Consider the following 56,864-nt stretch of genomic DNA (forward strand, 5'->3'; position numbering starts at 1 on the left):
GAGCACGCGCAGCTGCGCCCCGGCGACCAGCGCGCCGGAGGCGGTGACGCGCTCCAGGATGGTCTCGGCGGTGGCGCGGTCGACCCGGTCGATGAACATGTTGCGCACGGCGGAGACGGGGTGCTGCGAGGGGTCCGCCGGGCCGAAGATCCCGGGGTAGGGGACGGCCCGCACCATGTCGGCCAGCGGCGGGGCGATCGCCCGGAACCGGTCGACGACCTCCTCGCCGGCCTCGGCGGGACCGGCGTAGCACAGCACCGCGAGGATGATCGGCTTGCCGTGGTACTCGGCGGGCACGAACGGGAACGGGGGCGCCGTCCACACGTTCACGATGACGGAGAGCTCCTCGGGGGCGGCCTCGGCCTCGGCGACGAAGGCCTCCAGGATCTCGGGGGTCACCGGGAGGACCATGATTCCGCCGTAGACGCCGTCGAGCTCGTGCAGCCGGAACTTGAAGCGGGTCGCGACCCCGAAGTTCCCGCCGCCGCCGCGGACGGCCCAGAACAGATCGGGGTGGTGGTGCTCGTCCACCGTCAGGAGTTCGCCGTCGGCGGTGACGATCTCCACCGCCAGCAGGTCGTCGATGGTCATTCCGTGCTTGCGGGACAGGAACCCGATGCCGCCGCCCAGGGTGATGCCCCCGACCCCGACCATGGTGCTGTCGCCGAACCCGGTCGCGAGCCCGTGCGCCGCGGCGGCCTCGGTGTACTCGCCGGCGGAGATGCCGGTCTCGGCCCAGGCCGTACGGGCCGCCACGTCGATCTCCAGGGCGCGCATATGGGCCAGGTCCAGGACGATGCCGCCCTCGCAGACCCCGTGCCCGGCCCCGCTGTGACCGCCGCCGCGGACGGCCAGTTCGAGCCCGGTCTCCCGCGCCAGCGCCACGACGCGCGCCACCTGCTCGGCGTTGCGGGGCCGCAGGACGACGGCGGGCCTGCGGTCGACGTCGCCCACGTACACGGTGCGCGCCGCCTCGTACTCGGCGTCGCCGGGCGCGATGACCTGCCCGTACCGCTCGTCGGTGAGTTCCCCGATCGACAGGGGGGTGCGGCCGAGAGGCGCTGTCACAGAGTGACTCCTTCATATGGTTCTTCAGTGAATTCAGCCCGATATCAAAGAGTTCGCACCCTGCCATCCGGGCATTTTTTCTGTCAAACACAAGACGGAACTACCGCTCACATTCGGCCAGTCATCCGGTTTCTCGCCGAATCACGTTCGCGGTGGGCTCCGCCGGAATTCATCCGGTGTTATCCGCGGGTCGGTCCGAACCACCGGGTGAGCGCCGCGACGAGGGCCTCGGTGTCGGTCTCCGGCAGCTCCGGGTCGGCGGGGCCGGTGGACGCGACCCAGGCGACATGGCCGTCGGGGCGGATCAGGGCCGCCGCGGGGGCCGGGACCTCACCGAGCACCGGGAACGACCAGTGGTCGTCCCGGGGCTCGGCCTCGACGAGGTCGACCCGGTCCGCCCAGCCTTCGAGGGCGGTACGCAGCTCGGACCGGCCGGTGTAGTCGAGCAGCACCGGCCGCGCGCCGTGCAGCAGCTCGAAGACGCGTATCTGTCCGGTCGGCGACTTGATGTCGAGGTCGGTCATCCGGCGGCCGAGGGCCGGATGCCCGTCGCCCATCGGGTAGTGGGTGTCGAGCTGGCTGATGACTCCGCCCAGGTACCGGTTGCCGTCCTCGAACTCGATGAGGTCGTGGAACACCTCGCGGAGCGCGTCGGCGTGCTGGCCCGCGCGCCAGAGGGAGGTCTGCGCGCGGATGTTGTTGAGCATGTGCGTGGTGTGCAGGTGCCGCTCGTCGTGGTAGCTGTCGAGCAGAGTGTCGGGGGCCTGTCCGCGGACGACCGCGGCGAGCTTCCAGCCCAGGTTGACGGCGTCCTGGAGACCGAGGTTCAGCCCCTGTCCGCTGGAGGGGAAGTGGACGTGCGCGGCGTCCCCGGCCAGCAGGACCCGTCCCGCGCGGAACCGGTCGACCAGGCGGCAGGCGTCGCTGAACCGGTCGAGCCGGCGGGGGCTGTGCATGCCCCAGTCGGTCCCGGCGATGTCGGTGCACGCCTCGCTGAGCGTCTCCAGGGTCACCGGCTCGTCCCGGTTCGTGATCTTGTCGAACTCCACCGTGATGATCCGGTACAGGCCCGGCCACTCGGAGTTGAAGTTCATGTAGAACCCGTTGTCCCGCCGGCCCTCGGGCCCGAAGACGACCTCGGCGGGCGGGTCGGTGAGCTCGACGTCGCCCAGCTGCGCGGTCAGCGTGGCGTCGGTGCCGGGGAAGCCGATGCCGGTCAGCTTGCGTACCGTGCTCCGGCCGCCGTCACAGCCCACCAGGTAGTCGGCCCGCAGCCGCTCGGTCCCCGCCTCCCCGGCGATCTCCACCTCGACCCCGGTGGCGTCCTGGCGCAGCCCGGTCACCTCGGCGGGCCGCCTCAGTCGCACGCCCAGCTCGATCGCGCGGTCCTCCAGGAGCTGCTCGATCCGGGACTGGTGGATGGCGACCGCGTACGGGTGCCGCGTCGGGAAGCCCTCGATGTCCAGGTGCATGAAGGCGAAGTGGGCGAGCGGTTGCGCGCTGCCCTCCGCGAGGAACCGGTCCACGATCCCGCGCTGGTCGAGGAGTTCCACGCTCCGGGCGTGGAGGCCGCCGGCCCGCGACTCGCCGGTCCGCCGCGCGAGGCGTTCGAGCACCAGCACGTCCACTCCGGCGAGCCGCAGCTCGCAGGCGAGCATCAGCCCGGTCGGGCCACCGCCGGCGATGATCACATCTGCCATGAGGACACCTCTCTCTCCTGCCGCCTCGGGCCTGCGCGCGGGCGGTTCGTTCACGGGTGGTGGGCCGGCCGGAGCCGGGCCGGGCGCCGAGGATCTCCACGGCGACCGTTCGGGGGGGGCGGGAGCCACCGGCCGCCGGTGGCTCCCGGACGCCGCTACCGGAAGTCGGCCGCGTGCTCGGCGGCCCACTGGTCGAAGGTGCGGGCGGGGCTGCCGGTGACCTCCTCGACGGTCCGCGTGACCTCCGCGGGGACGCCGACGAGCCCGGCCTGGAAGGTGAGGAGCATGTCCACGAAGGCGGCCGGGACGTGGTTCCTGATCATCTCCTCGCGCGCGGCCTCCGGCGTCGACTCCTCGTACCGCACCGGCCGTCCGAGGGCCAGGCCGATCCGCCGGGCCTGCTCGGCCTGGGTGAGCGACTCCGGCCCGGTCAGCACGTACTTCGCGCCCACGTGCCCGTCCGTGAGGAGCGCGCGGGCGGCGACGTCCGCGATGTCCCGCTCGTGGACGAGCGCCATCTCGGCCCCCGCGAAGGGGCCGCGCACCACGTCGCCCGCGCTGATCTGCGGCGCCCACTGCAGGGTGTTGACGGCGAACGCGCCGGGCCGGACGAAGGTCCAGTCGAGGCCGGACGCCTCGACCTCCCGCTCGACCTCCCTGTGGAACGCCACGATCTCGTTGTCGGCGTGCTCGGCGCCGTACTCGACGGCCGACGAGGAGAGCAGGACGACCCGGCGCACCCCGTGCTCCCTCGCGGCCCGGAGGACCGGCCCCGCCGTACCCGGCGAGGGGAAGAGGAACAGCGCGGACACGTCCTTCAGCGCGGGCTCCACCGTCTCCGGCCGGGTGAGGTCGCCCCCCACCACCTCGGCCGCCGCCGGCAGGCGGGCCGCCTCGGGACGACGGGTCAGCGCGCGCACGGGCGCTCCGGCGGCGAGCAGTCCACCGACGACATGACGACCGACGTTCCCGGTCGCTCCGGTCACCAAAAACACAGGCCCCTCCACAGCTCGGGCAATTCCGGGTGGTTCTCAGTTGCGTTGTTCGGGTGGTGCCCGGCGGTCGCTCCCGGGCGGATGCCGGTCGTGCGGTGCTCGGCGGGTGCCTTGGGGCGGACGCCGGCCGCGTGGCTCCGGTGGTGCCCGGCCGCCGCTCCCGGGCGGACGCGGGCCGTGCGGCTCAGGTGGCGTTCGGCCGCGTGGCTCCGGTGGTGCCCGGCCGTCGCTCCCGGGCGGACGCGGGCCGTGCGGCTCAGGTGGCGTTCGGCCGCGTCACTCCGCACGTGATCGCTCCGCCAGGCCGGCGAAGCGGCCGGAGTGGAAGATCAACGGCCGCGCGTCGGGCCCGAGGGACCAGTCCACCGCTTCGGCGACGACCAGTTCGTGGTCCCCCGCGACCTGGACCGTCCTGATCCGGCAGTCCAGCCAGCCGAGTCCGCCCACCGCCACCGGGTGCCCGGCGGCGGTCCTGGCCCACTCCCCGCCGCCGAAGCGGTCCGTGCCGCGTGTCGCGAAGGTCCGGCAGACCTCTTCCTGCGCGTCGCTGAGGATCGTGACGGCGAAGCCGCCCGCCGCCCGGACCGTCGGCCACGTGGTCGAGGTCAGCGCGGCGCAGAACGCGATCAGGGGCGGGTCCAGCGACACGGAGGTGAAGGAGTTCACCGCCATGCCGACCGGACCGCCGTCCGACTCCGCCGTCACCAGCACCACTCCGGTGCCGAAACGGCCCAGGACGTCGCGGAATCCGCGCTGGGTCAACACTGTTCGCGCCCCCTGCTCTCTCCGGTGTCTCAGCGGAAGCCGTCGGCGTTGTCGCGCGCCCACCGCGCGAACGTGCGCGCCGGCCGCCCCGTCACCTTCTCGACCGTGGGCAGGGCCTCGGTCTCCGTGACGGTGGGGTCGCCGAGGAAGTCCAGGGTCGCGGCCACGATCTCGGCCGGCATGAACGCGGCCATCTCCTCCCCGGCCCGCTCCGCGCTGATCTCCTCGTGCCGCAGCTTCCGGCCGATCGCCTCGCCGATCGCCGCCACCTGCTCGACCGGCGTCACCGGCCGTGGGCCGCTCAGCGGATAGATCTCGCCGGCGTGCCCGTCCCGGGTGAGCGCGGTCCTGGCCACCGCCGCGATGTCACCGGGGTGGACGGCGGGCAGGCCCACCCGCGCGAACGGTGTGCGGACGACGTCGCCCACGGCGATCTGGGAGGCCCAGGCCCGGGTGTTGGAGGCGAACTGGCCCGGACGCAGGAACGTCCACTCCAGACCCGACTCCTCGACGGCGCGCTCGGCGTCCCGGTGCACCCTGCCGATCAGGGAGTCCGGGCGGGTCTCCACGGCGACGCTGGAGAGCAGCACGATCCGCCGGATCCCGGCGCGGACCGCCTCCTCGACGACGGCGACCTCGTTCCCGGACATCATGAGGAAGAGCGCGTCCACCCCGGAGAAGGCCTTGACCAGCGACTCAGGTGAGGCGAAGTCCCCTCCGACCACGTCCACGCCGGCCGGGAGCGCGGCCCGTCCCGGGTCGCGGCTGAGCGCCCGGACGGGGACCTCCTCGTCCCTCAGCTGCCGCAGCAGCTCGCCCCCCACGTTGCCCGTGGCACCGGCTACCAGAATCATTTCGTCCCCTTCCGGAACGTGTCGGCGTGGTCGGCGACCCACTGGGCGAAGGTCAGCCCGGGCCGTCCCAGGTAGGGGTCGACCGGTGAGATCTCGTGCGGGCGGCCGACCATGGTCGCGAACATCCGCAGCCGCGCCTCCACGGCGTGCGGCGGGATGCCGGCCGCGAGCCACTCCTGTCGGGCCTCGTCGTGGCCGAGCTCCGCGAAGCGGACCGGCTCGCCCGTGACCTCGCCGATGATCCGTGCGCGGTCGGCGTAGCTGAGCGACTCGGGCCCGCTGAACAGCGGTGCCTGGCCGACGAGTTCGTCGGTCAGCAGGGCTCGCGCGGCCACTGCGGCGATGTCCCGCTCGTGCACCGGTGCGGTCCGGGCGTCCCCGAAGGGGAACCGGGCGACGCCGTCGGTACGGATCGTCCCGGCCCACTCCAGGGCGGTCGCCGCGAGTCCTCCGGCGGGGCGCAGGAACGTCCACTCCGCGCCGGTCTCCAGGATCTGGCGCTCCAGCTCCCGGTGCTTCACGGCGATCATGTTCCTGGGGTCGTCGTCGAGGACCGAGTACGACGACAGGGCGACGATCCGGCTGACGCCCGCCTCCCTCAGCCGGGCGATCGGCTCCGCGGAGCCCCCCGGGAACGCGGCCATGACGAAGAAGGCCGAGGTGATGCCGGACAGGGGCGGATCGGCGGTGGCGGCCACCTCGACGCCGGCGGGCAGGTCGGCCCCGGCCGGGTCGCGGCTGAGCGCCCGCACCTTCCGCCCGGCGGCGAGCAACGCGTCCACGAGGGGCCTGCCGACGTGTCCGGTGGCTCCGGATATCAAGATCATTGCTGTCTCCTTCAGGCCGGACCTGCGAGGCCCTGGGTGTAGTCGAGGGCGGCGGGCTCGAACTGCATGACCGCGTGGCTCGCGACCGAGCGCACGTCCCGCCAGTACCGCTGCAGCGGGTGCCCGTCCTCCTGGGCCCTGGTGCCGCCGATCCCCAGCAGCCGGTCCGTCGCGTCGGCCAGCATCCGCAGCGCCAGCGCGAAGTCCCTGCGGTTGCGGCGCGCGAGCGCGGGCGTCAGCGCGCCGCCGTCCACGACGGCGGAGGCCCGTCCGAGGAGGAGTTCGGCCGCGTCGATCTCTCCGGCGGCCCGGGCGAACTCCACCTGGTAGGCCTGGCCGGCGGCGGCCCGGGGGCCCGTCGGGGCAACCGACACGAGCTGCGCGGCGACCGCGAGCGCGCCCCGCGCGGCACCCAGTACGGGAGCGACGAACGTCAGCCCGCTCACGGCGGGGTTCGGCACCGGGGGCCGCTTCGGCAGGCCCACCGTCACGCCCCGGAACGCGTCCTCGCGCAGGCAGACCCGGTGCTCGGGCACGAACACGTCGTCCAGGACGAGCGTGTGGCTGCCGGTGCCCCGCATGCCGAGGGAGGACCAGGTGTCCTCGAAGGTGTAGTCCCGGCGCGGCACCGCGAAGAGCCGCATCGGCTGCCCGCCGGACTTCGGGCCGGGCGCGGGGCCGGTCAGCAGCGCCCAGTCGGCGTGCTCGACTCCGCTGACGTAGGTCCAGGAGCCGGTGAGGCGGAAGCCGCCCTCCACCTCGACCGCCGAACCGAGCGGCTTGATGACGGCCGCCACCAGGGTGTCGGGGCCGTCCCCCCAGATGTCGGCCTGGCCCTGCTCGGGCAGACAGGCCACGTACCGGGCGGCGTGGGCGGCGAGGCAGGCGAGCCACGCCGTGGAGGAGCACTCCTCGCCCAGCTTCGCCACGGCGGCGGTCAGTTCGGTGTAGCCGCGCTCGGCGCCGCCCCAGCGGGCCGGCACCAGCCACCGGGCGAACCCGGCGTCCACCACGGCCCGTACGACCTCCGGGCTCACCCGGCGTTCGGCGTCGGCCCGCGCGGCCTGCGCCCCGGCCAGCTTGGCGACCTCGGCCAACGTCACCTGTGTCTCCGGTGAGAGTGACATTCCGGTGCTTCCCCCTTTCACGCGCCGTCGACGACGGGCGGGATGTTGTGGTTGATGCGGAACAGGTTGTGCGGGTCGTACACGGCCTTCAGCCGGGTCAACCGCCGGTGGTCGGGCTCCGCGTAGGCCCGCCGGACCCGCTCGGGGTCGGAGTCGTGGTCGAACAGGAACCCCGGCAGCAGTTCGCCGGTGTCCCACGGCCGCAGCCGCTCCAGCACCTCGTCCAGGGTCCGGCGCGCCTCCTCGGCGGGGGCGGGCGACCGCGTCCACAGGTGGAAGGCCGCGTCCCTGGCGCCCACCGCGTGCGGCCGCTCGGGCGGTCGGCCCAGCGCGCCTCCGAGGTGGCGCAGTTCGATGCCGGGCACCGGCCCGCCGGGCCGCTCCCGGTCGATGAGGGAGACCAGCGTCTCGACGGCCGTGTCGTCCAGTTCGCCCAGCAGCGCGCTGCGGAAGTGCACGTGGACCGGGTGCCTCGGGCCGTGGTGGATCCCGCTGAGCCGGGTGTACGGCAGGGTGGCGCAGGTGTCCCTCTCGGGGGCGAGCGCGCGCAGCGGCTCCACCAGCCGGGCTCCGCGCTCCTCGTCGAGGGTGCAGACGACGTGCACGAGCACGAACGAGCGGCCGCGGTACTCCTCGGCCACCTGCGGCTCGTCCGGGAACCCGAGGAGGGTCACCGAGGACGACATCTCGTCCGGCTGGTCCTTGGCCCAGGCCAGATAGGACCGCAGCACGTGCGCCGCGTGCGCGGGGTCCTCGCCGGGGTAGTAGAGCTCCCCGGCGTAGACGGACCGCAGCGGCACCAGGTCGATCTCGGCGGCGGTCACCACGCCGAAGTTGCTCTTGCCGCCCCGTACCGCCCAGAAGAGGTCGGGTTCCCGGGTCGGCGAGACGGTGCGGACCCGGCCGTCGGCGGTGACGAGGTCCAGGGAGCGGACCCGGTCCGCGGCGAAGCCGTGCGTACGGCAGGTCAGCGGCAGTCCGCCGCCGGTCAGGAAGCCCATCACCCCGACGTCGGCCGAGGAGCCGCACAGGGGCGCGAGGCCGTGTGCGGCGGTGGCGGCGACGACCTCGCCCCAGCGCAGCCCCGCGCCGACGCGGGCCGTTCCGGCCCGGGGATCGACCGAGAGTTCGCGCAGTTCCCCGGTCGAGACGAACACCGCGCCGTCGGCGGGCACCGACCTGCCGTGGCCGGTCGACTCCACCGCGACCGGCCGGTTCTCCGCTGCGGCGAACCGGACGGCGGCGGCCACGTCGTCGGCGTCGGCGGCGACCACGACCGCGGCGGGCCGGTGCCCGACGTTGAGCAGCCAGCCGGAGGCCGCCTCCTCGAAGCCGTCGTCCCCGCGGTGGAGCGTGCGGCCGCGGATCGGGGCGCCCAGGGTCACCAGGCCGTGCCAGTCGGCCGGTTCCGCGGCGACGCGGGCACCGGCGAACTCGCCCCTGGTGGTGCGCATCAGGACGCCGTCGGGACCGAGGATCCGGGCGGTGCCGGCCCCCTCGTGCGTGTCCCCCAGGAGGTGGGCCTCGACATGGACCTCCAGCCGCCCCGTGTGGCCGGCGGCGGCCGTGAAGGTCTCGGTGAGTTCGTACGAGAACCGGCCCGCCTCCCCCTCGGTCCAGGTCCCGGTGCCGACCGTGGCGGGGGTGCGCAGCGCGATCGTCCCGTCGGGGGCGAAGGAGATGACGTAGGGGTCGGTCCGCTCGTCGTGACGCACCGAACCGGTCCACACCCCCACGGGGGTGTGGACCGGTTCGGACGCGGGGTGGGTACCCGCCATGTCAGTTGTCCACCTTCTCCAGGGGCTTGGCCTCGCCGTCCGCCTCCCCGGCCGCGTCCCCGGCCGTCTCCCCGTCCGCCTCCTCGGCGGGCGGGGGTCCGGGCATCCGGGCGTTCCGCAGCAGGACCGCGGCAGCCGCCGCGAGCAGCACGGCGAGCACGGCACCGACGACCGCGGTGGTCCGGAGGCCCTGGACGAAGGAGTCGCGGGCCACCGCCAGCAGACCGTCGGCGAGGTCGGCGGGGAGTCCGCGGGCGGTGTCCACCGCGCCGCCGAGGGTGTCCTTCGCCGCGTCGGCGTCCCGCGCGGACAGCCCCTCGGGGAGCCGGCCGGCCAGGTCGGAGCGGTACACGGCGAAGCCGATGCTGCCGATCAGCGCGACTCCGAGCGCGCTGCCGAGTTCGGGGCCGGTCGAGGCGAGCGCCGAGGCGGCGCCGGCCCGCTCGGGCGGGGCCGCTCCGACGATCAGTCCGGTGCCGAGCGAGATCATCGGGCCGAGCCCGAGACCGAGGACGGCCGTGCCGCCCACCGCGAGGAACAGGTCGGAGGGGCCGCTGACGCGGGAGAGCAGCAGCATGCCGAGCGCGGAGACCACCAGGCCCCCGGCGAGCAGGTTGCTGAGCTTCACCCGCCCGGCGAGCGCCGGTCCTCCCATGGCGCCGACCATGACGCCGAGGGTGATCGGCAGGGACCAGAGCCCGGCCTGGACCGGGGCCAGACCCCGTACGAGCTGCAGGTACTGCATGACGAGGAACTGCAGCCCGGCGGAGAGCAGGGTGGCGAGGACCAGCATGCCGAGCGCGGTGCCGAACAGGCTGTTGCGGAACAGCTTGAGGTCCACCAGGGGCTGGGTCAGTCGGCCCTGGCGGTGGACGAACAGCACGGCGAGCACCAGGCCGGCCACGATCGGGAGGACCGACTCCGGGCCGAGGCCGTCCTGGACGATCCGCTTGAGGCCGAAGATCAGCGCGAGCATGCCGAGGACGGACATGACGGCGCTGACGAGATCGGGACGTGCGACGGAGCGGTCGCGGAACTCGGGGAGCAGGACCGGTCCGAGGACGAGCAGCAGCGCCATCACGGGAACGCCGATGAGGAAGACCGCGCCCCACCAGAAGAGTTCGAGGAAGGCTCCGCCGACCAGCGGGCCGATCACCGTGCCGAGGCCGAAGAAGCCGGTCCACGCCCCGATGGCGGCGCCCTGCTGCTTGGGGTCCTGGAACATGACCCGGATCAGGGAGAGCGTGGAGGGCATCAGCGTGGCGCCCGCGATGCCGAGCAGCGCGCGGGCGCCGATGAGCATCGCCGGGCTGGTCGCGAAGGCCGAGAGCACCGAGGCCACGCCGAAGGCGACCGCGCCGATCAGGAGCAGCCGCCGGCGGCCGATCCGGTCCCCGATCGCGCCCATGGGGATGAGGAAGCCGGCGATGAGGAAGCCGTAGACGTCCACGATCCACAGCAGCTCGGTGTTGCCGGGCCGCAGGTCGGCGGTGAGCGTGGGCAGGGCCAGGTGCAGGACGGTCAGGTCCATGGCGATGAGCATCGTGGGGAGTCCGAGGACCGCCAGCCCCAGCCACTCCCTACGGGTCGCCCGGGGCGGTAACCCCGTGTCCACGTCGGTACTCAAAGGGAATCTCCTTGCGTTGTCACTGGACGGCGAGAACCGTAGAACCTCAAGTCGACTTGAGGTCAAGGGCCGAGCTGGTGATCCGTCAGGACCGCTGTGCGTCGTGTACGTCGCTCCACTCCGCGAGCAGCCCCGAGGCGAGCGCCTCGCGCACCCCGGGCGCCTTCGCGTCCTTCTCCGACATCAGCGGCGGCTCGTCGAACCCCCACGGGAGCGCCAGGTCCGGATCGAGCGGATCGATGTCGATCTGGGTCCCGGGTACGTACAGGGTGGAGACCACGTAGCTGACGCAGGCGTCGTCGGTGAGCGTCAGGAACCCGTGCCCGACCCCCTCCGGCACGTACACGCACCGCCCCGACCCGGCCTCCAGCAGGGTCTCGTGGTGCTCGCCGAAGGTCGGCGAGCCCACCCGCAGGTCGACCACGATGTCGCGGGCCGCACCCCGCACACAGGACACGTACTTGGCCTGCCCGGGCGGCACCGCCACCCCGTGGACACCGCGCAGCGTGTTGCGCACGGACGTCGAGTAGTTGATCTGCGCCGGCCTGAACGGGCGGCCGGTCACCTCCTCGACGAGGTCGTGACGGAAGGACTCGAAGAACACGCCCCGCGCGTCGGGGATCAGGTCCGGGGTGAACACGTACGCGCCCGGAACCCGCGTCTCGACCACCCGCATCGCCGTCAGCCCCGGTCCCGGCGCCGCGCGGCGAGCCGCTCCAGGACCGGGACGAGCTCACCCGGCCCCGGGGCGGCGGTGAGATCCGCGTGGACGGCGGCCGCCCCCTCCCGGAACGACGGCTCCGTCAGCAGCCTGGAGAGCTGCTTGCCCACCTCGGCCGCGGAGAGGCCGTCGGCGTGGAGGGTCACGCCCGCGCCCCTGGACTCCAGGTAGCGGGTGCTGTTCAGCGCGCTCCCCAGGTCCTCCCCCACGATCAGCTGGGGCACCCGGTGGGCCGCCGCGGCGAAGAACGTGCCGAAACCGCCGTGGTGGACGACCGCCGAGCAGGTCGGCATCACCTGGGTCAGCGGGAGGTAGTCCACGATCCTCACGTTGTCGGGGACGGAGGGATCCGGCCCCAGCTGGGCCGTGTTGACCGTGGCGACCACCTCGACGTCGAGGTCCGCCACCGCTTCGAGGACGGCCGCGACCCGCTCGTCCCGCCCGTCGTGGACCGCGCGCCCCGTGACACCCAGCGAGAGACAGACCCGCGGCCGCTCCGGCGGCCGCGCCAGCCACTCGGGCACCGGCCCCGCCCCGGTGTACGGCACCCAGCGCATCGGGATCCGGCGCAGCCCCTCCGGCCCGGGCAGCTGCGCGGGGATCGGGTCCACGGTGACGTCCCCGAACAGCAGGTCGTCGGAGAAGTCGTGACCGAACCGCCCGAACACCGGCGCCAGGAGCGCGGCCAGCGGATCGCTCTCCGCACCCGCCGCGGACACCGGATCGCCCTTCCTCCCGGCCAGGGTCCGGCGGATCCAGCCGAAGTAGTCGGGCCCCCACAGCATCCGCACGGACGCGGCCCCGCACTCCCGCGCCGCGACCGCGCCCACCGGACACGCCGGATCCCAGACCACCACGTCCGGCCGCCAGCTCCGGGCGGCCTCGACCAGGTTGTCGGCGGGCCCCTGCCGGCCCTCCGCGTCCGGGTGGTACCGCTTGTAGGCGGCCACCAGGTAGTAACGGGTCGCCCGCCAGAGCCGGTCGAAGTCGGAGCCGGGCTCGAACCCGAGGGCCTCGCTGAAGCGGTCCAGCTCCTCGTCGGTGATCGGCGCGAGCGGCGAGTCGGGCTCACCGATCCCGACCGCCGTGAGCCCGGCCGCGGTGATCTCCCCGACCAGACCGGTGTTGCCGGCCACCCGCACGTCGTGCCCGGCGCTCTGCAGCGCCCATGCCAGCGGGACGCTGGGGTAGAGATGGGCGGTCAGCGGTGCGACCGCGAAAAGAATCCGCATGTGAATGCCTCTGGCTGTCGTGGATGTCGACGCACGCAAAAGAAATGGAACCGTTGACCCGGGCCCGGAAAACAAAATCCAGAAAGGCCCGTCAATTACCTCTACCGGCGAATCGGCACAGTACTGAGGAAGTTAGTGAACAGCTTCTTCGACGGGCCGAAGAATGTCAACGGCGCTTTCTCAAAGCAGCGACAGGACTGAGTCAGAGAACGGTTAAGTGCCAGGTGGGAACACCGAGTATTCACGCCGCCCGCCGGTCCGCCCGCCCACGGAAATACGAAAGCGGGCACGGCGCCGACGCCGTACCCGCCCACTCCCGCTCCGCGCGGGAAGCTCCGTCAGGAGCGACCCGTGGCACGCGCCCCGAGACACCGCAGGACGTCCTCCTCGTGGTAGAACGTGCGGCCCTTGCCGGTACGCCTCCGCCACCGCTGCTCACTGGCGTGGCGGTACACGCTGCCGGAGGCAACCCCCCACAGCAACGCGATGTCCCGCGCGCTGAGCCACCGCACCACCGGCGCCGGCGCCGCCACATCGGGACCGGCGGGGGACGCCGCCGCACCGGCCGCCCCCTCGCCGCCGCTCAGCGCCATCCACTCCTGAGCGGACCACCGGTGGGAGGGGACCGCGGCGCAGCCCACCTCGACGGGCGAATCGGCCCGGCCGACACGCGCCACGGCCGTCAGAACACCCTCGCAGCCGGCCACGACGCACGTCCCGACCCGCATGCCCCGGCCGGGGGCGGGATCGATCACGTACCGCGCCCGCCGCACCGCGCGCGCCACCTCCGCCGACAACTCGCCCGCGGCCTCGTGGGCGGCGAGCCACCCGGCGTGCCGGACCAGGAACCCGACGACACCGGCCACGGTGTCCCGGGGCGCGGCGACACCCCGCTCCCCCACGACGAGCCCGGCCCAGGAACGCAGCACGCCGAGGATCATGGAACGGGCCTCGGCCGCCGCGGTGTTGAACGGCAACCCCGGCACCGACCCACCGCCGGACGTCCGCTCACGCGGCCGGTCGGACCCCCCGAGGAGCAGCCCGCACTCGTCGTACAGCCGGGGCATCCCGGCCAGCCCACCGGTGAGCCCGGACACACACGCACCACAGAGCCGACTCCCCGCCCCGGCGATCCCGGGACGCCGCCCGGACACCCCGCGACAGGCGACCCCCTCACACTCCCCGAGGTCCACCACCGCGTAGGGCGTCCGTACCGTGCCGTATCCGCGTGCCATGTTGCCCCCGTCTCGACTGGGACGAATGTATTTCGCGGATTCGACACCGGGCAAGGAAGTCCCCCACCCCCTGTCAATCCTCTGTAGCGGGCCTTCCCTTTCCCTGATGGAGCTGTCCTCCATATGTCGAACAACCGAAACGACCCGGCGTCCGCCCCCATTCACGACTGTGCCCGACCCGCCAACCGGCGAATCGGGCACAGGTGTCACAGACCGTCAGACGTTGAAGCGGAACTCCACCACGTCGCCGTCCTGCATGACGTACTCCTTGCCCTCCATGCGGGCCTTGCCCTTCGAGCGGGCCTCGGCGACCGAGCCGGTCTCGACGAGGTCGGCGAAGGAGATGACCTCGGCCTTGATGAAGCCCTTCTGGAAGTCGGTGTGGATGACACCGGCCGCCTCGGGGGCCGTCGCGCCCTGCTTGATCGTCCAGGCGCGGGATTCCTTCGGGCCGGCCGTCAGGTAGGTCTGGAGGCCGAGGGTGGCGAAGCCGACGCGGGCGAGGGTGGCCAGGCCGGGCTCCTCGGCGCCGACGGACTGGAGGAGCTCCATGGCGTCCTCCTCGTCCAGCTCGGCCAGGTCCTGCTCCAGCTTGGCGTTGAGGAAGATCGCCTCCGCCGGGGCCACGAGCGCGCTCTGCTCCGCCTTGAAGGCGTCGTCCGTCAGCTCGTCCTCGTCCACGTTGAACACGTAGAGGAACGGCTTGGTGGTGAGCAGGTGCAGGTCGTGGAGGAGTTCCGCCTTCTCCGAGCCCTGGACGATGCCCTGCGAGAAGAGGGTGTCGCCCTTCTCCAGGATCGCCTGGGCGGCCTCGACCGCCGCGACCTTGGGCGCCGTGTCCTTCTTGATCCGCATCTCCTTCTGGAGGCGCGGCAGGACCTTCTCGATCGTCTGGAGGTCCGCGAGGATCAGCTCCGTGTTGATCGTCTCGATGTCGTCCTTCGGCGAGACCTTGCCGTCGACGTGGACGACGTTCTCGTCCTTGAAGGCGCGGATGACCTGGCAGATCGCGTCCGACTCGCGGATGTTCGCCAGGAACTTGTTGCCGAGACCCTCGCCCTCGCTCGCGCCGCGCACGATGCCCGCGATGTCGACGAAGTCGACCGTCGCCGGGAGGACGCGCTGGGAGCTGAAGATCTCCGCGAGCTTGGTCAGCCGGGGGTCGGGGACGCCGACGACGCCGACGTTGGGCTCGATCGTGGCGAACGGGTAGTTGGCCGCCAGCACGTCGTTCTTGGTCAGGGCGTTGAACAGGGTCGACTTGCCGACATTCGGCAGACCGACGATTCCGATCGTGAGCGACACGGTGGCGACTTCCTGAAGTGTGGACGGGGGGCCGATCCCCCAGTTTACGGGCGGGCCGAACCGGCCAGTGACGCCGACCTTCGGTCGTTCTCGGGGGCAAGGTCACCCAAAGGGCGTGTCCCGGACCCTGTTCCCGCCCCTTCCCGACCTACGTTGGTGGGGTGGAGCAGCACAGGACAAGTCAGCCGCAAGGCCGCCGACGGCCGCAAACCCCCGCCGAGCCGCCGGTCGCACCGCCCGGCGCGCTCGTGGAGGGCGCTGCCGTCTACCGCGTGACGGGCCGCACCCGGCGGACCCCGGGCGCCGCCCGCGTCGAACGCGCCGGGGCGGTGGGACCGGCCGGCAAGCCCGTCGGGCGGACGCCCGGCGGCCGGCCCGTGCCACCCGTCGTCCTCGCCCTCCGGCGGCTCCCCCAGCCCCGGCTCACCGGGCTGGGCGCCGGGCTCTTCGCCTCCGCCGTCATGCTGACGCTGGGCTTCCTCGACCTGCTGCTCCTCGACGGCTCCCCCGTCGTCTACGGACTGCTGTTCCTGCCGGTGAGTGCCCTGACCGCGCTCTGGGTCCGCACCGCCGACCTCGTCACCGCCCCGATCGGCGTCCCCATCGCCTTCGCCGTCGGCGTCATCCCCATCGCGGGCGGCACGGGCGGCTTCGGCGGCCAGGCCATGGCCGTCGTGACCGCCCTCGCCGTGCACGCCGGCTGGCTGTACGGCGGCACCCTCGTCGCCGGGCTCATCGCGAGCGTCCGGAAGGTCCGGGAGATCGGGCGTCGCCAGCACGCCCGCGCCACAGCCCCGCCCACCGGTGAGGCACCCGGCGCCGGCGGAAGGGGCGGAACCCCCCGCCGCCGCCCGGTGGGCTGATCCGTACGGACCCGAGGCAAGGCCCCTTCCCGGTCGCCCGGCCCGTACGGACCCGAGGCCATGGCCTGTACCCGGTCGCCCGCCCCGTACGGACCCGAGGCCACGGCCCCTACCCGGTCACCCGGCCCGTACGGACCCGAGGCCTTGGCCTGTACCCGGTCGCCCGGCCCGTACGGGACCCGTGACCGGGTCCCGTACCCGTGGTCGTCCAGCTTCCCGCCCCGCGCCGCCTCCGGGCCGGCGTCACGCCGCCCCGGCCGCCATACCCGCTCCCACGATCCCCGCGTTGTTCTGGAGTTCCGCCGGGACGATCTCCGCGCGGATGCCCTCGATCAGCGGGAGGAACTTGTCCGCCTTGCGGCTGACCCCGCCGCCGATGATGAAGAGCTCCGGCGAGAACAGCATCTCCACGTGCGCGAGGTACTTCCGTACCCGGCGCGTGGCCCAGTGTTCCCAGCTGAGGTCCTCGTCCTCCTTGGCCTTCGTCGACGCCCTGGTCTCCGCGTCGTGGCCCTTGAGCTCCAGGTGGCCCAGCTCCGTGTTCGGGACGAGGCGGCCGTCGACGAAGAGGGCCGAGCCGATGCCCGTGCCCAGCGTCAGCATGATGACCGTGCCCTTGCGGCCCCGGCCCGCGCCGAAGGTCATCTCGGCGATGCCGGCCGCGTCGGCGTCGTTCAGGACGGTCACCGGGAGGCCGCCCAGGCGGTCGCTGAGGAGCGTGCCCGCGTCCACGTCGATCCACGACCGGTCGACGTTCGCCGCCGTCCTGATGGTGGAGCCCGTGACCACTCCCGGGAAGGTCACCCCCACCGGTCCGGTCCAGCCGAAGTGCTCCACGACCTCCACGACGCAGCCCGCCACACCGTCGGGTGTGGCGGGCTGCGGGGTCAGTACCTTGTGGCGCTCCTCGGTGAGCGCCCCGCGCTCCAGGTCCACGGGAGCACCCTTGATGCCCGAGCCGCCGATGTCCACTCCGAAGACGTTCATGGAACCCACGGTAAGGGCTGTGGAGCCGGGTTACTCCTTGGCGGACGGGGCGGGCGCGCCCGCGCCGAGCTTCTCCGCCACGGCCCGCAGGTCCTTGTTGCGGAGCTCCTTGGGCAGCGAGAAGGTGAGCGACTCGTCGGCCGTCTTGACGATCTCCACGTCCGCGTAGCCGCGCTCGGAGAGCCACTCCAGGACCTCCTGCACGAGGATGTCCGGGACGGAGGCGCCGGAGGAGAGGCCGACGCTGGTCACGCCCTCCAGCCAGGCCTCGTCGATCTCGCTCGCGAAGTCGACGAGGTACGCGGCGGGGACGCCGGCCTGCTTGGCGACCTCGACCATGCGGATCGAGTTGGAGGAGTTCCGGGAGCCGACGACGATCACCAGCTCGGCCTGGCCGGCCAGCTCCTTGATCGCGATCTGGCGGTTCTGCGTGGCGTAGCAGATGTCGTCGGACGGCGGGGAGATCAGCTGCGGGAACTTCTCCTTCAGCGCGTCGACCGTCTCCATCGTCTCGTCGACCGAGAGCGTGGTCTGCGAGAGCCAGACGACCCGGGACGGGTCGCGGACCTCGATCTTGGCGACGTCGTCGGGGCCGTCGACCAGCTGGATGTGGTCGGGGGCCTCGCCGGAGGTGCCGATGACCTCCTCGTGGCCCTCGTGGCCGATGAGGAGGATGTCGAAGTCGTCGTTGGCGAAGCGGACGGCTTCCTTGTGGACCTTGGTGACCAGCGGGCAGGTGGCGTCGATGGTCGCGAGCCGGCCCTGGCGGGCCTCCTCGTGGACGGTCGGGGCGACACCGTGCGCGGAGAACATCACGATGTTCCCCGGCGGCACCTCGGTCGCCTGGTCGACGAAGATCGCGCCCTTCCGCTCCAGGGTCTGGACGACGTACTTGTTGTGGACGATCTCGTGCCGGACGTAGATCGGCGCCCCGTACTGCTCCAGGGCCTTCTCCACCGCGATCACGGCACGGTCCACGCCCGCGCAGTAGCCGCGGGGAGCGGCGAGCAGGACACGCTTCGGGCGGTTCGTCGCGGGGGCGGAATCGGGCGTCGACGCGGGCGTTGCAGTCATGCGTCCCATCGTAAGGCCGCGTCGGTGAGCGGATTGATCGGTGCCGTGGCCGAAACTGTGGCCATGGCCGAGGAACCGCAGGTGGCGGCGCGCGAGGAACACACGGAGCTTCGACGGAACCTCGGGTTCCGTGACCTCGTCGTCTACGGGCTGCTCTTCATCGCGCCCATGGCGCCCGTCGGCGTCTTCGGCACGCTCGACGCCAAGTCGGGCGGCGCGGTCGCACTGGTGTACGTCGTGGCCACCGTCGCCATGGCCTTCACGGCGTTCAGTTACGCGCAGATGGTGCGGGTCGCGCCGCAGGCCGGCTCCGTCTTCACGTACGCGCGCAAGGGCCTCGGCGAAGGGCCCGGCTTCATCGCCGGCTGGATGGCGATGCTCGACTACCTGCTCATCCCGGCCGTCGCCTACCTCTTCGCGGGGATCGCGATGGAGGCGCTCGTGCCGGAGGTGGACCGGTGGGTGTGGACCGGGATCGCCGTCGTCGTGACCACGCTGCTCAACCTCTGGGGCGTACGGGCCGCGGCCCGGGTCGGCTTCGCGGTGCTCGCGATGGAGATCGTCGTCCTGCTGGTCTTCGTCGTCTCCGCGATCGTGGTGCTCGTACGGGACGGGGCGGAGCGCGACTGGTGGTCGCCGCTCACCGGCGACGCCTCCTTCTCGCTCGCCGCGGTCCTCGGCGCCGTGTCGGTGGCCGTCCTCTCCTACCTGGGCTTCGACGCCATCGCCTCCTTCGCCGAGGAGGTCACGGGCGGCTCGGCGAAGGTGGCGCGGGCGGTGCTGTTCTGCCTGGCCCTCGCGGGCGTCCTCTTCGTGGCGCAGTCCTGGCTGGTCGCGCTTCTCGAACCGGTCTCCTCCGCCGAGCTCGCGGCCGACCCGGGTAAGCAGGGCTCGGCCTTCTACGACGCCGTGGACGTCTCGGTCGGCGGCTGGCTGCACGACCTGGTGGCCGTCTCGAAGGCGATCGGCGCGGCCTTCGCGGCGCTCGCCGGGCAGGCGGCCGGTGCCCGGCTCCTGTTCGCGATGGGCCGCGACCGGCGCCTGCCGCACCTGCTCGCCCGGACGGACGGCGGCGTACCGCGGGTGGCGCTGCTCGTGGCGGCGACGGTGACGATGATCGCGGCGGTGTGGGCGGCCCGGCGGGACGACGGCCTCGACCACCTGGTGTCGGTGGTGGACGTCGGCGCGCTGACGGCCTTCGTGCTGCTGCACGCGAGCGTGGTGGGCTGGTTCGCGGTACGACGGGCCGAGGGGCCGCCGAACCTCCTCAAGCACGTCGTCCTGCCGGTCGTCGGGGCGGCGATCCTGATCGCGGTCATCGTCGAGGCCTCGGTGGCGGCGCAGGTGGTGGGCGTGGTGTGGCTGGGCGTGGGCCTGGTGGTCCTCGCCGTCCAGGGCGCGACGCGAACCCCGGCGGGGCGCTGAGGTCGACGCGGGGCGGGGCGGAGGTCGACGCGGGGCGGGGCGGAGGTGTTGTCGCGAGGCGGGGCGCCGGGGCCGGCGTGGAGGTCGGCGCCGAGGTCGGCGCCGTGTGCGCCCCTGACGATGTCGTACCGCGCGGTTACGCTCGGTCCATGGCTCTGACTACGTCCGCCGAAGCACCGCTTCCCGTCGGTGAGGTCTCCCGGCTGATCGGGGGGTGGATCGACCGGCTCGGGGCGATCTGGGTCGAGGGGCAGATCACCCAGCTGTCCCGGCGCCCCGGCGCCGGGGTCGTCTTCCTGACCCTTCGGGACCCCTCGTACGACATCTCCATCGGCGTCACCTGCTACCGCCAGGTCTTCGACGCCGTCGCGGACGTCGTGTCCGAGGGCGCCCGGGTCGTCGTGCGCGCCAAGCCCGAGTGGTACGCGCCGCGCGGGCAGCTGTCGCTGCGGGCGGTGGAGATCAAGCCCGTCGGGATCGGCGAGCTGCTCGCCCGGCTCGAGCAGCTGAAGCGGAGCCTGGCCTCCGAGGGGCTCTTCGCCCTCGACCGGAAGAAGCCGCTGCCGTTCCTGCCGCACCGGATCGGGCTCGTCTGCGGCCGCGCGTCGGCGGCGGAGCGGGACGTCCTGGAGAACGCGCGGCGCCGCTGGCCCGCCGTCGCCTTCGAGGTGCGCAACGTGGCGGTGCAGGGCGTGAAGGCGGTCCCCCAGGTCGTGCAGGCGGTCAAGGAGCTCGACGCCCACGAGGACGTCGACGTGATCATCGTCGCCCGGGGCGGCGGCAGCGTCGAGGACCTGCTGCCGTTCTCGGACGAGCAGCTCATCAGAGCCGTCGCCGAGTGCCGTACGCCGGTGGTCTCGGCCATCGGGCACGAGCCCGACGCTCCCCTGCTCGACCTGGTGGCCGATCTGCGCGCCTCGACCCCGACCGACGCGGCCAAGAAGGTCGTCCCGGACGTCGGGGAGGAACTGGACCGGGTGCGCGGGCTACGCGACCGGGCCCTGCGGACCGTACGGGGCCTCCTCGACCGGGAGGAGCGCGGCCTCGCGCACGCGCTGGCGCGGCCCGTCATGGAGCACCCGCAGCGGATGGTGGAGGTCCGCGAGGACGAACTGGTGGCGCTGCTCGCCCGGAGCCGGCGCGTCCTCGGGCACCTCCTGGACCGCGCGGACTCGGAGCTGTCCCACACGCGCGCGCGGGTCCGGGCGCTGTCGCCCGCCGCGACGATGGAGCGGGGGTACGCGGTGCTCCAGCGGGCGGACGGCACGGTGGTCCGCTCCCCGGAGGAGGTCGCGGAGGGCGAGGAGCTGCGGGCCAGGGTCGCGGAGGGCGAGTTCGGGGTGCGGCGGGTGGCCGATCCGGCCTGAGTGAGCGGGGCCGCCGAGGGCGTGCGCGAGAGAAGACGAGAGAACCGGACACGGAGGGTGGAGCGGCAGATGGCAAGCGGTACGGAAGAGGCGGCGCTCGGCTACGAGCAGGCGCGGGACGAGCTGATCGAGGTCGTCCGGCGGCTCGAAGCGGGCGGAACGTCCCTGGAGGAGTCCCTGGCGCTCTGGGAGCGGGGCGAGGAGCTGGCGAAGGTCTGCCGGCGCCGTCTTGAGGGGGCGCGGGCCCGCCTCGACGCCTCGCTCGCGGCGGAGCGCGCGGCGGAGGAGAACGGCGCGGGTGGCGCGGGGCGGGAGGGGGACGGGGAGGAGTAACCGCCGCGCCGGCGGGGACGCGCCCCATCGGTGGGGACCGGCGGCCCCGCCTGTGATGACCGGCCGCCCGCCCGTGGGGACTGACGCCCCCTCCGTGGGGACCGGCCGCCCGACCGTGGGAACTGACGCCCCATCCGTGGGGCCCGACGGCCCGCCCGTGGGGACCGACGGCCCGCCCGCGAGGACCGGCCGCCCGCCCGTGGGGACCGACGGCCCGTCCGCGAGGGCCGGCCGCCCGCCCGTGGGGACTGATGCCCGCCCATGTGAGGACCGGCGGCCCGTCCCCAGGGGCGCCTCGCCGCTCCTCCGCAGTGGTGGCGCCCCCTCGTCCATCGACCCGCGACCCGTCCGCGTGGGGTCTGGCGTAGACTTCCGAGTGAAGCGGATCACTATCCGGATGGATTAGTTGAAGTTTCATCAATCGAGCCGTACTGTCGAGACATCGCTTGAACCCCGTACGAGCGACCCCCCTTTGCAGTCCGGAAGGTACGCAGCATGTCTCTCGCCCTTGACCCCGCCGCTCAGGATCTCCTCTTCCGCGAGGCCCGCACCGCCAACACGTTCACCGACGAGCCGGTGACCGACGAGCAGGTCCAGGCGATCTACGACCTGGTGAAGTACGGCCCGACCGCCTTCAACCAGACCCCGCTGCGCATCACCCTGGTCCGCTCCCCCGAGGCCCGCGAGCGTCTGGTCGCGCACATGGCCGAGGGCAACCGGCCCAAGACCGCCACCGCGCCGCTCGTCGCGATCCTCTCCGCCGACAACGAGTTCCACGAGGAGCTCCCGGCCCTGCTCCCGCACTTCCCGCAGGCCAAGGACATGTTCTTCGCCGAGCGCCCGGTCCGCGAGCAGTCCGCCGTCCTGAACGCCGCCCTCCAGGCCGCCTACTTCATCGTCGGCGTCCGCGCCGCCGGCCTGGCCGCCGGCCCGATGACCGGCGTGGACTTCGCCGGCATCCAGAAGGAGTTCCTGGACGCCGACCACACCCCGCTGATGGTCGTCAACATCGGCAAGCCCGGCGAGGACGCCTGGTTCCCCCGCTCCCCGCGCCTGTCCTTCGACGAGGTCGTCACCACCGTCTGACCCGTCCGAGGCCGTACGCGAGATCCGAGCCGTACGAGAAGGGCCCCGCACTCCATGAGTGCGGGGCCCTTCTCGTACGCCTGTCGAAGTCTCAGACCTTCTGTGCCCGGAGCGAGCCCGCCATCTCGGCGAGCTGGTCGAACGAGGCCGTGCCGGTCACGACCGTCGTCGCGCCGCCGTCCACACGGACGAGCGCGTCGTACTTGGGGCCCTCCCAGCGCTGCCAGACCTGGCCCGCCACCGTCTGGGTCCTCCCGGTGTTCTTCGCCCGGTGGGTCACGTCGGGCACATAGGTGTTCGGCGCCGCCGTCGACTGGTGGATCGCCACGTACTGGGTGTCCGGGGAGAGGAAACCGAGCTGCCAGGCGTCGGACTTCTCGCGCTTGTACGAGACGACCGTCGCCTTCCATCCCTCGCCGAGACCCTCGGGCGCCATCACCGGATACGGCGCCGCCCGCTGAGCCGTCAGGAGCTCGACCCGGTAGTCCTTCGCCTTGACCGGTTCGGCGCTCTCGTCGTGCGGGATGAAGAGATACATCACCCCCGCGGCGACCAGGATCACCCCAAGGGACTGGATCATCCCGCGTACCGTCTGCCTGCCTCGCATACCTGCCACGCCCACCATGGTCGCATCAAGGGTCCGTGCTCATACGTGGGCCCCTCTGCTCATTATGTCGACGTACCGATAGAGTCGTATCACCCTCTTTACCTTCCGGCCGTCGCCGTACAGAAAGGTGCGCTCCGATGACCGAGCACTCCCTGCCGTCCGAGCTGGAGGTCTCACCCGAGGCCCCCGACCGCAACCTCGCCCTGGAACTGGTCCGCGTCACGGAGGCCGCCGCCATGGCCGCCGGCCGCTGGGTCGGCCGCGGCGACAAGATCGGTGCGGACGGCGCCGCGGTCAACGCGATGCGGACCCTGATCTCCACCGTCTCGATGAACGGCGTCGTCGTCATCGGCGAGGGCGAGAAGGACGAAGCCCCGATGCTGTTCAACGGCGAGCGGGTCGGCGACGGCACCGGTGCCGAGGTCGACATCGCCGTCGACCCGATCGACGGCACCACGCTCAACGCCAAGGGCATGCCCAACGCGATCGCCGTCCTGGCCGCCGCCGACCGCGGCACCATGTTCGACCCGTCCGCGGTCTTCTACATGGACAAGCTGGTCACCGGCCCCGAGGCCGCCGACTTCGTCGACATCAACGCGCCCGTCTCGGTCAACATCCGCCGGGTCGCCAAGGCCAAGGCCATGGCCCCCGAGGACGTCACGGTCGTGATCCTGGACCGCCCCCGTCACGAGGGCATCGTCAAGGAGATCCGCGAGACCGGCGCCCGCATCAAGTTCATCACGGACGGTGACGTCGCGGGCTCGATCATGGCCGTCCGCGAGGGCACCGGCGTGGACCTGCTCCTCGGCATCGGCGGTACGCCCGAGGGCATCATCTCGGCCTGCGCCATAAAGTGCCTGGGCGGTGTCATCCAGGGCAAGCTGTGGCCCAAGGACGAGGCCGAGCGCCAGAAGGCGATCGACGCGGGTCACGACCTGGGCCGCGTGCTCTCCACGAACGACCTGGTCAGCGGTGACAACGTCTTCTTCGTCGCCACCGGCATCACGGACGGCGAGCTGCTGCGCGGCGTCCGCTACCGCTCGGAGACCGCGACCACCTCGTCGCTGGTGATGCGCTCGAAGTCCGGCACGATCCGCCAGATCGACTCCACGCACCGGCTCTCGAAGCTGCGCGCGTACAGCAAGATCGACTTCGATCGCGCCAACTGAGTCCACGGTCACGGCCCACGCGGCCGGTCGGACGGTACGAAGAGGGGCGCCCCCATGTGCGGTGGGGGCGCCCCTTCTCGTACGGTCCGTCTCAGCCCGCCTGGGCGATCCGCTCGGTCGCGGCGGCCTTCCTCAGCTCCACCTCGCGCCGCCGGCGCCGGGCCAGGGCGACGCGGCGCTCCGCCGCGGTCAGCCCGCCCCACACCCCGTACGGCTCGGGCTGCAGCAACGCGTGCTCCCGGCACTCGACCATCACCGGACAGCGCCCGCAGACCCGCTTGGCCGCCGCCTCACGCGCGAGCCGCGCGGCCGTCGGCTCCTTGGAGGGGGCGAAGAAGAGTCCGGCCTCGTCGCGGCGACACACCGCCTCCGCGTGCCATGGACCGGCCTCGTCCTCCCGGGCAGGGGCGCGCTGAGGGGGGACGGCGGCGACCTGGAGGGGCTGATGCGGCGGTTGCAGCACGGTCTACTCCTGACGACGGCTTCGCGAGCGAGCGGCGATGCAGCAGCCCTACCCGCTGTGCGCGCGCCTATGCACTGCGTACCGCGCCGTTCCGCACTGCGGATACCCGAAGACGAATTCCGGTCAGTCCCCGATCGGGCCCCGGGGGATCTCCGGCCCGTACGCACGGAGCGGACCCCTCGGGATCATCCGGCCAGGACGCGCGAAGCCGACGTCCGGGGACCAACCGACCCGTCCCGGACCCGTGTCGGACCCGCCCCCGGCCGCGCGACCCCACCCAGCGCCCGAACTCCGCGCCCGAGTTCAGCGCCCGAGTACCCGAGTTCAGTGCCCGAGGTGCTTCCGCATCCTGTCCTGGAGGTCGGTGATCCACTTGCCGCGCTTGGGTCTGGCCTCGACGTTCCCGAAGACCGAGTAGCCGTTGATGACGACGACCGGGGCCTGCGGGTCGACGCCCTCCAGGGTCACGACCTCGAAGTTGCCGAAGATCCCGCTGCCGTTGCCGCGCAGGCTGATGTTCTCCGGGACGCGGACCTCCACGTTGCCGAAGATCGACGTCGCGTTGATGGTGGTCAGGCGCTGGGCGAAGATCGCCTCGGTCAGGTCGATCTCGATGTTGCCGAAGAGCGCGAACGCGTTCGTCCGGCGGCTCACCCGCCAGCGGCCCTTACGGGTCGTGCTGGAGAAGATCGCGACGAGGTTCTCCGGGGTGGCGTCGGGGTCGTCCGGGCCGTACCCGTAGTCCGGCGCGGGCTCCTGGCGGGTCCGCGCGCCCGGCAGGTCGCGGACGATCGGCTCCAGCTCCCCGACGGTCTTCGCCCGGTACACGGCGTCGATCCGGTCCGAGTGCTCCTCCGGGTCGAGCCGTCCCTCGGCGAGGGCGTCCCTGAGGATGTCCGCGATCCTGTCCCGGTCCGCGTCCGAGGCCCGCAACGCGCCCTGCGGATCGGCGAACACGGTCTCGGCGGAGGCCTTCTCGGCAGGCGGGGCCGACCGCTGCGGCTGCGGCTGCTCTTCGGGTTCGGGCTTCTTTTCGAGGTCCACGGAGCCAGCCTAGCGAAACGCGATAGATCGCGACCAGGGGGCGGGGCCGTGCCCTGTGGACGAAGACGCGATCACGCCACTCCGGCGTGGTGCCCGTCCCAAGTGAGCCTTACCTCACAGGACCGGCCCCCGACCCGCGTTCTACGCTGGAGGGCGCACTCGCCAACGGAGGCGGTGCGCCGTCTTGCCGAGTGAGGAATGGCCCCCATGCCAGAGTTTGCGTACTCCGATCTGCTCCCCCTGGGAGAGGACACCACGCCCTACCGCCTGGTGACCTCCGAAGGTGTCTCCACCTTCGAGGCCGACGGCCGTACGTTCCTCACGGTCGAGCCGGAGGCGCTGCGCACCCTGGCCGCCGAGGCCATCCACGACATCCAGCATTTCCTGCGCCCGGCCCACCTGGCCCAGCTGCGCCGGATCATCGACGACCCGGAGGCGTCGAGCAACGACAAGTTCGTCGCGCTCGACCTCCTCAAGAACGCGAACATCGCCGCGGCCGGCGTCCTGCCCATGTGCCAGGACACGGGCACGGCGATCGTGATGGGCAAGCGCGGCCAGAACGTGCTGACCTCCGGGCGCGACGAGGAGGCCCTGTCGAAGGGCATCTACGACGCCTACACCAAGCTGAACCTGCGGTACTCGCAGATGGCCCCGGTGACCATGTGGGAGGAGAAGAACACCGGCTCGAACCTGCCCGCGCAGATCGAGCTGTACGCGACCGACGGCGGCGCGTACAAGTTCCTCTTCATGGCCAAGGGCGGCGGCTCCGCCAACAAGTCCTTCCTCTACCAGGAGACGAAGGCCGTCCTCAACGAGGCGAGCATGATGAAGTTCCTGGAGGAGAAGATCCGTTCGCTCGGCACGGCCGCCTGCCCGCCGTACCACCTGGCGATCGTCGTCGGCGGCACGAGCGCCGAGTTCGCGCTCAAGACCGCGAAGTACGCCTCCGCGCACTACCTGGACGAGCTGCCCACCGAGGGCTCGGCCGTGACCGGCCACGGCTTCCGCGACAAGGAGCTGGAGGAGAAGGTCTTCGAGCTGACGCAGAAGATCGGCATCGGCGCGCAGTTCGGCGGCAAGTACTTCTGCCACGACGTGCGCGTCGTCCGTCTCCCCCGCCACGGCGCCTCGCTGCCCGTCGCCATCGCCGTCTCCTGCTCGGCCGACCGCCAGGCGGTCGCGAAGATCACCGCCGAGGGCGTCTTCCTCGAGCAGCTGGAGACCGACCCGGCGCGCTTCCTGCCGGACACCACGGACGAGCACCTCTCCGAGGAGAGCGACGTCGTCACCATCGACCTGAACCAGCCGATGGACGACATCCTCGCCGAGCTGACCAAGTACCCGGTCAAGACCCGCCTCTCCCTGAACGGCCCGCTGGTCGTGGCGCGCGACATCGCGCACGCCAAGATCAAGGAGCGGCTGGACGCGGGCGAGGAGATGCCGCAGTACCTGAAGGACCACCCGGTCTACTACGCGGGTCCCGCGAAGACCCCCGAGGGGTACGCCTCCGGTTCCTTCGGTCCGACCACGGCGGGCCGGATGGACTCGTACGTCGAGCAGTTCCAGGCGGCGGGCGGCTCGAAGGTGATGCTGGCGAAGGGCAACCGCTCGCAGCAGGTCACGAACGCGTGCGGCAGCCACGGCGGTTTCTACCTCGGCTCGATCGGCGGCCCGGCCGCGCGTCTCGCGCAGGACTGCATCAAGAAGGTCGAGGTCGTCGAGTACGAGGAGCTCGGCATGGAGGCGGTCTGGCGGATCGAGGTCGAGGACTTCCCGGCGTTCATCGTCGTGGACGACAAGGGCAACGACTTCTTCCAGAACCCGGCCCCGGAGCCGACGTTCACGCACATCCCGGTGCGCGGCCCCGGCCTCGCGTAACCACCTCGCCGACTCGCGCCCCTCGGTCCGCCCGGACCGGGGGGCGTCGTCGTGCGCGGGGCCCCGGCGTCGACGTTCGCTCAGAAAGTCGCTACCGACTGGTAGCCATCTCGTTGCCTACTGTCCAGTATTGGGCGCGAGCATGCCAAAGTCCTGAGCTGGTCGACCAAGGAGCCCCCCATGCCCGTGACCCCCCTCCGCAGGCGCGCCGCCGCCGGAACCACCGCCACGCTCGCCCTGACGGCCTTCCTCGTCGTCGGTCCGGCGCCCGCCGCCTCCGCCTCGAACCCCGACCACCACAGCACGTCGACCGCGGCCTTCAAGGACGTCGACTACCGGACCTGGCTCCGTGACGTGGCGGCCGTCGTCGACCAGGCCCGCCCGTACATCGAGCAGCGCTCCGAGAACGTCGGCCGCGAGAAGCAGGCGATCGTCCTCGACATCGACAACAGCTCCCTGGAGACGGACTTTCACCCGTTCTGGGAGCTGCCGACCCCCGCCATCGCGGATGTGCGCGAGCTCGCCCGGGACGCCCACGAGCGCGGCGTGAAGGTCTTCTTCGTCACCGCCCGTCCCGGCATCATCCACTCCCTCACCGACTGGAACCTGAAGCAGGCCGGGTACCCCGTCGACGGTCTGTACGTGCGGTCCCTGCCCGACCTGTTCGCCGAGGTCAGCGCGTACAAGACGGAGAAGCGCGCGGAGATCGAGGCCAAGGGCTACACGATCATCGCGAACATCGGCAACAACACCACCGACCTGGTCGGCGGCCACGCCGAGCGCACCTTCAAGCTCCCCGACTACGGCGGCAAGCTCTCGTAGGGGCCCGTCGGGCCGGGGTCCGGGGCGCGGATACGCTCCTGCGCATGAGACACCCGATACGGACCCTGGCCCCGGCCGCCGCCTTGGCGGCGGGGCTGCTGCTGACCGGCTGCGGCGGTCCGGAGCCGCTGCCCGAGGTCGCCACCGGAGCCCGCCCTTCGGCCCCTCCGGCGACGACCGCGCCGGGCACGGAGGCGCCTCCGGAGGCCGCGGCCTCGGCGGCGACCCTCGGCGGGCCCGGGACGGCCTGCCCGCTGCCCGTCTCGTTCGGGCTCGCGGAGAAGTGGGAGCCGAAGGCGGTGAAGGACCCCGAGGACCCGGACTTCGCGGAGCTCACCCGGCGCGGCCCGGCCACCGTGCGCTGCGAGGTGGACGCCAAGCCGGCCGGGCACATCGGATTCCTCCAGGTGTGGACGGCCGGGAAGGGGCCCGCGCGGGCCGCGCTCGAAGGGTTCGTGAAGGCCGAGGAGAACGCCTCGAAGGCCGTCTACAAGGAGACCTCGACCGGCACCCTCCCCGTCACCGAGGTGACGTTCACGACCTACAGCGAGCTGCTGGAGGAGTCGAAGGAGGCACGCGCCTTCGCCGTCGCCACCCCGAAGGGGACCGTGATCGTGCGCCTCGGCGGGATGGACACCGAGGAGCACCGGGCGATGCTCCCGGCGTACGAACTGGCCCGCACCACGCTCAAGGTGCTCTGAGGGCCGACCGGGCGGCCCCGGGCAGGACCGTGGCCCCCGTCCGGATCGGACGGGGGCCACGGTCGTACGTGGACACGGCCACGGTGGTGCGTGGACCCGGCCACGGTCGTACGTGGAGTGCTACGCGAACTTCTGGTTCGCCGAGCCGTCGCAGTTCTGGAGGCGGACCAGCTGCCTCGCGGCGGCCTGGGTGAGGCAGAGCCCCGTCGCGTCGGCGGGGCGGAGCGTGGCGCCGTCACGGACGAACTTCTGGTTGGCGCCGCCGTGGCAGTTCCAGATGATGACGGACCGGCCGGCCTGATAGCCGGAGGCGGGGACGTCCAGGCAGCGGTCCTGGGTGAGCTGGGTGTGGACCGTCATGCGGGTGGAGTCGTACCACCAGCCCTGGTTGCGGCCGCCGTGGCAGTCCCAGCCGAGGACACCGGTGTCGTTGGCCGAGGAGGCCGCCTCGACGTCGAGGCAGTCGCCGGTCGCCTGGTTCTTCAGCGGCCGGTACGCGTCGTCCCAGGCGAGCGGGAAGAGCGTCGGTGTGCCGGAGGAGTTCACGTCGGCGCAACTCGCCTCACGCGATCCGGAGTTGTAGATCTGGGTGAGGCAGGACGCGAAGGCGGCGTGCCCGCGCGCGTTGGGGTGGAAGGACTGCCGCACCGAGTTCTCGTCCGGGGTGCCGGGCTTCGAGAGGTCGATGTAGAGGCCCCGGGCCCAGGAGTCCTCCATGCAGACCTCGTGGCCGTGGAAGAGCCGCGAGTTGTCGAGGTAGACGGCGCCGGTGGAGGCGGCCGCCGCCCGCATGCCGCGCTCGAAGGCGGGGACGGCGGTGTTGCGGCCCCAGACGGTGTCGGAGTCGTAGCCGAGTCCGCCGCAGATCAGCTTGCCGGGGAAGTTCGGGTTGTCGTGGAAGTCGGGGCCGATGGGGCTGGGGTAACCCATGAGGACGAGCTTGTAGTCGCCGTCGGCGTACCCGGCGTCGCGCATGACGCTCTTGAGGTCGCGCACGGTCTGCTCGACCTTGGGGACGAGCCCGTCGACACGGGCCTGCCAGCCGGGGGCGTACTTCGGCTCGCAGGCGCCCTGGAGCAGCAGGTAGCGGGTGACGCAGTCGGTCATGACGGGACCGAACTGCAGGTCGTCGTTGGCGCCGGCGACGAGCAGGACCATCTTGATGCGGGTGTTGCGCGCCTTGACGGCCAGGTTGTCGCTCTGGACGAGCTCGTCGGCGTACTGCTTGGAGCCGCCGATCCTGATGTTGCCGGTGTACGCGCCGGAGCAGGACACGTTGAACGTGAGGTCCGCGGGGATCCCGGTGCGGTGGATGGCCGCGTCGGGCGAGCGGTGGCACCAGTTGGTGGGGCCGTTGGTGGGCGGCTCGTAGGTGCCGACGCCCTCGCCGGAGATCTCGCTGTCGCCGAGCGAGATCAGACCGGTCCTGCGCTGCGCGAGCGGGCGCTCCTCGGGGCTGCCGTAGATCCTGGTGGCCTCGGCGGCGCGGATCGCCTCCAGCTCGGGCGGGAGCGGTACGGCGGCGGTCACCGCCGTGGTGGCGGTGGCGGCGCCGACCGCCGCGCCGGCGGGGGCGGCGGCGGTCATCGTGCCGAGCGCGGCGGCCGCCGCGGCGACGGCGGCGATGGGCCAGCGGAGTCTGTACCTGGTGCGCCTCATTGCGCCTCCTGGAAGTGGGGTTACCCACGGTTTTTACTGGCCGGTACGCGTGATGGGAATACATCGAACAAGACAAGTGCTCATCTTTTTCGAGGGGTTCGGGGCGCCCCCCGACGGGCACGGCGTGGGAGGTTGGAGCACATGAACGAGACAGACCGGGCCGAGGGCCACCGGATCGAGCACGACTCCATGGGCGAGGTGCGGGTCCCCGCGCACGCCAAGTGGCGGGCCCAGACCCAGCGGGCGGTGGAGAACTTCCCCATCTCCGGGCAGCGCCTGGAGCGCGCCCACATCGAGGCCCTGGCCCGGATCAAGGCCGCCGCGGCCCAGGTCAACGCCGAACTCGGGGTGATCGACAAGGACCGCGCGGAGGCCATCGTCGCGGCGGCGGCCGAGGTCGCCGACGGGCGCTGGGACGCGCACTTCCCGGTGGACGTCTTCCAGACCGGCTCGGGCACCTCGTCCAACATGAACACCAACGAGGTGATCGCCACCCTCGCCACCGAGCGGCTCCCCGAGGGGCGCGAGGTCCACCCCAACGACCATGTGAACGCCTCGCAGTCCTCCAACGACGTCTTCCCGTCCTCCATCCACATCGCGGCCACCGGCGCCGTCACCCGCGACCTGATCCCCGCCCTCGACCACCTGGCCGCCGCCCTGGAGCGAAAATCGGCCGAATTCGCGACGGTCGTGAAGTCGGGCCGTACGCACCTCATGGACGCCACCCCGGTCACCCTCGGCCAGGAGTTCGGCGGCTACGCGGCGCAGGTCGGGTACGGCGTCGAGCGGCTGCGGTCCGCCCTGCCCCGCCTCGCCGAACTCCCCCTCGGCGGTACGGCGGTGGGCACCGGCATCAACACCCCGTCCGGCTTCTCCGCGGCCGTCATCGCCGAGGTCGCCCGCGCGACCGGCCTGCCGCTCACCGAGGCCCGCGACCACTTCGAGGCGCAGGGCGCCCGGGACGCCCTGGTGGAGACGTCCGGGCAGCTCCGCACCATCGCCGTCTCCCTCACCAAGATCTCCAACGACCTGCGCTGGATGGCCAGCGGCCCCCGCACGGGCCTGGCCGAGATCAACCTCCCCGACCTCCAGCCCGGCTCGTCGATCATGCCGGGCAAGGTGAACCCGGTGATCCCCGAGGCGGTGCTGATGGTCGCCGCGCAGGTGACCGGAAACGACACCACGGTGGCGGTGGCGGGCGCGGCCGGGAACTTCGAGCTCAACGTGATGCTGCCGGTCATGGCGAAGAACCTCCTGGAGTCCGTACGGCTGCTCGCCAACGCCTCCCGGCTGCTCGCCGACCGCACGGTGGACGGGATCACCGCCAACGTCGAACGGGCCCGCGAGTACGCCGAGTCCTCGCCGTCCGTCGTCACCCCGCTGAACAAGTACATCGGGTACGAGGAGGCCGCCAAGGTCGCGAAGAAGTCGCTGGCCGAGCGGAGGACCATCCGCGAGGTGGTGCTCGACTCCGGGTACGTGGAGCGCGGCGACCTCACGGTCGAGCAGCTGGACGAGGCGCTCGACGTCCTCCGCATGACGCACCCGTAGGGCGACCGCGGACGGACCCCGCACCACCCTCGTCCCACCCGTGACACGGCCCGGGCGACGGTCCGGCGGGGACCGGCCGGTCCCCGGTGACCGGCCGGTAGCGACCGGCCGGTAGCCGACGCATCCGTGATCTGTGCCGCAGCGGTCGTGGGAGCGCGCCCCTAAGATCTGCGCATGACAGGATCGGTCGGCTCCCAGCACTGGGCGCCCGGGGATCACATCCTCTGGCGCTACCGCGGCAACGGCACCGGAGAGGTGCACATCTGCCGACCGGTGACGGTCGTGCAGGACACGCCCGAGCTGCTCGCGGTCTGGATGGCGCCCGGCACCGAGTGCGTCCGCCCCGTGCTCGTGGACGGCACTCCCGTCCACGAGGAGCCGCTCGCCACCCGCTACACCGCCGCGCGCACCACCGAACGCGCGCGGTGGTTCGGCACCGGCGTCCTGAAACTGGCCCGGCCCGGCGACCCGTGGTCGGTGTGGCTGTTCTGGGAGCGCGGCTGGCGCTTCCGCAGCTGGTACGTGAACCTGGAGGAGCCGCGGGTCCGGTGGTCCGGCGGCTTCGACTCCGAGGACCACTTCCTCGACATCTCCGTCTACCCGGACCGCAGCTGGCTGTGGCGGGACGAGGACGAGTTCGCGCAGGCGCAGCGGTCCGGTCTGATGTCCCCGGCGCAGGCCGCGCGGGTCCACGAGGCGGGTCGCCTCGCGATCGAGCAGATCAGGGCGTGGGGGACGCCGTTCGCGGACGGCTGGGAGGAGTGGAGACCCGATCCGGCGTGGCGGGTTCCGGAGCTGCCGGTCGACTGGGACCGCACTCCGGCGCACACGGCACCGTGAGACCCTTGATGCGCCCCCGGGGTTCAAACGTAGGATCGTCCTCCGCACGGCGGAAGCGGACCGAACGCCACGTCAGACCGATCGGACAGCACGTCAAAGACCGAGCACAGCGCAGGACCTGACCAGAAGTCATCCACGAGGGGGAGAGCAGTGCCGGACGTCTGCCCGGGTGTTCCGACCCCCGCCGTTGCCGCCACGCGCGGAGCCTCGACATCCGCCGCACACAAGGGGTTTAGCCCTGCCGAAGGCGCGGCATCGGCGAGAAGAGCGAGTGCATCGCACCACCGGCCCGGACGGACGGAATCCCACGCGTGACGGAGCATCCCACCTCCCACGAAGGCCGGCAGCCCCTGGCTGCCCGGCCGCAGGAACGCGCGCGCCCTCGCCAGGAGGCGGCGGCGGCCGGCCTGCCCTCCGACGTACCCGCGCAGCCGGGCGGACCGGCGGGCCCGGCGGCCCCCGGCACGGACGCGCCCCCGGTCGGCGTCGCGCCGGCGGCGCCCCTCGGGGGAGGCTCCCCCGGCGGCGCCGTGGCCGTCGCCGTCTCCCCGCAGCCGCCCGGTCCGTCCCGCGGCGAGAACACCGCCGCGCGGCGCGAGGGCGAGCGGCTGCGGTTCGTCGGGGCGGCGACCCGGCGCATCGCGCGCGGCATCGACCTGGACGAGATCGTGCTCGGCCTGTGCCGGGCCACCGTGCCGACCTTCTCCGACGAGATCCTGGTCTACCTCCGCGACCCGCTGCCGGTGGGCGACGAACGCCCGGTGGCCCCGTTCGTGCTGCGGCTGCGCCGCACCGACCGGCTGCGGTTAAGCGAACTGGAGGGCGAGGAGCTCGTCCTCGTACCCGATCCGGATCCGACCCCCGCGGCCGAACTCTGCGAGGTGCGGTCCGGCGGGGCGCTGGCCGAGGTGCTGCGCGGGGTGCGGCCGGTCTTCGGCGACTCCGCGGCCGCCAAGACCGCGCTGACCGAGCTGCTCGGCCCGGACCATCCGCTGCCCGGCGGGCTGCGGGCGGTGCTCGCCCCGCTGCGCGGCCGGCGCCGGGTGATCGGCGCCGCCGTGTTCCTGCGCCGTCCCGAGCGGGCGGGTTTCGAGCCGAACGACCTCCTGGTCGCGGCGCAGTTGGCCACGCACACCGCGCTCGGCATCGACAAGGCCGTGCTGTACGGCCGTGAGGCGTACATCGCGGACGAGCTCCAGCGGACGATGCTGCCGGACTCGCTGCCGCAGCCGACCGGGGTCAAGCTCGCCTCGCGCTACCTGCCCGCGGCAGAGACGGCCCGGGTGGGCGGCGACTGGTACGACGCGATCCCGCTGCCCGGCAGCCGGGTCGCCCTGGTCGTCGGCGACGTCATGGGCCACTCGATGACCTCGGCGGCGATCATGGGCCAGCTGCGCACCACCGCGCAGACCCTGGCCGGGCTCGACCTGCCGCCGCAGGAGGTCCTGCACCATCTGGACGAGCAGGCGCAGCGGCTCGGCGAGAACCGCATGGCGACCTGTATGTACGCGGTGTACGACCCGGTCTCGCACCGGATCACGGTCGCCAACGCGGGTCATCCGCCGCCGATACTGCTCCACCTCGGCGGCCGCGCCGAGGTGCTGCGGGTGCCGCCGGGCGCCCCGATCGGGGTGGGCGGGGTGGACTTCGAGGCGGTCGAGCTGGACGCCCCGGCCGGTGCCACGCTGCTGCTGTACACGGACGGTCTGGTCGAGTCCCGGCTGCGGGACGTGTGGACCGGCATCGAGCAGCTGCGGGAGCGCCTGGCGGCGACCGCGCAGCTGACGGGCCCGGACCACTCGCCGCCCCTGGAGGCGCTCTGCGACGACGTCCTCGACATGCTGGGTCCGGGCGACCGGGACGACGACATCGCGCTGCTCGCGGCCCGTTTCGACGGGATCGCGCCGAGCGACGTGGCGTACTGGTTCCTGGAACCGGAGGACGCGGCTCCGGGCCGGGCGCGGCGCCTCGCCCGGCGGGCGCTGGCCCGCTGGGACCTGGAGGAGCTGACGGACTCGGTCGAGCTGCTGATCAGCGAGGTCGTGACGAACGCCGTGCGGTACGCGGAGCGGCCGGTGACGCTGCGGCTGCTGCGCACGGACGTGCTGCGCTGCGAGGTCGGCGACGACTCGCCGCAGCTGCCCCGGCAGCGGCGGGCGCGCGACACCGACGAGGGCGGGCGCGGTCTCTTCCTGGTGAACCGGCTGGCGAGGCGGTGGGGGGCGACGCGGCTCTCGGGCGGCAAGGTCGTCTGGTTCGAGCTGGCCACCCCCAGCTGACACCGGGCTGCGCACAGGCGCCGCTCGCCCCGCGGAACGGCCGGCCCTCCGGGGCCGGTCCCCCGCCCGCCGCGCGGACATGACGAAGGCCGGACCCCGAGGGGTCCGGCCTTCTCCGTTTCGCTACCCCTGCGGGCGGCCGGTGCTGTCGCCGTCCTGGCCGGTGTCCGGGTTCGGCGGCTCGATCGACGGAGGCGGGGACGGCTCGTCGGTCACCGGCGGCTCCTCCGTGGCGGTCGGCGGCGTGGTGACCGGGTCCCGCGTGGGGGTCGGCGGCGTGGTGGCCGGCGTGGTCGGCGGGTCCGAGGGGTCCGGGGACGCCGTGGTCGGCTCCTCCGTCGGCTCGTCGGGCGCCTCGGTGGTCCGGGTGGGCTCCGGGTCCGGCTCGATCGGGTAGGCGGTGTCGGTGTCCAGGTCGAAGGAGGCGTCGGATCCGCCGTCGAGGGCGCTGGTGGTGTAGGCGCCCCAGATCTGGGCCGGGGTGCGGCCGCCGTTGGCGCGGCCGGGGTTGATGGTGTCGGTGAGGGTGACCTGGTTGCCCTTGGTGTCCTCGCCGAAGAGGCCGACGGCGGTGACGAGTTCGGGGGTGTAGCCGACGAACCAGGCGGACCGGTTGTTCTCGGAGGTGCCGGTCTTGCCGGCGGCCTCGTAGTCACCGGCGGCGCGGAAGCCGGAGCCGGTCCGCACGACGCCCGTCATGGCCTTGGTGACGGTGTCGGCGGCCGTACGCGTGATGACCTGTTCGCCGATCGCCTTCACGGGCTCGACCTTGCGGTCCTTGTGGGAGGCGGCCTTCACGAGGGTCGGGGTGACCTTCTTGCCGTGGTTGTCGAGCGTGGCGTACACGCCGGCCATGTCCAGGGTGGAGGCGCCCATGGTGCCGAGGGACATGGCGGGGGTCTCGCCGAAGTCGGCGCCGTCCTTCATGCCGAGGGCGAGGGCGGTCCGCTTGGTCTTGTCGGGGCCGACGTCGACGATCATCTGGGCGAAGGCCGAGTTGATGGAGCTGTTGGTGGCCTTCTGGACGGTGACGGGGCCGTAGCTGCGGTTGTCCTCGTTCTCCGGGGAGAAGGGGATGTCGCTGCCGACGACCTTGCGCTTGCTGGTGCCGTCGTAGACCGTGGCGAGGTCGATCTTCCGCCCGTCCTGGGTGACCGCGCGGTTGTCGAGGGCCGAGGCGAGGACGATCGGCTTGAAGGTGGAGGCGGGCTGGTAGTCGCGGCGGGTCGCGTTGGACATCCAGTGCTCGGTGGCGCCGACGCCGCCGTACATCGCGACGACCGCGCCGGTCTTCGGGTCGACGGAGGTGGCGCCGGCCTGGACGGTGGCGTGCTTCTTGTCGCCCTTGCGGTCGAGCTTGTCCTCCAGCTCCCGGTCGACGGCCTTGACGAGGTCCTTCTGCTTCTTCTCGTCGATGTTGAGGGTGATCGTCCAGCCGCCGGCCTTGATGTCCTCCTCGCTGACGCCCTGGCGCATCAGCTCCTGGTTGGCGGCCTCGACGATGTATCCGGTCTGGCCCTCCATGCCGGGGGCGGGCTTGGGCTTCTGCGGCACGGGGAACTTCATGCCGGCCCGCTCGGAGGGCGAGAGCCAGTCCTCGCCGACCATGTTGTCGAGGACGTAGTTCCAGCGTTCCTCGACGAGCTTGCGGCCGGTGGTGCTCGCGGTGGCCCAGTCGTACTGGTTGGGCGCCTGGAGCAGCGAGGCGAGGTAGGCGCCCTGCGCGGTGGTGAGCTGGGTGGCGTCGACGCCGTAGTACGAGCGGGCGGCGGCCTGGATGCCGTAGGCGCTGCGCCCGTAGTAGCTCGTGTTCATGTACCCGGCGAGGATGGCGCTCTTGCTCTCCTTCTGGTCCACCTTGATGGCGATGACCATTTCCTTGAGCTTGCGCGTCGCCGTCTGGTCCTGGCTCAGGTAGTAGTTCTTGACGTACTGCTGGGTGATGGTCGAGCCACCCTGCTTGCCCTTGCCGGTGAGGGTGGACCAGGCGGCGCGGGTGGTGCCCTTGATGTCGACGCCGTTGTCCTTGTAGAAGGACTTGTTCTCCGCGGCGACGAAGGCCTTCTGGACCGGCTCGGGGATCTTCTCCAGGCCGACGATCTCGCGGTTCATCTTGCCGGTGCGGGCGAGGATCTTGCCGTTGGCGTACTTGTAGATGTTGCTCTGCATGGTCGCCTCGGCGTTGGCCGACGGCACGGGGACCAAGAGGTAGACGACGTACAGGGCGCCCATGGCGAGCAGGCAGCACACGAAGAAGGTGCCCAGGAGCTTCTTCCAGGAGAAGAGGCGGCGCAGGCCGCGTTTCTTCGCCTTGCCCTTGTCCGGTCGGCCCATGTGTCCTGTCGCTCCGCTCGTCGTGTGTCCCGGCGTGCCTCGGTCCGTGTCCCGCCCGCGCCGGATCGGTCAGCTAGCCAGCTAACACCGCCGATGCAGACAAAGGACAACCGATCACGTCTTTTCCGGACGTGAGAATCAGCACCCATACCCAGAGGAACCGACGCTCGGACGGGGCCGATGGTTGCGTGAAGGAACGGTTCCGCTTAACCGCCCACCGCTATACATCGTGGGTATACACCCCGTGTACAGTGATCCGCATGTCCATCGGTCACACCCTCCTGGGACTCCTGGAGTCCGGCCCGCGCCACGGCTACGACCTCAAGCGGGCCTTCGACGAGAAGTTCGGCCACGACCGGCCGCTCCACTACGGGCAGGTCTACTCGACCATGTCCCGGCTCCTGAAGAACGGCCTCGTCGTCGTCGACGGCATCGAGGCGGGCGGCGGCCCGGAACGGAAGCGGTACGCCATCACCGAGGCGGGCATCACCGATGTCGCCCAGTGGCTCACCACCCCCGAGAAGCCGGAGCCGTACCTCCAGTCCACGCTTTACACCAAGGTCGTCCTGGCCCTGCTCACCGGCCGCGGCGCCGCCGACCTCCTCGACACCCAGCGCTCCGAACACCTGCGCCTGATGCGCGAACTCACCCGGCGCAAGAGGGACGGCGACCTCGCCGACCAGCTCATCTGCGACCACGCCCTCTTCCACCTGGAGGCGGACCTGCGCTGGCTGGAACTGACGGCCGCCCGCCTCGACCGGCTCGCCGAGGAGATCCGCCGATGAGCTCCACCCCGCTCCTGAGGGCCACCGGCCTCGACAAGGCCTACGGCCCCACCCCGGCGCTCGCGGGCGCCGACTTCTCGCTCCGCGCCGGCGAGGTCGTCGCCGTCATGGGCCCCTCCGGCTCCGGCAAGTCGACCCTCCTGCACTGCCTGGCCGGCATCGTCCGGCCCGACGCGGGCACCATCACCTACGACGGACGCGACCTCACCGCGCTCTCCGACACCGCGCGCAGCTCCCTGCGCCGTACCGACTTCGGCTTCGTCTTCCAGTTCGGCCAGCTCGTGCCCGAACTGACCTGCGTCGAGAACGTGGCCCTGCCGCTGCGTCTGGCCGGGGAGAAGCGCAGGGCCGCCGAAGCCAGGGCGGCCGAGTGGCTGGCCCGCCTGGAGGTCGACGACACCGCGGCCAAGCGCCCCGGCGAGATCTCCGGCGGCCAGGGCCAGCGCGTCGCCGTCGCCCGCGCCCTCGTCACCGCCCCGCGCGTGATCTTCGCCGACGAACCGACCGGCGCCCTCGACTCCCTCAACGGCGAGCGGGTCATGCGGATGTTCACCGACGCCTCCCGGGACACCGGCGCCGCCATCGTCCTCGTCACCCACGAGGCCCGGGTCGCCGCCTACTCCGACCGCGAGATCGTCGTACGCGACGGCAGGGTCCGGGACGCGGAGTGGGCGGCATGAGGTTCCGCACCTGGGCCCGCGACCTGGCGCTCGGCGCCCGCTTCGCCGTCACCGGCGGCCGCCCCGGCCTGCTCCGCACCCTGTTGACCGCCACCGGCGTCGGCTTCGGCGTGGCCCTGCTGCTGATCGCCGCCGCGCTGCCGAACATGCTCTTCCAGCGGGAGGTACGGGAGTCCCAGCGCGCCCCGGACGGCAGCGAGACGATCTCCGCCCCCCGGCCGGACTCCTTCCTCCACCTCGGGCGGGTCACGGTGTTCCGGGGCGACGTCGTCAGCGGTCTCCTCGTCCGGCCGGAGGGCGCCGCGCCCGCCGTCCCCCCTGGCGCGTCGGCGTTCCCGGCACGCGGCGAGATGCTCGTCTCCCCCGCGCTCCGCGAGCTGCTCGACTCCTCCGACGGCGCCCTCCTCAAGAAGCGGCTGCCCTACCGGGTCGGCGGGACGATCGGCGAGGCCGGGCTCATCGGCCCGGCCGAGCTGCGGTACGTCGCCCACGTCGGCTTCCTCACCACCGACAACTACGACGGGCGCGGCGTGCGCTACGGCTGGTCGGTGCCCGAGGAACCGATGAACGCCTTCCTCATCCTCCTCGTCCTCGTGGCGTCCGTCGTCCTGCTCGTCCCCGTGCTCGTCTTCATCGCGACCGCCGTCCGCTTCGGCGGCGAGCAGCGCGACCGGCGGCTCGCCGCGCTCCGCCTCGTCGGCGCCGACACCGCCATGACCCGGCGGATCGCGGCCGGCGAGTCCCTCGCGGGCGCGCTCCTCGGCCTCGCGGTGGGGCTCGGCCTCTTCGCGGTGGCGCGCCAGTTCGCCGGGGCCTTCACCATCTGGGACGTCAACGCCTTCCCCTCCGACGTCGTGCCGATCCCGGCGCTCGCCGCGTGCGCCCTCCTCACGGTGCCGGTCGCGTCGGTCGTCGTCACCCTCTTCGCGCTGCGCGGGGTGGCGATCGAGCCGCTCGGCGTGGTCAGGACCGCCACCCCGCGCCGTCGCCGGCTGTGGTGGCGCCTGCTGCTCGTGGCCGCCGGGGCCGCGCTGCTCGCCCCCGTGATCGGCGGGATCGAGATGACCCAGAGCGGCATCGACAGCGTGCGGATCGGCGTCGGCGTCACGCTCGCCCTCATCGGCCTCACCTCCCTGCTGCCCTGGCTCGTCGAGGCGGTGGTGAAGCGGCTGCACGCGGGCCCCGTGGCCTGGCAGCTCGCGGTCCGCAGGCTCCAGCTGAGCAGCGGGACGGCGGCCCGCGCGGTCAGCGGCATCGTCGTCGCGGCGACCGGGGCGATCGCGCTCCAGATGCTCTTCCAGGCGATGGAGCACGAGTTCACGCAGGGCACGGGCTCGGACTCGTCCCGCGCCCAGATAGCCGTCGGCGCCCACGCGGAGAACGGCGACGAGGCCCGCGCGATGATCGCCCGCTTCGAGCGCACCGAGGGCGTCGACGGGGTGATCGGCGTGGTCTCGTCGAACGTGTGGCGGCCGGGGCCCCTGAAGGACGGCGAGGAGTTCGCCCCGATGGCGTCGATCAGGGTGGGCGACTGCGCCTCCCTCCGGGAGTTCGCCACGCTGCCGTCCTGCCGTGAGGGCGACGTCTTCGTCTTCCTCGCGCACGGAGTTCAGGGCTCGCCGCCCGACGAGCGGGTCACCCGGGCCGCCCGGCCGGGCGCCACGGTCGTCCTGCGCGACCCGCACCCCCACCCGAGCTCCCCCGGTGCCGGCGAGAAGGGGCCGCTGCCCGAGTGGCGCGTCCCCGCCGACGCCCGGCTCGTGGACTCCCGGCCGGACCCGACCGGCATGTACGAGTACGGGGTCCTCGCCACCCGGTCGGCGATCGACCCCGCCCGGCTCGACACGCCCGACGCGACGGCGATGGTCCGGCTCGACCCGGCCGTGCCCGACGCGGGCGAGCACGTACGGAACACGGCGGCGGAGATCGACCCGACGTCCTGGGTCCGCACGCTCAATGACACCGAGCAGGACGCCCAGTTCAGCAGCGTCCGCACCGGCATCCTGGTCGGCTCCACCCTGACGATGCTGCTGGTGGCGGCCTCGCTGCTCGTGACCACCCTGGAGCAGCTCAGGGACCGCAAGCGGCTGCTCTCCTCGCTGGTCGCCTTCGGCACCCGGCGCTCGACCCTGAGCTGGTCGGTGCTGTGGCAGACGGCGGTGCCGATGCTCCTCGGGCTCGGACTCGCCGTGGCGGGCGGGCTCGGTCTCGGGATCGTCCTCCTGGCGACGACCGGGCAGGGGGTCCAGGACTGGTGGGTGTTCCTGCCGGTCGTCGGGATCGGGCTCGCGCTGATCGCGGCGGTGACGCTGCTCAGCATGCCGCTGCTGTGGCGGCTGATGCGTGCGGACGGGCTGCGCACCGAGTAACCCGTCGCCCGTACGTGCGAACACCGGCGGGCGCCGGTTCCTGACACCGGGGGGTTTCAGGAACCGGCGCCCGCGCGCGTACGACCCCGGACCTCCCGCGCGTACGGCTTCAAGCCCTCACGCGCGTACGGCCTCGGGCACCCCGGCGCGCACGGCCACAGGCCCCCGGGCGCCTACGTCCTCAGGCCCCCGCGCCCAGTACCCGTACCGGAAGCCCCCGCATCGCGCCGCGCAGCGCCTCCGCCAGCTCCTCGAACTCGGCGTGCCGGGCAGCCCCCGTGCGCATCGCCAGGGCGATCCGCCGGGCCGGGGCCGGTTCGGTGAAGAGCCCGGTCCACAGCGCGTGGTTGCGGGCCGTCTCGACCGTGACGGCGGTGCGCGGCAGCAGGGTCACCCCGAGCCCGCCGGCCACCAGCTGGACCAGCGTGGAGAGTCCGGCCGCGGTGGTGGTGACCTCGGCGCCGCCCGTGCGCCCGGCCTCGCGGCAGATGTCGAGGGCCTGGTCGCGCAGGCAGTGGCCTTCGTCGAGGAGCAGCAGCCGCAGCTCCTTGAGGGCGTCGCGCGGGATGTCGTCCCGCCCGGCCAGCGGATGCCCCTCCGGGGTGACCAGCACGAAGTCCTCGTCGAAGAGGGGGAGTTCGGTGACGCCGGGCACGCCGAGCGGTACGGCGAGCAGCAGCAGGTCGAGCCGCCCGGCGGTGAGCCCCTCCAGGAGCGAGGAGGTCTGCTCCTCGTGGACCTGGAGGTCGAGGTCGGGGTAGCGCCGGTGGACCAGCCGCAGCACCGTCGGCAGCAGGTAGGGGGCGACGGTCGGGATCACGCCGAGCCGCAGGACCCCGGTGAACGGGGCCTGGGCCGCCTCCGCCTCCTCCATCAGCTCCGACACCGCGTCGAGGACGGCCCGCGCGCGTACCGCGAGCCGCTCCCCCGCGGGCGAGAGCAGCACCTTTCTCGTCGTACGCTCAAGGAGCTGGACACCGAGTGCCTCTTCGAGTGCCGAAACCGCGCCCGAGAGCGCGGGCTGGCTCATGCCGATGGAGGCCGCCGCATCGCGGAAGTGCAGATGCTCGGCGACCGCCACGAACGCTCTGAGCTGCGAGAGGCTCGGCTGCTTGCCTCGGTTCGGGCCGTGCGGGGAACTGTACGGGGACGCCACTGATAACCACCTTCGATCAACACGACCCACTCTAGCTATTTCACTGATCAATGCACTCCGTGCCATGCTGTGAGCCGTCCAACCCCCACGGAAGACCCCAAAAGGGACCCTTCCCGCTTGCAAGGAGAGCGCGTGCTCACTGTCGGTGACAAGTTCCCCACCTACGACCTGACCGCCTGCGTGTCGCTGGAGAGCGGCAAGGAGTTCGAGCAGATCGACCACAAGGCCTACGAGGGCAAGTGGCGCGTGGTGTTCTTCTGGCCGAAGGACTTCACCTTCGTCTGCCCCACCGAGATCGCCGCGTTCGGCAAGCTGAACGACGAGTTCGCGGACCGCGACGCCCAGATCCTCGGCGTCTCCGGCGACTCCGAGTTCGTGCACCACGCCTGGCGCAAGGACCACGCCGACCTGCGTGACCTGCCCTTCCCGATGCTGGCCGACTCCAAGCACGAGCTCATGAGCGACTGCGGCGTCAAGGGTGCCGACGGCTTCGCCCAGCGCGCCGTCTTCATCGTGGACCCGAACAACGAGATCCAGTTCACCATGGTGACCGCCGGCTCCGTCGGCCGTAACCCCAAGGAGGTCCTGCGGGTGCTGGACGCCCTGCAGACCGACGAGCTGTGCCCGTGCAACTGGAACAAGGGCGAGGGCACCCTCGACGCCGCCGCGCTCCTGTCGGGCGAGTGATCTGACATGGCTCTCGACGAACTGAAGTCCGCCATACCGGACTTCGCCAAGGACCTGAAGCTGAACCTCGGTTCGGTCATCGGCAACAGCGAGCTGCCCCAGCAGCAGCTCTGGGGCACCGTCCTCGCCTGCGCGATCGCCTCGCGCTCGCCGAAGGTCCTCAGGGAGCTGGAGCCCGAGGCCCAGGCCAACCTGAAGCCCGAGGCGTACCAGGCGGCCAAGTCCGCCGCCGCGATCATGGCGATGAACAACGTCTTCTACCGGACCCGGCACCTGCTGTCGGACCCCGAGTACGGGACGCTGCGCGCCGGTCTGCGGATGAACGTCATCGGCAACCCGGGCGTCGAGAAGGTCGACTTCGAGCTGTGGTCGCTGGCCGTCTCCGCGATCAACGGCTGCGGCCAGTGCCTGGACTCGCACGAGCAGGTCCTGCGCCAGGCCGGTGTCGACCGCGCCACGATCCAGGAGGCCGTCAAGATCGCCGCGGTGATCCAGGCCGTCGGCGTCACCCTCGACGCGGAAGCGGTGCTCGCCTCCGCCGAGTAGGACCGCACGGCATGCGTGTGAAGGGCCCCGGGGCTGCCTGCCCCGGGGCCCTTCACGCGTCCGTCACGCCGTCACGGCGCCTTCTTCAGCGCCGCCATCAGGCTCAGCATGTCCTGGGACATCGGGACCTCGATCCCGGAGAGGTCGAGGGGGTCCTTGTTCCCGATCTCGTTCCCGTCCTCGTCGACGCCGTAGCTCCGGTAGAGGCTCAGCGAGAGCTCGGCCTGGCCGTCGAGGACGCGGATCTCCCCGCCCTCGCCGCCGCGGTCGTCGAAGAAGGCCATCTCCCCGATGCCGTCGATCGGCGTGGTCAGGTCGTAGTACCGCGACCGCGCCCCGAACTCGGGGCCCGGGTCGATCACCTTGTGCAGGGTGTAGGTGACCTGGGCGTCGTAGCCGGAGTCGGGCGATCCGAAGTGCAGCGAGCACGAGGTCTCGTACACGGCCGGGTCCTTCATCTGCGGCCCCGCGCCGTCCGAGCCGCGCTTGCCCAGGACGCCGGAGAGCGCCTTGAGCTCCGCCGCCTCGCAGACGCTCTCCACCTGCCGGTACCCGCCCAGGTCCGGACCCGGCTCCGCCCTCCGCTCGTACGCGTAGAGCCCGCCGCCCCACACCGCGGAGGCCAGCACCGCGCCGCCGAGCGCCCACGGCCAGGGGCGGCCGGTCCGGGGCGGGCGCGGGGGCTTCTCCTCCGTCAGGACCTCGACGGTGTCGAACGTCGTCCCGCCGACGTACTCCGGCTCCGATATCACTGGTCGTCCCCCTTGACCGCCGGGGAGCCCGGGGCCGGGGTGGGCGCCACTTCGAAGGCGGTCGCCCCACGCGGCTCGGGCGCGCTGCGGAGCGCCTGTTCCGTGCTGTACGCGCGCAGGTAGCCGACCACCGTGTTGGAGACGGCGACCAGCGGGACCGCGACCACGGCGCCGCCGATGCCGGCGGTCAGACCACCGGCCGCGACCGCGAGGACGACGGCGAGCGGGTGGACCCGGACGGCCCGGCCGAGGATGAAGGGCTGGAGGACGTGCCCCTCGATCTGCTGCACGGCGAGGACCACCACGAGCACCATCAGGGCGGTGAACACCCCGTTGGTGACGAGCGCGACGACGACCGCCAGGGCGCCGGAGATGACGGCGCCGACGAGCGGGATGAAGGCGAACAGGAAGATGAAGACGGCGAGCGGCACCGCCATCGGCACGTCGAGGAACCAGAGACCGAGGCCGATGAAGACGGCGTCGATGAGGGCGACGAGCACCGTGCCCCGCACATAGGCGGTCAGCGTGCGCCAGGCGCGCGGTCCGGCGCCCGCGACGCCGGGCCGGGCCTGGGCGGGGACGAGCTTGAGCGTCCACTCCCAGACCTTCTTCCCGTCGTAGAGCAGGAAGAGCGTCGAGAACATGGCGAGCAGGATGCCGGTCATCGTCTCGACGACGACGGTCACGCCCTGGAGTCCGACCTGGGTGATCTGCTCGGCGTTGGCGCCCACGGAGTCGCTGAGGTTCTTCGCGATGCCGTTGATCTGCTGCTCGGTCACGTGGAAGGGGCTGTCGAGGAGCCAGCGCTTGAGCTCCTCGATACCGCCCTTGACCTGATCGGACAGGTTGTCGATGTTGTCCATCACCTGCCAGACCACGAACCAGCCGACCAGGCCCATCACGACGAAGCCGGAGACGGCGGTGACGGCGGTGGCGAGGCCGCGGGGCAGGCCCTTCCTGCGCAGCATGGCCACGGTGGGCTGGAGCAGGGCGGTGACGAGGAGCGCGGCCACGAAGGCGAGGACGACCAGCTGGACGGAGCTGATCACCTTCATCAGCACCCAGACGGTGCCGGCGAAGACGAGGAGACGCCAGCTCGCCTCGGCGGCGACGCGCATGCCCCAGGGGATCGCGGCGACGGGGTCGGGGCGGGCGGCGACGGCCGGCGCGTACGACGGGGGCGCCGGGACGGAGAGCTCCGGCTCGGCGTCCGTCTCCGGGAGGGGCGCCGCGGTGTCCGGGTCCGTATCGGGACGGACGGGGCCGGACACGTCCCCGCGGGCGCGGCCGGCCGGCCGCTTCCCGGTGTTCTCGTACGGCGGGCCGATCGGATCGTCGCGGTCCGCCTCGGCCCTGCGCTCGTCGAGACGCTCACCCATGCGGCTCAGGCTCTCGCCCAGCCGTCCCAGCCACCCTGGCACTCTCGACATCGCTTTCCTCTTCCCCCGCTCGCTTTTCACCACCGGTTCCCCCGAAGACCGTGGGCATTCGAAACTACACGCAAGAAGCCCCTCACCGTAGGACGGTGAGGGGCTCCCCGAGGTTGAGACGCCGGTACTAGTACCAGCGGTTGGCCTGCCAGAACGACCAGGCTCCACAGGGGCTGCCGTAGCGGCCGTCCATGTAGCTGAGGCCCCACTTGATCTGGGTGGCGGGGTTGGTCTGCCAGTCGGAGCCGGCCGAGGACATCTTGTGGCCCGGCAGCGCCTGCACGAGGCCGTAGGCGCCCGAAGACGGGTTCGTCGCGCGGTAGTTCCAGCCGGACTCGTGGTCCACGATGTTGCTGAAGCACTGGAACTGCGAGGCCGGGATCATCTGGCGAGCCATCGCCTTGACCTCGGAGATCGAGTACGAGCCCTGCGCGGAGAACGACGAGGCGTCGCGGACCGCGGAACGGCTGGCGCGCTCGGACTCCTCCCGCTCCTTGCGCTCCTTCTCGGCCTTCTCCGCCTTGGCGGCCTTGTCGGCCGCCTCCTTCTTGGCCTCGGCGTCCTGGGCGGCGCGGTGACGAGCCGCCTCCTCCGCGGACTTCTTCGCGGCCGAGTCGGCAGCGGCGGCCTGGACATCGGCCTGCTCCGAGAGGGACGAGACCTGTACCTGGGCCTGATCGCCCGCGGGAATGTCCGCGAGCAGCGTGGTGTCGGCCGCGGTGGCCTCGAAGTTGTCGTCCGAGGGCTGAACGGCGTTACCCGACGCAACGCCCACGACGGCGCCGACGGTGGTGACCGCAGTGGCCGAAGCCACCGCGAATCCCCGGACCGAGATCCGGCTCACACGGTTTCCTTCCAGCACGCCCGCACAGGTGACCACGCGGGCGAAATCGTGCCCCTGGCACTGGTCTCCGACGTACGGGGTCACAGAAGACACGGGCCCGTGGTGCTGTGGGCGGCATACGGCGGACGGCTGTTGAGTTGTGCGGTGCTGTGCGCACCCCTGGGGGTGCACGTGTGCCGTATGCGGGGCCTGACGGAAGCAAGACTCTGCCGGACGGCGACACCGCAAGGCAATTCTGTGTTGCGTGTGAAAGCTCACACCTCTGCAGGGGCAGGTGTTTTGGGAGATGTGGCGGACATGGAGGCGCCGCCCGGCTAAGCTCCTGCGCTTTGCCGGGCGGCGCCAACTTCCGTACGCGTACAGACGCGTACGAATCGGTCAGATCTGACCGTCCTCCAGCATCTCCGTCACGAGCGCGGCGATCTGGGAGCGCTCGGAGCGGGTGAGGGTGACGTGCGCGAAGAGCGGATGTCCCTTCAGTTTCTCGACCACGGCGACGACTCCGTCGTACCGACCGACCCGGAGGTTGTCCCGCTGGGCGACGTCATGGGTCAGCACGACCCGCGAATTCGCCCCGATACGGGACAGAACGGTCAACAGGACGTTCCGCTCCAGGGACTGGGCCTCGTCCACGATGACGAAGGCGTCGTGGAGCGAGCGTCCCCGGATGTGGGTGAGCGGCAGGACCTCCAGCATCCCCCGGCCGAGCACCTCCTCGATCACCTCGCGGCTCGCGACCGAGGACAGCGTGTCGAAGACCGCCTGGGCCCACGGGCTCATCTTCTCGGACTCGCTGCCCGGCAGGTACCCGAGCTCCTGGCCGCCGACCGCGTACAGCGGACGGAAGACCATCACCTTCTGGTGCTGACGGCGCTCCAGGACCGCCTCCAGGCCCGCGCAGAGCGCGAGCGCGGACTTGCCGGTGCCGGCCCGGCCGCCCATCGAGATGATGCCGACGTCCGGGTCGAGCAGCAGGTCGAGCGCGATCCGCTGCTCGGCGCTGCGGCCGCGGAGCCCGAAGGCCTCCCGGTCGCCGCGGACCAGCTTCACGTTCCCCTCGGAGGTGACCCGGCCGAGCGCCTTGCCGCGCTCCGACTGCAGCACCAGGCCCGTGTGCACCGGAAGCCCGGCGGCCTCCGGCACGTACAGCGTCTCCTGGTCGTAGAGCAGGTCGACCTGGTCGGCGGAGAGCCCGAGCTCGGTCATCCCCGTCCAGCCGTTGGCGTCCGTGATGGCCAGTTCGGCCCGGTACTCCTCGGCGAGGAGACCGACCGAGGAGGCCTTGATGCGCAGCGGCAGGTCCTTGGAGACGACGGTGACGTCGTACCCCTCCGCCTGGAGGTTCCGCGCGACCGCGAGGATCCGTGAGTCGTTGTCCCCCAACCTGTAGCCGGCGGGCAGGATGCCGGGGTCGGAATGGTTGAGTTCGACACGCAGGGTGCCGCCCAGGTCCCCGACGGGGAGCGGGGCGTCGAGGCGTCCGTACCGGACCCGGAAGTCGTCCAGGAGGCGCAGGGCCTGCCGGGCGAAGTAGCCGAGCTCGGGATGGTGCCGCTTGGCCTCCAACTCCGTCACCACGACGATCGGGAGCACGACCTCGTGCTCCTCGAACCGGGAGACGGCGTTGGGGTCGGCCAGCAGGACGCTGGTGTCGAGAACATAGGTGCGCCGGTCGGAAAGGCGGCGCTTCGTGCTTGTCACCACGGAAGGACAGACCCCCTCGGAAGACCCCTGTGAGGTCGGGGTGCGACGGAACCGGTGTCGCTGCGGAATGGGACCGGGCTCAGGCCGCCATGCGCGGGCCGAACCACGGCCCTCCGCTTCTCCCGTACGTGTCCCGCACGGTCGTCCTGGTGCAAGGGGCCTCCCGGGTGGCGGTCTCCGTGCCGCTCACTTCACCAGGGATATGCCCTCGATCAGGCCTCGCCATGCCATGGCATATGACGACGTGTTCATGAACACGAGGTGATCGGTTCCGACCGCCGTCCCCGGGGCCTCCGGGGACGGCGAGGGGTCGGTTTCCTGCGGCTCAGGTTCCGTAGCGCCGGTGGCGCGCGGCGTAGTCGCGCAGCGCCCGCAGGAAGTCGACCTTGCGGAAGGCCGGCCAGTGCACTTCGCAGAAGTAGTACTCGGAATGGGCGCTCTGCCAGAGCATGAATCCGGACAGCCGCTGCTCGCCGCTGGTGCGGATCACCAGGTCCGGGTCGGGCTGGCCGCGCGTGTAGAGGTGCTCCGAGATGTGCTCGACGTCGACGATCTCGGCGAGCTCCTCGAAGCTCGTCCCGCGCTCCGCGTGCTCCAGGAGCAGCGAGCGGACCGCGTCCGCGATCTCCTGCCGGCCGCCGTACCCCACCGCCACGTTCACGAGTATCCCCGTGTTGTCGTGGGTGGCCTGCTCGGCCTCCTTGAGCACGGACTGCGTCCGCGCGGGCAGCAGGTCCATCGTGCCGACGTGGTGGACCCGCCAGCGGCCGTCGGCGGCCAGCGCGCGCACGGCGTTCTCGATGATGCCGAGCAGCGGTACGAGCTGCTCCTCGGGCCGGCTCAGGTTGTCCGTGGAGAGCATCCAGAGCGTGACGACCTCGACGTCGGTCTCGGCGCACCAGCCGAGCAGCTCCTGGATCTTGTCCGCGCCGGCCTTGTGCCCCTGCTCGGGGGTCCCGCCGGACGCCTTGGCCCAGCGGCGGTTCCCGTCGAGGATGACCCCGATGTGCTTGGGCACCTGGTCATGGTCGAGGCGGCCTTCCACCCGGCGTGCGTAGAGCCCGTACACCAGGTCGCGCAGGTTCACCGTTCTTTACCCCTCCGTGCAGCGGCGGTCCGCCCTGCATCGGCGGTCCGCAAGCGGCCACACTACTGCGCACGGGCGACAGGCTCCCAGCCCGGGACTGTCACAAGTCCGTGATAAGCAGAGATACGTGACTGATTCCCCCGTGTACCGCGCCTCCGCGGACCGCTACGACGCCATGGAGTACCGCCGCTCGGGCCGCAGCGGCCTCAAGCTCCCCGCGATCTCCCTCGGCCTCTGGCACAACTTCGGCGACGACCGCGCCCTCGACACCCAGCGCGCGATCCTCCGCCGCGCCTTCGACCTCGGCGTGACCCACTTCGACCTGGCGAACAACTACGGGCCGCCGCCCGGCTCCGCCGAGCTGAACTTCGGCAAGCTCTTCGCCCAGGACTTCGCGCCGTACCGGGACGAGCTGATCGTCTCCACCAAGGCCGGCTACGAGATGCACCCCGGCCCGTACGGCGAGTGGGGCTCCCGCAAGTACCTGCTGTCCTCGCTCGACGCCTCCCTCCGGCGGATGGGCCTCGACCACGTCGACATCTTCTACTCGCACCGCTTCGACCCGCACACCCCGCTGGAGGAGACGATGGGGGCCCTGGCCTTCGCCGTCCAGCAGGGCAAGGCGCTGTACGTCGGTGTCTCCTCGTACAACAGCGAGCAGACCGCCGAGGCCGCGCGGATCCTGCGGGAGCTGGGCGTCCCGGCCCTCATCCACCAGCCCTCGTACTCGATGATCAACCGCTGGACCGAGGAGGACGGTCTCCTCGACACCCTCGAGGAAGCGGGCATGGGCTGCATCTCCTTCGTGCCGCTGGCACAGGGGCTGCTCACCGGCAAGTACCTGAAGGGCATCCCGGAGGGCTCGCGGGCCACCCAGGGCAAGTCCCTCGACCCGAACCTGCTCTCCGACGAGGTGATGCGGCGCCTCCACGGCCTCGCGGACATCGCGGGCCGGCGCGGGCAGTCGCTGGCGCAGCTGGCGCTCTCGTGGGTGCTGCGCGACGAGCGGATGACCTCGGCGCTGATCGGCGCGTCCAGCGTGGCCCAGCTGGAGGAGAACGTGGCGGCCCTCGCGGGTGCCCCGCTGACCGCCGAGGAGCTGGCGGAGATCGACTCGTTCGCCGTGGACACCCAGGGCGCGAACATCTGGGCCGGCCGGGGCTGACGTCCCCGGAGGGGCGCGGGAAAAGAAAAACGGGCCGGTCCGTGGGGGGGATACGGACCGGCCCGAGGGGGGGTTTCCACCATAACCCTTCGTTAGTCGTGTTGCGCGCCAGGTACGCCGAACGAACCTCGCCGAATGCGGCGGATCCCAGTCGGGACAAGGGGTGTGGGGGCCTGTGGCGGGTTTGCGCCCCGGCGTGGCGGCGGAGTTCCGTCCCCCCGAAGAGGGACCGGTCCGACGGGGCCCCGTTGACGCCCGGGGCCGCGCGGCGTCTCACGGCAGGGCGGTGAACGCGCCGAGGAGCAGACCGAGCAGCGCGCCGCCCAGCATGAACGGGCCGAAGGGGATCGCCGAGGACCGGTCGGCCCGGCGCAGGAGCATGAGACCGAGGCCGTAGACCGCGCCGAGCAGGAAGCCGGCGAAGGCCCCGGTGAACAGGACCCCCCAGCCGTACCAGCCGAGCGCCGCGCCCAGGGGTACCGCCAGCTTCACGTCGCCGAAGCCGAGACCGCTCGGGTTGACCAGGAAGAGCACCAGATAGGCGCCGCCCAGGGCGAGCGCGCCCAGCACGGCGTGGAGCCAGGAGCCCGCGTCGTACGGGAGGAGCTCGGCGGCCCCGAGGAGCAGCGGGACGGCGGCGGCCAGCGGCAGGGTGAGACCGTCCGGAAGCCGGCGCACGCGCGCGTCGACGCTGGCGAGGAGGACGGCGAAGGGCACGCCGAGCAGCCAGACCGCCAGCTCGGGCCGGGGCCCGCCGGTGGCGGCGGCGAGCGCGGCGCAGACGAGGGCGGTGACCAGGGGTGCGGCGAGCGGGCTCCCGGTCGTCGCGCAGTCCCGCCGCCCCGGACCGCCCAGCCAGCCGCTCGCGGGCCCGGCGAGCGCGTGCCCGGCGGGGCAGCGGTCCCGCCACGGTTCCTCCGGGCTCACGGAGAGCCGGTACGCGGCGCGCGGCACGAGCAGCCCGGCGGCGGCGCCCCAGAGGGCGGCGAGGGCGATCATCGTGACGTACACGGACCAGACCCTAGGCTCGCGGGACCGCTACGGTCTGGCGCATGGGGAAATGGGTGGACGGGACGGGGACGCTGACGGTCTCGGCACAGGAACCGACGGGGACGGCCGTACCGCCGGAGGTCGTCGTGACGCCGGAGGTCACCGTGCCGCCGGAGGTCGTCGTCCCTTTGGAGGTCGCGGCGTCGTACCGGGCGCGGCGGCGGGGACTGCTCGGGCGGGACGGGATCGCGGGAGCGGCGCTGCTCATCGTCCGGACGAACAGCGTGCACACCTTCGGCATGCGGTTCGCGATCGACGTGGCCCACCTCGACCGCTCGTTCAGGGTCCTGTCCGTCGTCACCATGCGGCCCGGACGGCTCGGCATGATCCGGCCGCGGGGCCGGCACGTCCTGGAGGCGGAGGCGGGCGCGATGGCGGGCTGGGGCCTGCGACCGGGGGCACGCGTGCGCGTGGACGTCGAGGCGGGCCCGGACGGGACGGACGTCACGGCGGGCCCCGACGGGACGGACGTCACGGCGGGCCCGGACCGAGCAGGGTGAACGACCCGTACGCGGCGGAGGCGAGGGCGAGCCCGGCGAGGACCGGCACGACGGTACGGGTCCGCAGCCGCGCGAGGGCCACCGCGGGCGGGAGCAGCAGTCCGAACGCGGGCATCATCAGACGGGGCCGCGACCCGAAGTACGCGGCGCCGACGAGCGAGACGAACACGACGCCGATCGTGTAGACGAGCAGGGGCAGCGGCTGCCCCTGCCGTACGCACAGGACCACGAGCCAGCCGAGCAGCGCGAGCGCCGCGCAGAGCCCGAGGGCGGCGGGCCAGGGCAGCCCGAGGATGAACCGCGCGAGCGCGACACCGCCGTCGATGGAGTTGCCCCAGGCGGCCTGGACCTCGAAGTAGGCGGTCGGACTCCCCTCCCGGACACCGACGTACACGATGTACGCGAGCCAGCCGAGCGGCGCGATCAGGACTCCGGCGACCGTCCGCGGGGGCAGCCGCCGGTCCCGTACGAGCAGGACGAGCGCCGTGATCCCGAGGGCGGCGATCAGCGCGACGGCCGTCGGCCGGGTCAGCCCGGCGGCCGCGCACAGGACGCCGGCCAGGAGCCAGCGCCCGCGCAGGACCGCGTGGAGCGACCAGGCGGCGAGGGCGGTGAACAGCGTCTCCGTGTACGCCATCGACTGGACGAACGCGGTCGGGTACACACCCCAGAGGACGGCCAGCAGCACACCGGCACGGGGCCCGAACGCCTGCGCGCCGCACCGGTGGATGCCCCAGGCGGCCACCAGCCCGGCGGTCCAGGAGACCAGGAGTCCGGCGGTCGCCGCGTCGACGGAGAGGACGGCGGAGAGGCCGCGCTCCAGAGCCGGGAAGAGCGGGAAGAAGGCCAGGTCGGAGTGGACGTCACCGTTCGGCAGGGTGGTCTCGTACCCGTAGCCGTTCTCCGCGATCCGTACGTACCAGACGGAGTCCCAGCGACCGTTGAGCCGGTGCATCCCGTCCTTGCCGGTCGCGGCGGAGGCGACGGCGAGGACCGCGAGACCGACCAGCCGGGTGGCGGCGTACCCACCGAGAGCGAGAAGGGTGGGGCGGTCGGGCCGGCGGAGGCAACGGAGACGGCCGGGTGCGGTGAGTCGGGACGCGGACATGCGCCCGATTATCCCGGGGCGGACGGAACGGTCAGCCGAGGGGCCTTATGCGGACGAACTTCGCGGCCATGACGGGACCGAGCTGATGGACGATCTCGTGCCCGGGTTCCTGCGGGGAGGGCAGGTCGCCGAGGAACGAGGTGACGATGACCTCGTCGACGCCGAGCACCCCACGACGACTCTGCTCCTCCAGGAAGGCGAGCGTGCGACGCCAGTCGGCCGCGCTCGGAGCCTCGCCGAGGAAGGACCGGACGGTGTCCTGCACGACGTCCCAGAAGAACACGTGCGGCTGTACACCGCCCTGATGGAAGACATGCCTCTCGTACACGTCCCGGAACTCGGGGATCCGGGTGACGAGGTCACTGACCAACTGCACACTCGGCGTCTCGCCCGGCTTCTCGCTCGGCGTCGTCGTCATCCATCCAGAATGCTCCCGTGCCGCGGCCGTGTCCCGCCGCTTTTGCACATTCCTGACGGCGGCTTTCGCGAGGTTTTCCACAGGGGGTGCGAAGTGTCCCTCTTCCGTGGATCGTTGGGCGTATGTACGAGTTGGCGATCCTCGCCAGGGGCGGGGTCCTCCTGACGGTCTGGGCGGTCGCGGCGGGCTGGCCCCCGGGCCGCCTCGCCGGCCGCCTGCGCGGGGACGGCTGGCAGCGGATCTGCCGGGGCGCGTGGGCGGCCCCGGGAAAGGACGTGGACTGGCAGGTCAGAGCGACGGCCGTGCAACTGCTCCGCCCCGAGCTGGTGTGCAGCCACGGGACGGCGGCGGGACTCCACCGCATCGAACGCCTGGGAGCTCCCGGAGCGGCCCACCACCCCGACCACCTCCACTTCACGGCCCCGGCACCGACCCGCTCGACCCACGGCGAGCGGATACGCGTCCACGCCACGGCCTTCCTGACACCCCGCGACCGCTCGACCCGGCGGGGCCTGCGGACGACGACCCCGGCACGGACGGTCGGCGACCTCATACGGGCCGCCGGAAGCCGCGAGGAGGCGGTCGTGGTCGCGGACTCGGCGCTCGCGCGACGGGCGGTCGACGGGGTGCGGCGCGAGGCACTCGTCCGGTACGAGGACCTCACCGCCGAACTCGCGGCGCCCCGGCGGGGAGCACGCCGGGCCCGGTCCTGGCTGCCGTTGACCGAGGCGGCGTCGGGCTCACCGGCGGAGACGGTCGCCCGGCTCCGGATACGGGACGCCGACCTGTTCCCCGAATCCCAGCCGCCCCTGCGGACGGCGGGCGGCCGGCTCCTCCGCCCCGACTTCCTCTTCCGGGCGGAGGGCCTGGCCGTGGAGGTCGAGGGCTACGCCTTCCACGGCACCCGCCGCGCCCACGAACGGGACGTCGCCCGCTTCAACGCGTTGCAGTCCTGCCCGGAGATCCGCCGCGTCCTGCGCTTCACGGCGGGGGAGGTCTTCCACCACCCGGACCGCATGACAACCACGATCCGGGCGGCACTGGCGACGCTGGCTCGGGGCTAGGGCGCGGAGGGCGGGGCGGGTGCGGAGGGCGGGGAGGGCGGGGAGGTCCGGGGGAAGGAGATCTCCACCCGCCGGTTCTTCTTCCGCCCCTCCTCGCTGGCGTTGTCGGCGATCGGGTAGTCCTCGCTGTAGCCGCGGATGTCGAAGGTCGTCCCCGGGTCGAGGCTCCGCGCGAGAACCTGCTGAACGGCCACGGCACGCTGCTTCGACAGCTTGAGACCGTGCTCGTACGTCCCCAGGTTGTCGGTGAAGCCGAAGACCCGGACGCGCCCGGACCCCAGCTTGTTGATCTCCGCGGCGACGGCGGCGATCCGGGCGGTGGCGGCCGCCCCGAGCTTGGCACTGTTCTTCGGGAACAGGACCTCGGCCTGCAGCGCGAACGTCACGTCCACGTTGGTGTCCTGCCGCCGCTGCTCACCGCCCTCCTCCTCGACGATCTGCTTGATGTCGAGGACCTTGGCGGCAGCGAGGGTGGCACCGTCGGGCAGCATCAGCCCGGGCGCGTTGGCGTCGATCACAGGCGCCGGGGAGGCGGAGCCGGCCGACCCGGGCGGATCGTCGGCGTGGGCCATGGGCACGGCGAGCGGCCCGAACGCCACGGAAACGATGGCGAGGGCGGCGAGGCGGCGGAATGTCGTCGTCATGGCGTCGCCTCAGGAGAGCTTGAGGGTGGCGGGTTCGAAGGTGGGGAGCTGAAAGGAGACGTCGGTGGTGGAGGAGGGAGGGGCGGGGAATTGCATGAAGACGGCGGCCGTCGCCTGTGCCGCCAGAACACTCAGCCCGGCGGTGGTCAGCGGCCGCCCCTCGGTGTCGCGCAGCACGTAGTAGCGCTTCTTCCCCACAGCGTCCACAAGGGTGGCGCCGCCGAACGAGCTGCCGTGCTTCATGACTTCCGTCTCATCGCCACTTGTCTGGGACGAGATGGCTGCAGCCGAGTCGGAAGTGTTTTTCAACTGACCCTTGATGGTGAGGAATCCACCCGCATCACGCTCGACCGAATTGACCGTGAGTTCCAGCCCCTTCTGCCCGCGGACAACAGCGAGGGTCTCCGCAGGCGCCGCCGTCGTCTCCGTATCCTGCCCCTCTTGGGTCTTCTGCGGCACAGAAGTGGTCACGGCCGGCTTGTTCGCTTTCGGCTTCTCCTCGGCTCCGCAGCCGACCGCCAGGAGGGCCACCGACGCGATCGCGACGGTAAGCAGCCCCTTCCGTGCGTACCGAACATTCATGAAGCGCGCTTCCTTTACTCGTCGTCGCCGGCCAGTCGGACAGTGAAAAGATCTACGGCACTGGGAAGTGTCGGATCGTCAGGATCGATCGTCCAGGCCACGTCATCACAGGTAAGCCCAGTTATCGGTTCGGGTTCTGGCTCCGGTTCCGGCTCATCACCTGGTTCCGTCGGATCAGGGCCCGGCTCGGACTCCTCCGGTTTCGGCACGTCCGGTGGCACGAAATCGCACTTCGATTCGATCACGGCCCGAGCAGACGCTGTGGCACGCCGCGACTCCTGGCCCGTCGTGAGCACCGTTACACGGAAGCCGTCACCCCCCGATGCAGGCGGCACACAACCATCACCGGAGAGCTCGGCGTCGTTCCGACCCGCGAACACTTCCGCCTGCTCACACGCGGCGGGACCGTCAAATCCCACGCCGCGCAGGATTCCGTCCCACTGATCAGGGAAGAGAATCACGTCGAGCCAGTCATCTCGGAGCTGCTCGCGGGCGTCCTGTGCAGCCGCAAGGGCTGCCGCATCCGCTGCGGTCTGGGCGCTGTTCCGCGTGAATGCGGCCTGCCCTACCGCAAAGT

52 protein-coding genes (2 of these 52 cut by a window edge) are annotated in these 56,864 nt (G+C 72.0%); 20 read left to right on the top strand and 32 right to left on the bottom strand.

Going from position 1 to position 56,864, the window contains the following annotated elements:
- The 13 genes from ABT129_RS11150 to ychF all read right to left on the bottom strand — a co-directional run.
- Positions 1-1,068, bottom strand: the 5' portion of a protein-coding gene (locus ABT129_RS11150) for an FAD-binding oxidoreductase (RefSeq protein WP_351899466.1). It extends 321 nt beyond the left edge of the window; only the first 1,068 of its 1,389 coding nucleotides appear in the window; its start codon is at positions 1,066-1,068; its stop codon lies off the left edge, out of view.
- 179 nt (positions 1,069-1,247) lie between these two features.
- A complete protein-coding gene (locus ABT129_RS11155; RefSeq protein WP_351899469.1) occupies positions 1,248-2,768 on the bottom strand; it encodes an FAD-dependent monooxygenase in 1,521 nt (506 codons plus the stop codon).
- Between the two features lie 155 nt (positions 2,769-2,923).
- The gene (locus ABT129_RS11160; protein ID WP_351899471.1) at positions 2,924-3,754 is read right to left on the bottom strand and encodes an NAD(P)H-binding protein; all 831 of its coding nucleotides are present in this window, start codon (positions 3,752-3,754) and stop codon (positions 2,924-2,926) included.
- Between the two features lie 285 nt (positions 3,755-4,039).
- On the bottom strand, positions 4,040-4,525 hold the full coding sequence (locus ABT129_RS11165; RefSeq protein ID WP_351899473.1) for a flavin reductase family protein: 486 nt from the start codon (positions 4,523-4,525) through the stop codon (positions 4,040-4,042).
- Positions 4,526-4,557: 32 nt separating this feature from the next.
- Positions 4,558-5,382, bottom strand: coding sequence for an SDR family oxidoreductase (locus ABT129_RS11170; protein ID WP_351899476.1), 825 nt, complete (start codon positions 5,380-5,382; stop codon positions 4,558-4,560).
- Positions 5,379-6,209 carry an SDR family oxidoreductase gene (locus ABT129_RS11175; RefSeq protein WP_351899478.1) on the bottom strand — a complete coding sequence of 277 codons (831 nt, stop codon included), beginning with the start codon at positions 6,207-6,209 and terminating at the stop codon, positions 5,379-5,381. Before ABT129_RS11175 ends, ABT129_RS11170 begins: the two co-directional genes overlap by 4 nt.
- Before the next feature lie 11 nt (positions 6,210-6,220).
- Complete coding sequence (locus tag ABT129_RS11180) at positions 6,221-7,312, bottom strand: acyl-CoA dehydrogenase family protein (protein WP_351899481.1); 1,092 nt, start codon at positions 7,310-7,312, stop codon at positions 6,221-6,223.
- Positions 7,313-7,353: 41 nt separating this feature from the next.
- Positions 7,354-9,114, bottom strand: coding sequence for an FAD-binding oxidoreductase (locus ABT129_RS11185; RefSeq protein ID WP_351899483.1), 1,761 nt, complete (start codon positions 9,112-9,114; stop codon positions 7,354-7,356).
- A 1-nt stretch (position 9,115) separates the two neighbouring features.
- On the bottom strand, positions 9,116-10,741 hold the full coding sequence (locus ABT129_RS11190; protein ID WP_351899485.1) for an MFS transporter: 1,626 nt from the start codon (positions 10,739-10,741) through the stop codon (positions 9,116-9,118).
- Positions 10,742-10,826: 85 nt separating this feature from the next.
- On the bottom strand, positions 10,827-11,417 hold the full coding sequence (locus tag ABT129_RS11195) for a dTDP-4-dehydrorhamnose 3,5-epimerase family protein (protein WP_351899486.1): 591 nt from the start codon (positions 11,415-11,417) through the stop codon (positions 10,827-10,829).
- 5 nt (positions 11,418-11,422) lie between these two features.
- Entirely contained in the window at positions 11,423-12,694 is a 1,272-nt protein-coding gene (locus ABT129_RS11200; RefSeq protein ID WP_351899489.1) for a nucleotide disphospho-sugar-binding domain-containing protein, read from the bottom strand.
- 338 nt (positions 12,695-13,032) lie between these two features.
- Positions 13,033-13,791: a hypothetical protein gene (locus ABT129_RS11205; RefSeq protein WP_351899491.1), complete on the bottom strand. Its 759-nt coding sequence runs from the start codon at positions 13,789-13,791 to the stop codon at positions 13,033-13,035.
- A gap of 354 nt (positions 13,792-14,145) precedes the next feature.
- The gene (gene ychF, locus ABT129_RS11210) at positions 14,146-15,234 is read right to left on the bottom strand and encodes a redox-regulated ATPase YchF (protein WP_351899493.1); all 1,089 of its coding nucleotides are present in this window, start codon (positions 15,232-15,234) and stop codon (positions 14,146-14,148) included.
- Between the two features lie 161 nt (positions 15,235-15,395).
- Between ychF and ABT129_RS11215 the strand changes: the two genes are divergently transcribed.
- Positions 15,396-16,097: a DUF6542 domain-containing protein gene (locus ABT129_RS11215; RefSeq protein WP_351899495.1), complete on the top strand. Its 702-nt coding sequence runs from the start codon at positions 15,396-15,398 to the stop codon at positions 16,095-16,097.
- A 243-nt stretch (positions 16,098-16,340) separates the two neighbouring features.
- Here ABT129_RS11215 and ppgK read toward each other — a convergent pair whose 3' ends face one another.
- Positions 16,341-17,084: a polyphosphate--glucose phosphotransferase gene (gene ppgK, locus ABT129_RS11220; protein ID WP_351899497.1), complete on the bottom strand. Its 744-nt coding sequence runs from the start codon at positions 17,082-17,084 to the stop codon at positions 16,341-16,343.
- A 30-nt stretch (positions 17,085-17,114) separates the two neighbouring features.
- Complete coding sequence (locus ABT129_RS11225) at positions 17,115-18,167, bottom strand: 4-hydroxy-3-methylbut-2-enyl diphosphate reductase (RefSeq protein WP_502981718.1); 1,053 nt, start codon at positions 18,165-18,167, stop codon at positions 17,115-17,117.
- Positions 18,168-18,221: 54 nt separating this feature from the next.
- Here ABT129_RS11225 and ABT129_RS11230 point away from each other — a divergent pair, with 54 nt between their 5' ends.
- The 4 genes from ABT129_RS11230 (at position 18,222) to ABT129_RS11245 (ending at position 22,369) form a co-directional block, all read left to right on the top strand.
- Positions 18,222-19,583: an APC family permease gene (locus tag ABT129_RS11230; protein ID WP_351899502.1), complete on the top strand. Its 1,362-nt coding sequence runs from the start codon at positions 18,222-18,224 to the stop codon at positions 19,581-19,583.
- 149 nt (positions 19,584-19,732) lie between these two features.
- The gene (gene xseA, locus ABT129_RS11235) at positions 19,733-20,950 is read left to right on the top strand and encodes an exodeoxyribonuclease VII large subunit (RefSeq protein WP_351899504.1); all 1,218 of its coding nucleotides are present in this window, start codon (positions 19,733-19,735) and stop codon (positions 20,948-20,950) included.
- A gap of 69 nt (positions 20,951-21,019) precedes the next feature.
- Entirely contained in the window at positions 21,020-21,283 is a 264-nt protein-coding gene (locus ABT129_RS11240) for an exodeoxyribonuclease VII small subunit (RefSeq protein ID WP_351899507.1), read from the top strand.
- Positions 21,284-21,778: 495 nt separating this feature from the next.
- Entirely contained in the window at positions 21,779-22,369 is a 591-nt protein-coding gene (locus ABT129_RS11245) for a malonic semialdehyde reductase (protein ID WP_351899509.1), read from the top strand.
- Between the two features lie 91 nt (positions 22,370-22,460).
- Here ABT129_RS11245 and ABT129_RS11250 read toward each other — a convergent pair whose 3' ends face one another.
- Entirely contained in the window at positions 22,461-22,994 is a 534-nt protein-coding gene (locus ABT129_RS11250; protein ID WP_351899511.1) for a DUF4245 domain-containing protein, read from the bottom strand.
- 119 nt (positions 22,995-23,113) lie between these two features.
- On the opposite strand from ABT129_RS11250, the gene glpX reads away from it, so the two are divergent.
- Complete coding sequence (gene glpX, locus ABT129_RS11255; protein ID WP_351899514.1) at positions 23,114-24,145, top strand: class II fructose-bisphosphatase; 1,032 nt, start codon at positions 23,114-23,116, stop codon at positions 24,143-24,145.
- 91 nt (positions 24,146-24,236) lie between these two features.
- Here glpX and ABT129_RS11260 read toward each other — a convergent pair whose 3' ends face one another.
- Both ABT129_RS11260 and ABT129_RS11265 read right to left on the bottom strand, forming a co-directional pair.
- Positions 24,237-24,608 carry a WhiB family transcriptional regulator gene (locus ABT129_RS11260; RefSeq protein WP_056551586.1) on the bottom strand — a complete coding sequence of 124 codons (372 nt, stop codon included), beginning with the start codon at positions 24,606-24,608 and terminating at the stop codon, positions 24,237-24,239.
- A 324-nt stretch (positions 24,609-24,932) separates the two neighbouring features.
- Entirely contained in the window at positions 24,933-25,652 is a 720-nt protein-coding gene (locus tag ABT129_RS11265) for a DUF1707 SHOCT-like domain-containing protein (RefSeq protein WP_351899515.1), read from the bottom strand.
- Between the two features lie 207 nt (positions 25,653-25,859).
- On the opposite strand from ABT129_RS11265, the gene ABT129_RS11270 reads away from it, so the two are divergent.
- The 3 genes from ABT129_RS11270 (at position 25,860) to ABT129_RS11280 (ending at position 29,053) form a co-directional block, all read left to right on the top strand.
- Entirely contained in the window at positions 25,860-27,530 is a 1,671-nt protein-coding gene (locus ABT129_RS11270) for a fumarate hydratase (RefSeq protein WP_351899517.1), read from the top strand.
- A gap of 180 nt (positions 27,531-27,710) precedes the next feature.
- Positions 27,711-28,352 carry an HAD family acid phosphatase gene (locus ABT129_RS11275; RefSeq protein WP_351899519.1) on the top strand — a complete coding sequence of 214 codons (642 nt, stop codon included), beginning with the start codon at positions 27,711-27,713 and terminating at the stop codon, positions 28,350-28,352.
- A gap of 44 nt (positions 28,353-28,396) precedes the next feature.
- Positions 28,397-29,053: a lipoprotein gene (locus ABT129_RS11280; RefSeq protein WP_351899521.1), complete on the top strand. Its 657-nt coding sequence runs from the start codon at positions 28,397-28,399 to the stop codon at positions 29,051-29,053.
- 120 nt (positions 29,054-29,173) lie between these two features.
- Here the strand turns inward: ABT129_RS11280 and ABT129_RS11285 are convergent, their stop codons facing one another.
- Positions 29,174-30,712, bottom strand: a complete 1,539-nt coding sequence (locus tag ABT129_RS11285) for a ricin-type beta-trefoil lectin domain protein (RefSeq protein ID WP_351899523.1) — start codon at positions 30,710-30,712, stop codon at positions 29,174-29,176.
- 141 nt (positions 30,713-30,853) lie between these two features.
- On the opposite strand from ABT129_RS11285, the gene ABT129_RS11290 reads away from it, so the two are divergent.
- From ABT129_RS11290 to ABT129_RS11300, 3 genes are all read left to right on the top strand, one after another.
- Positions 30,854-32,263, top strand: a complete 1,410-nt coding sequence (locus ABT129_RS11290) for a class II fumarate hydratase (protein ID WP_351899525.1) — start codon at positions 30,854-30,856, stop codon at positions 32,261-32,263.
- Positions 32,264-32,437: 174 nt separating this feature from the next.
- A complete protein-coding gene (gene fomD / locus ABT129_RS11295; protein WP_351899527.1) occupies positions 32,438-33,103 on the top strand; it encodes a cytidylyl-2-hydroxypropylphosphonate hydrolase in 666 nt (221 codons plus the stop codon).
- A gap of 311 nt (positions 33,104-33,414) precedes the next feature.
- Positions 33,415-35,382: a SpoIIE family protein phosphatase gene (locus ABT129_RS11300; protein ID WP_351899529.1), complete on the top strand. Its 1,968-nt coding sequence runs from the start codon at positions 33,415-33,417 to the stop codon at positions 35,380-35,382.
- A 123-nt stretch (positions 35,383-35,505) separates the two neighbouring features.
- Here the strand turns inward: ABT129_RS11300 and ABT129_RS11305 are convergent, their stop codons facing one another.
- Entirely contained in the window at positions 35,506-37,716 is a 2,211-nt protein-coding gene (locus tag ABT129_RS11305; protein WP_351899532.1) for a transglycosylase domain-containing protein, read from the bottom strand.
- 260 nt (positions 37,717-37,976) lie between these two features.
- Between ABT129_RS11305 and ABT129_RS11310 the strand changes: the two genes are divergently transcribed.
- The 3 genes from ABT129_RS11310 to ABT129_RS11320 are packed head-to-tail and all read left to right on the top strand — an operon-like array spanning position 37,977 to position 41,550.
- Positions 37,977-38,501 carry a PadR family transcriptional regulator gene (locus ABT129_RS11310; protein WP_351899534.1) on the top strand — a complete coding sequence of 175 codons (525 nt, stop codon included), beginning with the start codon at positions 37,977-37,979 and terminating at the stop codon, positions 38,499-38,501.
- Entirely contained in the window at positions 38,498-39,181 is a 684-nt protein-coding gene (locus ABT129_RS11315) for an ABC transporter ATP-binding protein (protein ID WP_351899536.1), read from the top strand. The genes ABT129_RS11310 and ABT129_RS11315 overlap by 4 nt, the downstream gene beginning before the upstream one ends.
- Complete coding sequence (locus ABT129_RS11320) at positions 39,178-41,550, top strand: FtsX-like permease family protein (RefSeq protein WP_351899539.1); 2,373 nt, start codon at positions 39,178-39,180, stop codon at positions 41,548-41,550. The genes ABT129_RS11315 and ABT129_RS11320 overlap by 4 nt, the downstream gene beginning before the upstream one ends.
- 181 nt (positions 41,551-41,731) lie before the next feature.
- On the opposite strand, the gene ABT129_RS11325 is transcribed toward ABT129_RS11320, so the two are convergent.
- Entirely contained in the window at positions 41,732-42,706 is a 975-nt protein-coding gene (locus tag ABT129_RS11325) for a LysR substrate-binding domain-containing protein (RefSeq protein WP_351899541.1), read from the bottom strand.
- A gap of 132 nt (positions 42,707-42,838) precedes the next feature.
- Here ABT129_RS11325 and ABT129_RS11330 point away from each other — a divergent pair, with 132 nt between their 5' ends.
- Together ABT129_RS11330 and ABT129_RS11335 are read left to right on the top strand one after the other, a co-directional pair.
- The gene (locus tag ABT129_RS11330; RefSeq protein ID WP_351899544.1) at positions 42,839-43,393 is read left to right on the top strand and encodes a peroxiredoxin; all 555 of its coding nucleotides are present in this window, start codon (positions 42,839-42,841) and stop codon (positions 43,391-43,393) included.
- Between the two features lie 6 nt (positions 43,394-43,399).
- Positions 43,400-43,939, top strand: a complete 540-nt coding sequence (locus ABT129_RS11335; protein WP_351899546.1) for an alkyl hydroperoxide reductase — start codon at positions 43,400-43,402, stop codon at positions 43,937-43,939.
- Positions 43,940-44,010: 71 nt separating this feature from the next.
- On the opposite strand, the gene ABT129_RS11340 is transcribed toward ABT129_RS11335, so the two are convergent.
- The 5 genes from ABT129_RS11340 to ABT129_RS11360 form a co-directional block, all read right to left on the bottom strand.
- The gene (locus tag ABT129_RS11340; protein WP_351899549.1) at positions 44,011-44,691 is read right to left on the bottom strand and encodes a hypothetical protein; all 681 of its coding nucleotides are present in this window, start codon (positions 44,689-44,691) and stop codon (positions 44,011-44,013) included.
- Positions 44,688-46,121, bottom strand: a complete 1,434-nt coding sequence (locus ABT129_RS11345; RefSeq protein ID WP_351899551.1) for an AI-2E family transporter — start codon at positions 46,119-46,121, stop codon at positions 44,688-44,690. The genes ABT129_RS11340 and ABT129_RS11345 overlap by 4 nt, the downstream gene beginning before the upstream one ends.
- Positions 46,122-46,248: 127 nt before the next feature.
- A complete protein-coding gene (locus tag ABT129_RS11350) occupies positions 46,249-46,965 on the bottom strand; it encodes an aggregation-promoting factor C-terminal-like domain-containing protein (protein ID WP_351899553.1) in 717 nt (238 codons plus the stop codon).
- A 378-nt stretch (positions 46,966-47,343) separates the two neighbouring features.
- Positions 47,344-48,669, bottom strand: a complete 1,326-nt coding sequence (gene phoH2, locus ABT129_RS11355) for an RNA 5'-3' helicase PhoH2 (protein ID WP_351899555.1) — start codon at positions 48,667-48,669, stop codon at positions 47,344-47,346.
- A gap of 325 nt (positions 48,670-48,994) precedes the next feature.
- Complete coding sequence (locus ABT129_RS11360) at positions 48,995-49,756, bottom strand: isoprenyl transferase (protein ID WP_351899558.1); 762 nt, start codon at positions 49,754-49,756, stop codon at positions 48,995-48,997.
- Positions 49,757-49,883: 127 nt separating this feature from the next.
- Here ABT129_RS11360 and mgrA point away from each other — a divergent pair, with 127 nt between their 5' ends.
- The gene (mgrA, locus tag ABT129_RS11365; RefSeq protein WP_351899560.1) at positions 49,884-50,921 is read left to right on the top strand and encodes an L-glyceraldehyde 3-phosphate reductase; all 1,038 of its coding nucleotides are present in this window, start codon (positions 49,884-49,886) and stop codon (positions 50,919-50,921) included.
- 273 nt (positions 50,922-51,194) lie between these two features.
- On the opposite strand, the gene ABT129_RS11370 is transcribed toward mgrA, so the two are convergent.
- The gene (locus ABT129_RS11370) at positions 51,195-51,932 is read right to left on the bottom strand and encodes a prepilin peptidase (protein ID WP_351899562.1); all 738 of its coding nucleotides are present in this window, start codon (positions 51,930-51,932) and stop codon (positions 51,195-51,197) included.
- A gap of 41 nt (positions 51,933-51,973) precedes the next feature.
- On the opposite strand from ABT129_RS11370, the gene ABT129_RS11375 reads away from it, so the two are divergent.
- Positions 51,974-52,471, top strand: coding sequence for a DUF192 domain-containing protein (locus ABT129_RS11375; protein ID WP_351899565.1), 498 nt, complete (start codon positions 51,974-51,976; stop codon positions 52,469-52,471).
- Here the strand turns inward: ABT129_RS11375 and ABT129_RS11380 are convergent.
- Positions 52,443-53,579, bottom strand: coding sequence for a mannosyltransferase family protein (locus ABT129_RS11380; protein ID WP_351899567.1), 1,137 nt, complete (start codon positions 53,577-53,579; stop codon positions 52,443-52,445). The genes ABT129_RS11375 and ABT129_RS11380 overlap by 29 nt on opposite strands.
- Positions 53,580-53,610: 31 nt before the next feature.
- A complete protein-coding gene (locus tag ABT129_RS11385) occupies positions 53,611-53,997 on the bottom strand; it encodes a hypothetical protein (protein ID WP_351899570.1) in 387 nt (128 codons plus the stop codon).
- Positions 53,998-54,119: 122 nt separating this feature from the next.
- Between ABT129_RS11385 and ABT129_RS11390 the strand changes: the two genes are divergently transcribed.
- Positions 54,120-55,061, top strand: coding sequence for a hypothetical protein (locus ABT129_RS11390; RefSeq protein ID WP_351899572.1), 942 nt, complete (start codon positions 54,120-54,122; stop codon positions 55,059-55,061).
- Here the strand turns inward: ABT129_RS11390 and ABT129_RS11395 are convergent.
- The 3 genes in view from ABT129_RS11395 to ABT129_RS11405 are tightly spaced (at most 14 nt apart) and all read right to left on the bottom strand, a layout consistent with a single transcriptional unit that may run on beyond the window.
- Positions 55,058-55,705: an OmpA family protein gene (locus ABT129_RS11395; RefSeq protein WP_351899574.1), complete on the bottom strand. Its 648-nt coding sequence runs from the start codon at positions 55,703-55,705 to the stop codon at positions 55,058-55,060. The two genes, ABT129_RS11390 and ABT129_RS11395, sit on opposite strands and share 4 nt — an antisense overlap.
- A 9-nt stretch (positions 55,706-55,714) precedes the next feature.
- Positions 55,715-56,287, bottom strand: a complete 573-nt coding sequence (locus ABT129_RS11400) for a hypothetical protein (RefSeq protein WP_351899577.1) — start codon at positions 56,285-56,287, stop codon at positions 55,715-55,717.
- A 14-nt stretch (positions 56,288-56,301) separates the two neighbouring features.
- Positions 56,302-56,864, bottom strand: the 3' portion of a protein-coding gene (locus ABT129_RS11405) for a pilus assembly protein TadG-related protein (RefSeq protein ID WP_502981720.1). Its footprint extends 22 nt past the window's final position; 563 of the gene's 585 nt are visible here — the last part of the coding sequence; the start codon falls outside the window, past its right edge; the stop codon is at positions 56,302-56,304.

It is taken from the genome of Streptomyces sp. NPDC002057 (assembly GCF_040296665.1).
Taxonomy (GTDB): domain Bacteria; phylum Actinomycetota; class Actinomycetes; order Streptomycetales; family Streptomycetaceae; genus Streptomyces.

Coding starts and splice junctions, on each gene's coding strand:
- ABT129_RS11250 (WP_351899511.1), bottom strand. CDS start 22,994: ATGGTGGGCGTGGCAGGTATGCGAGGCAGGCAGACGGTACGCGGGATG.
- ABT129_RS11275 (WP_351899519.1), top strand. CDS start 27,711: ATGCCCGTGACCCCCCTCCGCAGGCGCGCCGCCGCCGGAACCACCGCC.
- ABT129_RS11195 (WP_351899486.1), bottom strand. CDS start 11,417: ATGCGGGTGGTCGAGACGCGGGTTCCGGGCGCGTACGTGTTCACCCCG.
- ABT129_RS11200 (WP_351899489.1), bottom strand. CDS start 12,694: ATGCGGATTCTTTTCGCGGTCGCACCGCTGACCGCCCATCTCTACCCC.
- ABT129_RS11305 (WP_351899532.1), bottom strand. CDS start 37,716: ATGGGCCGACCGGACAAGGGCAAGGCGAAGAAACGCGGCCTGCGCCGC.
- ABT129_RS11320 (WP_351899539.1), top strand. CDS start 39,178: ATGAGGTTCCGCACCTGGGCCCGCGACCTGGCGCTCGGCGCCCGCTTC.
- ABT129_RS11280 (WP_351899521.1), top strand. CDS start 28,397: ATGAGACACCCGATACGGACCCTGGCCCCGGCCGCCGCCTTGGCGGCG.
- ABT129_RS11170 (WP_351899476.1), bottom strand. CDS start 5,382: ATGATTCTGGTAGCCGGTGCCACGGGCAACGTGGGGGGCGAGCTGCTG.
- ABT129_RS11335 (WP_351899546.1), top strand. CDS start 43,400: ATGGCTCTCGACGAACTGAAGTCCGCCATACCGGACTTCGCCAAGGAC.
- ABT129_RS11245 (WP_351899509.1), top strand. CDS start 21,779: ATGTCTCTCGCCCTTGACCCCGCCGCTCAGGATCTCCTCTTCCGCGAG.
- ABT129_RS11155 (WP_351899469.1), bottom strand. CDS start 2,768: ATGGCAGATGTGATCATCGCCGGCGGTGGCCCGACCGGGCTGATGCTC.
- ABT129_RS11345 (WP_351899551.1), bottom strand. CDS start 46,121: ATGTCGAGAGTGCCAGGGTGGCTGGGACGGCTGGGCGAGAGCCTGAGC.
- fomD (WP_351899527.1), top strand. CDS start 32,438: ATGACAGGATCGGTCGGCTCCCAGCACTGGGCGCCCGGGGATCACATC.
- ppgK (WP_351899497.1), bottom strand. CDS start 17,084: ATGAACGTCTTCGGAGTGGACATCGGCGGCTCGGGCATCAAGGGTGCT.
- ABT129_RS11185 (WP_351899483.1), bottom strand. CDS start 9,114: ATGGCGGGTACCCACCCCGCGTCCGAACCGGTCCACACCCCCGTGGGG.
- glpX (WP_351899514.1), top strand. CDS start 23,114: ATGACCGAGCACTCCCTGCCGTCCGAGCTGGAGGTCTCACCCGAGGCC.
- ABT129_RS11400 (WP_351899577.1), bottom strand. CDS start 56,287: ATGAATGTTCGGTACGCACGGAAGGGGCTGCTTACCGTCGCGATCGCG.
- ABT129_RS11285 (WP_351899523.1), bottom strand. CDS start 30,712: ATGAGGCGCACCAGGTACAGACTCCGCTGGCCCATCGCCGCCGTCGCC.
- ABT129_RS11230 (WP_351899502.1), top strand. CDS start 18,222: ATGGCCGAGGAACCGCAGGTGGCGGCGCGCGAGGAACACACGGAGCTT.
- ABT129_RS11385 (WP_351899570.1), bottom strand. CDS start 53,997: ATGACGACGACGCCGAGCGAGAAGCCGGGCGAGACGCCGAGTGTGCAG.
- ABT129_RS11240 (WP_351899507.1), top strand. CDS start 21,020: ATGGCAAGCGGTACGGAAGAGGCGGCGCTCGGCTACGAGCAGGCGCGG.
- ABT129_RS11395 (WP_351899574.1), bottom strand. CDS start 55,705: ATGACGACGACATTCCGCCGCCTCGCCGCCCTCGCCATCGTTTCCGTG.
- ABT129_RS11375 (WP_351899565.1), top strand. CDS start 51,974: ATGGGGAAATGGGTGGACGGGACGGGGACGCTGACGGTCTCGGCACAG.
- ABT129_RS11175 (WP_351899478.1), bottom strand. CDS start 6,209: ATGATCTTGATATCCGGAGCCACCGGACACGTCGGCAGGCCCCTCGTG.
- ABT129_RS11225 (WP_502981718.1), bottom strand. CDS start 18,167: ATGGGACGCATGACTGCAACGCCCGCGTCGACGCCCGATTCCGCCCCC.
- ABT129_RS11315 (WP_351899536.1), top strand. CDS start 38,498: ATGAGCTCCACCCCGCTCCTGAGGGCCACCGGCCTCGACAAGGCCTAC.
- ABT129_RS11390 (WP_351899572.1), top strand. CDS start 54,120: ATGTACGAGTTGGCGATCCTCGCCAGGGGCGGGGTCCTCCTGACGGTC.
- ABT129_RS11310 (WP_351899534.1), top strand. CDS start 37,977: ATGTCCATCGGTCACACCCTCCTGGGACTCCTGGAGTCCGGCCCGCGC.
- ABT129_RS11290 (WP_351899525.1), top strand. CDS start 30,854: ATGAACGAGACAGACCGGGCCGAGGGCCACCGGATCGAGCACGACTCC.
- xseA (WP_351899504.1), top strand. CDS start 19,733: ATGGCTCTGACTACGTCCGCCGAAGCACCGCTTCCCGTCGGTGAGGTC.
- ABT129_RS11380 (WP_351899567.1), bottom strand. CDS start 53,579: ATGTCCGCGTCCCGACTCACCGCACCCGGCCGTCTCCGTTGCCTCCGC.
- ABT129_RS11270 (WP_351899517.1), top strand. CDS start 25,860: ATGCCAGAGTTTGCGTACTCCGATCTGCTCCCCCTGGGAGAGGACACC.